Source organism: Novosphingobium sp. FSW06-99 (genome assembly GCF_001519065.1).
Lineage (GTDB): Bacteria > Pseudomonadota > Alphaproteobacteria > Sphingomonadales > Sphingomonadaceae > Novosphingobium.
Map to the genome: position 1 here is coordinate 1 of NZ_KQ954266.1, position 57,671 is coordinate 57,671.

50 protein-coding genes (1 of these 50 running past the window's edge) are annotated in these 57,671 nt (G+C 64.0%); 23 read left to right on the forward strand and 27 right to left on the reverse strand.

The window, feature by feature from the left end; all coding sequences use genetic code 11:
- On the forward strand, window positions 1-291 hold a 291-nt coding region (locus AQZ49_RS19900; protein WP_156428411.1), incomplete at its 5' end, for a transposase domain-containing protein.
- A gap of 32 nt (window positions 292-323) precedes the next feature.
- On the opposite strand, the gene AQZ49_RS19905 is transcribed toward AQZ49_RS19900, so the two are convergent.
- Window positions 324-893 (reverse strand): hypothetical protein, encoded by a 570-nt coding sequence (locus tag AQZ49_RS19905; protein WP_067620132.1) that lies wholly within the window; start codon window positions 891-893, stop codon window positions 324-326.
- Window positions 894-1,341: 448 nt separating this feature from the next.
- On the opposite strand from AQZ49_RS19905, the gene AQZ49_RS19910 reads away from it, so the two are divergent.
- The 4 genes from AQZ49_RS19910 to AQZ49_RS19925 all read left to right on the forward strand — a co-directional run bounded on the left by AQZ49_RS19910 (window position 1,342) and on the right by AQZ49_RS19925 (window position 4,555).
- Window positions 1,342-2,022: an alpha/beta hydrolase gene (locus AQZ49_RS19910; protein ID WP_067620135.1), complete on the forward strand. Its 681-nt coding sequence runs from the start codon at window positions 1,342-1,344 to the stop codon at window positions 2,020-2,022.
- Between the two features lie 37 nt (window positions 2,023-2,059).
- A complete protein-coding gene (locus AQZ49_RS19915; RefSeq protein ID WP_082701935.1) occupies window positions 2,060-2,569 on the forward strand; it encodes a Dps family protein in 510 nt (169 codons plus the stop codon).
- Complete coding sequence (locus tag AQZ49_RS19920) at window positions 2,562-3,404, forward strand: alpha/beta fold hydrolase (RefSeq protein ID WP_231739338.1); 843 nt, start codon at window positions 2,562-2,564, stop codon at window positions 3,402-3,404. Before AQZ49_RS19915 ends, AQZ49_RS19920 begins: the two co-directional genes overlap by 8 nt.
- A 179-nt stretch (window positions 3,405-3,583) precedes the next feature.
- Window positions 3,584-4,555 carry a quinone oxidoreductase family protein gene (locus tag AQZ49_RS19925; RefSeq protein ID WP_067620142.1) on the forward strand — a complete coding sequence of 324 codons (972 nt, stop codon included), beginning with the start codon at window positions 3,584-3,586 and terminating at the stop codon, window positions 4,553-4,555.
- Window positions 4,556-4,700: 145 nt separating this feature from the next.
- On the opposite strand, the gene AQZ49_RS19930 is transcribed toward AQZ49_RS19925, so the two are convergent.
- Window positions 4,701-5,663 (reverse strand): LysR family transcriptional regulator, encoded by a 963-nt coding sequence (locus AQZ49_RS19930; protein ID WP_067620145.1) that lies wholly within the window; start codon window positions 5,661-5,663, stop codon window positions 4,701-4,703.
- 185 nt (window positions 5,664-5,848) lie between these two features.
- On the opposite strand from AQZ49_RS19930, the gene AQZ49_RS19935 reads away from it, so the two are divergent.
- A complete protein-coding gene (locus tag AQZ49_RS19935) occupies window positions 5,849-6,874 on the forward strand; it encodes an aromatic ring-hydroxylating oxygenase subunit alpha (RefSeq protein ID WP_082701936.1) in 1,026 nt (341 codons plus the stop codon).
- 128 nt (window positions 6,875-7,002) lie between these two features.
- Here the strand turns inward: AQZ49_RS19935 and AQZ49_RS19940 are convergent, their stop codons facing one another.
- From AQZ49_RS19940 to AQZ49_RS19995, 12 genes are all read right to left on the reverse strand, one after another.
- A complete protein-coding gene (locus AQZ49_RS19940) occupies window positions 7,003-7,824 on the reverse strand; it encodes an alpha/beta fold hydrolase (RefSeq protein WP_197411144.1) in 822 nt (273 codons plus the stop codon).
- 183 nt (window positions 7,825-8,007) lie between these two features.
- Window positions 8,008-9,444, reverse strand: coding sequence for an aldehyde dehydrogenase family protein (locus AQZ49_RS19945; protein WP_067620154.1), 1,437 nt, complete (start codon window positions 9,442-9,444; stop codon window positions 8,008-8,010).
- Window positions 9,445-9,461: 17 nt separating this feature from the next.
- A complete protein-coding gene (locus AQZ49_RS19950; protein ID WP_067620159.1) occupies window positions 9,462-11,138 on the reverse strand; it encodes an acetolactate synthase large subunit in 1,677 nt (558 codons plus the stop codon).
- A gap of 164 nt (window positions 11,139-11,302) precedes the next feature.
- The gene (locus AQZ49_RS19955) at window positions 11,303-11,776 is read right to left on the reverse strand and encodes a DoxX family protein (protein ID WP_067620162.1); all 474 of its coding nucleotides are present in this window, start codon (window positions 11,774-11,776) and stop codon (window positions 11,303-11,305) included.
- Between the two features lie 103 nt (window positions 11,777-11,879).
- Complete coding sequence (locus AQZ49_RS19960) at window positions 11,880-12,488, reverse strand: DUF3237 domain-containing protein (protein ID WP_067620165.1); 609 nt, start codon at window positions 12,486-12,488, stop codon at window positions 11,880-11,882.
- A gap of 37 nt (window positions 12,489-12,525) precedes the next feature.
- Window positions 12,526-13,803, reverse strand: coding sequence for a serine hydrolase domain-containing protein (locus AQZ49_RS19965; protein WP_067620169.1), 1,278 nt, complete (start codon window positions 13,801-13,803; stop codon window positions 12,526-12,528).
- A gap of 30 nt (window positions 13,804-13,833) precedes the next feature.
- Window positions 13,834-16,149, reverse strand: a complete 2,316-nt coding sequence (locus tag AQZ49_RS19970) for a TonB-dependent receptor (RefSeq protein ID WP_067620173.1) — start codon at window positions 16,147-16,149, stop codon at window positions 13,834-13,836.
- Between the two features lie 153 nt (window positions 16,150-16,302).
- A complete protein-coding gene (locus tag AQZ49_RS19975) occupies window positions 16,303-17,412 on the reverse strand; it encodes a helix-turn-helix transcriptional regulator (RefSeq protein WP_231739339.1) in 1,110 nt (369 codons plus the stop codon).
- A gap of 88 nt (window positions 17,413-17,500) precedes the next feature.
- Window positions 17,501-18,580 (reverse strand): LLM class flavin-dependent oxidoreductase, encoded by a 1,080-nt coding sequence (locus tag AQZ49_RS19980; RefSeq protein ID WP_067620181.1) that lies wholly within the window; start codon window positions 18,578-18,580, stop codon window positions 17,501-17,503.
- The gene (locus tag AQZ49_RS19985) at window positions 18,577-19,491 is read right to left on the reverse strand and encodes an aldo/keto reductase (RefSeq protein ID WP_067620184.1); all 915 of its coding nucleotides are present in this window, start codon (window positions 19,489-19,491) and stop codon (window positions 18,577-18,579) included. The genes AQZ49_RS19980 and AQZ49_RS19985 overlap by 4 nt, the downstream gene beginning before the upstream one ends.
- A complete protein-coding gene (locus tag AQZ49_RS19990; RefSeq protein WP_067620187.1) occupies window positions 19,488-20,501 on the reverse strand; it encodes a LacI family DNA-binding transcriptional regulator in 1,014 nt (337 codons plus the stop codon). The genes AQZ49_RS19985 and AQZ49_RS19990 overlap by 4 nt, the downstream gene beginning before the upstream one ends.
- Entirely contained in the window at window positions 20,498-22,498 is a 2,001-nt protein-coding gene (locus AQZ49_RS19995; protein ID WP_067620190.1) for an alpha-glucosidase, read from the reverse strand. Before AQZ49_RS19995 ends, AQZ49_RS19990 begins: the two co-directional genes overlap by 4 nt.
- A 412-nt stretch (window positions 22,499-22,910) precedes the next feature.
- Between AQZ49_RS19995 and AQZ49_RS20000 the strand changes: the two genes are divergently transcribed.
- A complete protein-coding gene (locus AQZ49_RS20000) occupies window positions 22,911-25,280 on the forward strand; it encodes a TonB-dependent receptor (protein WP_082701938.1) in 2,370 nt (789 codons plus the stop codon).
- Between the two features lie 57 nt (window positions 25,281-25,337).
- Here AQZ49_RS20000 and AQZ49_RS20005 read toward each other — a convergent pair whose 3' ends face one another.
- Window positions 25,338-26,519 carry an MFS transporter gene (locus tag AQZ49_RS20005; protein WP_067620197.1) on the reverse strand — a complete coding sequence of 394 codons (1,182 nt, stop codon included), beginning with the start codon at window positions 26,517-26,519 and terminating at the stop codon, window positions 25,338-25,340.
- A gap of 278 nt (window positions 26,520-26,797) precedes the next feature.
- Here AQZ49_RS20005 and AQZ49_RS20010 point away from each other — a divergent pair, with 278 nt between their 5' ends.
- The 4 genes from AQZ49_RS20010 to AQZ49_RS20025 all read left to right on the forward strand — a co-directional run bounded on the left by AQZ49_RS20010 (window position 26,798) and on the right by AQZ49_RS20025 (window position 31,795).
- A complete protein-coding gene (locus tag AQZ49_RS20010; protein WP_067620200.1) occupies window positions 26,798-29,191 on the forward strand; it encodes a hypothetical protein in 2,394 nt (797 codons plus the stop codon).
- A gap of 117 nt (window positions 29,192-29,308) precedes the next feature.
- Entirely contained in the window at window positions 29,309-29,680 is a 372-nt protein-coding gene (locus tag AQZ49_RS20015) for a UrcA family protein (protein WP_067620203.1), read from the forward strand.
- Window positions 29,681-29,846: 166 nt separating this feature from the next.
- The gene (locus AQZ49_RS20020; protein ID WP_156428413.1) at window positions 29,847-30,080 is read left to right on the forward strand and encodes a hypothetical protein; all 234 of its coding nucleotides are present in this window, start codon (window positions 29,847-29,849) and stop codon (window positions 30,078-30,080) included.
- A gap of 110 nt (window positions 30,081-30,190) precedes the next feature.
- The gene (locus AQZ49_RS20025) at window positions 30,191-31,795 is read left to right on the forward strand and encodes a hypothetical protein (protein ID WP_067620209.1); all 1,605 of its coding nucleotides are present in this window, start codon (window positions 30,191-30,193) and stop codon (window positions 31,793-31,795) included.
- Here the strand turns inward: AQZ49_RS20025 and AQZ49_RS20030 are convergent.
- Window positions 31,789-32,508: a Crp/Fnr family transcriptional regulator gene (locus AQZ49_RS20030; protein WP_067620212.1), complete on the reverse strand. Its 720-nt coding sequence runs from the start codon at window positions 32,506-32,508 to the stop codon at window positions 31,789-31,791. The two genes, AQZ49_RS20025 and AQZ49_RS20030, sit on opposite strands and share 7 nt — an antisense overlap.
- A gap of 24 nt (window positions 32,509-32,532) precedes the next feature.
- On the opposite strand from AQZ49_RS20030, the gene AQZ49_RS20035 reads away from it, so the two are divergent.
- A complete protein-coding gene (locus tag AQZ49_RS20035; RefSeq protein WP_067620215.1) occupies window positions 32,533-33,534 on the forward strand; it encodes a hypothetical protein in 1,002 nt (333 codons plus the stop codon).
- On the opposite strand, the gene AQZ49_RS20040 is transcribed toward AQZ49_RS20035, so the two are convergent.
- The 3 genes from AQZ49_RS20040 to AQZ49_RS20050 all read right to left on the reverse strand — a co-directional run bounded on the left by AQZ49_RS20040 (window position 33,531) and on the right by AQZ49_RS20050 (window position 37,421).
- Window positions 33,531-34,868 carry a DUF3443 family protein gene (locus tag AQZ49_RS20040; protein WP_067620218.1) on the reverse strand — a complete coding sequence of 446 codons (1,338 nt, stop codon included), beginning with the start codon at window positions 34,866-34,868 and terminating at the stop codon, window positions 33,531-33,533. The two genes, AQZ49_RS20035 and AQZ49_RS20040, sit on opposite strands and share 4 nt — an antisense overlap.
- An 8-nt stretch (window positions 34,869-34,876) precedes the next feature.
- Window positions 34,877-35,335 carry a DUF2844 domain-containing protein gene (locus tag AQZ49_RS20045; RefSeq protein WP_067620220.1) on the reverse strand — a complete coding sequence of 153 codons (459 nt, stop codon included), beginning with the start codon at window positions 35,333-35,335 and terminating at the stop codon, window positions 34,877-34,879.
- Window positions 35,336-35,480: 145 nt separating this feature from the next.
- The gene (locus tag AQZ49_RS20050) at window positions 35,481-37,421 is read right to left on the reverse strand and encodes a glycoside hydrolase family 127 protein (protein WP_067620223.1); all 1,941 of its coding nucleotides are present in this window, start codon (window positions 37,419-37,421) and stop codon (window positions 35,481-35,483) included.
- A 184-nt stretch (window positions 37,422-37,605) separates the two neighbouring features.
- Between AQZ49_RS20050 and AQZ49_RS20055 the strand changes: the two genes are divergently transcribed.
- Window positions 37,606-38,085 carry a PaaI family thioesterase gene (locus tag AQZ49_RS20055; RefSeq protein WP_197411147.1) on the forward strand — a complete coding sequence of 160 codons (480 nt, stop codon included), beginning with the start codon at window positions 37,606-37,608 and terminating at the stop codon, window positions 38,083-38,085.
- A 15-nt stretch (window positions 38,086-38,100) separates the two neighbouring features.
- On the opposite strand, the gene AQZ49_RS20060 is transcribed toward AQZ49_RS20055, so the two are convergent.
- Complete coding sequence (locus AQZ49_RS20060) at window positions 38,101-38,400, reverse strand: hypothetical protein (protein WP_067620229.1); 300 nt, start codon at window positions 38,398-38,400, stop codon at window positions 38,101-38,103.
- A gap of 204 nt (window positions 38,401-38,604) precedes the next feature.
- Between AQZ49_RS20060 and AQZ49_RS20065 the strand changes: the two genes are divergently transcribed.
- Window positions 38,605-39,045 carry a MarR family winged helix-turn-helix transcriptional regulator gene (locus AQZ49_RS20065; RefSeq protein ID WP_231739340.1) on the forward strand — a complete coding sequence of 147 codons (441 nt, stop codon included), beginning with the start codon at window positions 38,605-38,607 and terminating at the stop codon, window positions 39,043-39,045.
- A gap of 68 nt (window positions 39,046-39,113) precedes the next feature.
- On the forward strand, window positions 39,114-40,670 hold the full coding sequence (locus tag AQZ49_RS20070) for a hypothetical protein (protein WP_067620232.1): 1,557 nt from the start codon (window positions 39,114-39,116) through the stop codon (window positions 40,668-40,670).
- On the opposite strand, the gene AQZ49_RS20075 is transcribed toward AQZ49_RS20070, so the two are convergent.
- The gene (locus AQZ49_RS20075) at window positions 40,667-42,100 is read right to left on the reverse strand and encodes an aldehyde dehydrogenase family protein (protein WP_067620235.1); all 1,434 of its coding nucleotides are present in this window, start codon (window positions 42,098-42,100) and stop codon (window positions 40,667-40,669) included. The two genes, AQZ49_RS20070 and AQZ49_RS20075, sit on opposite strands and share 4 nt — an antisense overlap.
- A 90-nt stretch (window positions 42,101-42,190) precedes the next feature.
- A complete protein-coding gene (locus AQZ49_RS20080) occupies window positions 42,191-42,655 on the reverse strand; it encodes an Lrp/AsnC family transcriptional regulator (protein ID WP_067620238.1) in 465 nt (154 codons plus the stop codon).
- Window positions 42,656-42,789: 134 nt separating this feature from the next.
- On the opposite strand from AQZ49_RS20080, the gene ald reads away from it, so the two are divergent.
- On the forward strand, window positions 42,790-43,923 hold the full coding sequence (ald, locus tag AQZ49_RS20085; protein ID WP_067620320.1) for an alanine dehydrogenase: 1,134 nt from the start codon (window positions 42,790-42,792) through the stop codon (window positions 43,921-43,923).
- A gap of 182 nt (window positions 43,924-44,105) precedes the next feature.
- The gene (locus tag AQZ49_RS20090; protein ID WP_067620241.1) at window positions 44,106-44,936 is read left to right on the forward strand and encodes a 23S rRNA (adenine(2030)-N(6))-methyltransferase RlmJ; all 831 of its coding nucleotides are present in this window, start codon (window positions 44,106-44,108) and stop codon (window positions 44,934-44,936) included.
- A gap of 111 nt (window positions 44,937-45,047) precedes the next feature.
- Here AQZ49_RS20090 and AQZ49_RS20095 read toward each other — a convergent pair whose 3' ends face one another.
- Complete coding sequence (locus tag AQZ49_RS20095) at window positions 45,048-46,931, reverse strand: ABC-F family ATP-binding cassette domain-containing protein (protein ID WP_067620244.1); 1,884 nt, start codon at window positions 46,929-46,931, stop codon at window positions 45,048-45,050.
- Between the two features lie 114 nt (window positions 46,932-47,045).
- Between AQZ49_RS20095 and AQZ49_RS20100 the strand changes: the two genes are divergently transcribed.
- Window positions 47,046-47,978: a LysR family transcriptional regulator gene (locus AQZ49_RS20100; RefSeq protein WP_067620247.1), complete on the forward strand. Its 933-nt coding sequence runs from the start codon at window positions 47,046-47,048 to the stop codon at window positions 47,976-47,978.
- Here the strand turns inward: AQZ49_RS20100 and AQZ49_RS20105 are convergent, their stop codons facing one another.
- From AQZ49_RS20105 to AQZ49_RS20120, 4 genes are read right to left on the reverse strand one after another with little or no spacing between them, the layout of a single operon-like run.
- Window positions 47,979-48,404, reverse strand: coding sequence for a hypothetical protein (locus tag AQZ49_RS20105; RefSeq protein WP_067620250.1), 426 nt, complete (start codon window positions 48,402-48,404; stop codon window positions 47,979-47,981).
- Window positions 48,405-48,457: 53 nt separating this feature from the next.
- A complete protein-coding gene (locus AQZ49_RS20110; RefSeq protein WP_067620253.1) occupies window positions 48,458-49,471 on the reverse strand; it encodes an adenosine deaminase in 1,014 nt (337 codons plus the stop codon).
- Entirely contained in the window at window positions 49,468-50,775 is a 1,308-nt protein-coding gene (gene guaD / locus AQZ49_RS20115; RefSeq protein WP_156428414.1) for a guanine deaminase, read from the reverse strand. Before guaD ends, AQZ49_RS20110 begins: the two co-directional genes overlap by 4 nt.
- A gap of 6 nt (window positions 50,776-50,781) precedes the next feature.
- Complete coding sequence (locus AQZ49_RS20120; RefSeq protein WP_369819161.1) at window positions 50,782-51,720, reverse strand: 5'-methylthioadenosine/S-adenosylhomocysteine nucleosidase; 939 nt, start codon at window positions 51,718-51,720, stop codon at window positions 50,782-50,784.
- Window positions 51,721-52,080: 360 nt separating this feature from the next.
- Between AQZ49_RS20120 and kdpF the strand changes: the two genes are divergently transcribed.
- The 5 genes in view from kdpF to AQZ49_RS20145 are tightly spaced (at most 40 nt apart) and all read left to right on the forward strand, a layout consistent with a single transcriptional unit that may run on beyond the window.
- Window positions 52,081-52,170 carry a K(+)-transporting ATPase subunit F gene (kdpF, locus tag AQZ49_RS20125; protein WP_067620258.1) on the forward strand — a complete coding sequence of 30 codons (90 nt, stop codon included), beginning with the start codon at window positions 52,081-52,083 and terminating at the stop codon, window positions 52,168-52,170.
- A 20-nt stretch (window positions 52,171-52,190) separates the two neighbouring features.
- Window positions 52,191-53,915, forward strand: a complete 1,725-nt coding sequence (gene kdpA, locus AQZ49_RS20130) for a potassium-transporting ATPase subunit KdpA (protein ID WP_067620261.1) — start codon at window positions 52,191-52,193, stop codon at window positions 53,913-53,915.
- Window positions 53,916-53,955: 40 nt separating this feature from the next.
- Entirely contained in the window at window positions 53,956-55,962 is a 2,007-nt protein-coding gene (gene kdpB, locus AQZ49_RS20135) for a potassium-transporting ATPase subunit KdpB (protein ID WP_156428416.1), read from the forward strand.
- Between the two features lie 12 nt (window positions 55,963-55,974).
- Complete coding sequence (gene kdpC, locus AQZ49_RS20140; protein ID WP_067620266.1) at window positions 55,975-56,556, forward strand: potassium-transporting ATPase subunit KdpC; 582 nt, start codon at window positions 55,975-55,977, stop codon at window positions 56,554-56,556.
- Window positions 56,553-57,671 carry the 5' portion of a sensor histidine kinase gene (locus AQZ49_RS20145; RefSeq protein WP_067620269.1) on the forward strand. It continues 1,617 nt past the right edge of the window, so only the first 1,119 of its 2,736 coding nucleotides appear in the window; it begins with the start codon at window positions 56,553-56,555; the stop codon falls past the right edge of the window. The genes kdpC and AQZ49_RS20145 overlap by 4 nt, the downstream gene beginning before the upstream one ends.

Here is a 57,671-nt window from a genome sequence, read left to right on the forward strand (position 1 = left end):
AATGCTGTCCCCGGAATTCACGCTGTCCCCGGAATTCACGGCAGGGTTTGCCTCACGAACAACGCCGCAGAACGGGCGCTGCGCTGTGTGCCTCTGGGCAGGAAGGCGTGGCTATTTTGCGGCTCGGATCGTGGCGGGCAGCGGGCCGCCATCGTCTATTCGCTGATCCAGACCTGCAAGCTCAATGACGTCGACCCACAGGCATGGCTGGCCGATGTGCTGGCCCGCATCGCCGAATGGCCGGTCAGCAGGCTGGCGGACCTGCTTCCATGGAACTGGCAACATCGATAGATCGGAACTTTCGACACAGGCCCGAGGTGACGTCAAAGCCCTGGAAATTCGTTGATGGGCTCACCTCGGACAATCATGCGACCAAGCTGTTTACGGGGGTCCGCAAGCTGCAGACCCGTTAAGCTCCGCTCTACCGCAATCCGCCCCAACTCATCGCTTGCAAAGGTCGTTGAAGGCGTCCCTGGATCTTTGAAAAGCACTGGCAGATGATCGACGTCGCTTCTCAGGGCATATCCACCACGAAGGATGCCGGCATCAGCAGAGCAAGCTGGCCAATCGATAATGGCCATTTGCCGAAGCACGTTCACCGCGAAAAGTTCGGTGCGTTTGACGGTCGCAAACGGCAAGAACTCAACATCATCGCCGCATAATTCTCTGATGGCGTCCATGGCCCTCCTGCTGACAAGGAAGGCTCTACCGCCGATTTGCCAGCTGGTGAAGTCGGCAACCTTCTTACTCTTGTTCAGCAGGTCAAATGGGGGCGTGATCCAATCCACGGCCATCTTCGCCCCCTCAAAGCGACCATCGAAGAACCGAAGATCTGCTTGCTGAACGCAAAGGTAATTGTTTGCTTTGGAGCAGACTTCCCAGATATTTGGCATGCCGCCCTCTATTTCGGGTTCGCGACAAGATACACGGTTTGCGGCCTACAACAACGCCCACCTTTCCCTGACACGCACACCATTCTAATGAACCCCACACGTATAGATCGCGGCCTTCACCGGATGGCTACCGATCATCGGCCACAGGCTGATTGCGATGCCGATATAAGAGAGCGCAAACCGCCCCATGGTCAGGAAGAAGGGACCGAGCCGTGACCTCGGGTTACGCGTTCCGCAATTTCACGTGGCAACGGGCACCTGCAATTGCGCGCCTTTGTTACAATTTTTCTTGCGGTCAATGGTGCACGGCTTGGTCACAACAAGATGCCCGAAAGATAGGGCATCAACGCAAGCCTGACACGACTTTCGGCAATGTGACGTCTGACGTTCCCGGCGACAAACCCGCCCCGCGTCGGCAATCGGCGGGGCCATCAGAAGGAAAGCCACCATGATTTCAATTTCCAACGTGATTTTGGTACATGGCGCATGGGCCGATGGTTCGAGCTGGGCAAAAGTCATCCCTTTGCTGACGAAAAAGGGGCTCGCAGTGACCGCTGTCCAGCTTCCTCTCACAAGTTTCGAGGCGGACGTGGCAGCCGTTCGTCGCGCCATCGCGGCCATAGACGGAGAAGTCGTGCTGGTCGGGCACAGCTACGCAGGCGCGGTGATTGGCGAAGCGGGCAATGATCCGAAGGTGGTACGGCTGGTTTACGTCGACGCTTTCGCGCCCGATGCCGGGGAGTCTGCCGGTTCCCTGTTCGCCCAGTTCGAATCGGCGCCGCTCAGCGCCGAACTGCGTCCCGACGCCGAAGGCTTTCTCAAAATAACGCGCGAAGGCGTCGACACGCTGTTCGCCCAGGATCTCGATGATGCGGAAAAGGCGCTTGTCCACGCTGCCCAGGGGCCCATCAATGGCGGCGCACTTGGCGGCGTCCTTACCAGGGCTGCATGGCGCGGCCGGCCGACCTTTTATCTGATTGGCGACCAGGACCAGGCCATCTTGCGCGCCGAACAGGAAAAGATGGCCGCGCGGATGAACGCCACCGTTGCCCATGTAAACACCAGCCACGTGCCGATGCTGTCTCAACCCGACGCGGTGGCCAGCTTCATCCTCAAAGCCGCCGCCTGAAGGAATGCTGGTCGGATCAGAGGATAGGGACGGGTCGATGCTTGCAAGCCATCACAGACCTGGCCCGGACATACGGGCGCATCACATCATCGGCACCATGACCGGTGGCGCGGACGAGATCTCCAGCGCGCTCAACGCATTGCTGGCGGACCTGTTCGCGATCTACGTGAAGACCAGGAATTTTCACCGGCACGTTTCAGGCATGTATTGCCGCGATTATCCTCGGCTCTTTGCTGAACAAGGCGACCAGGTGCTGGCAACGATAGATCCTGTAGCCGAGCGGGTCCGCAACCTTGGGCAGACAACGCTACGGTCAGTGGTGCACATTACCCGCCTGCAACACGCCGTCGACAATGCAGCCATGAACGTCACAACAGCGGAGATGCTGGCCGAACTGGCCAGTGACAACTGCCGCCTGGCGAGTTCGCTGCGCGAAATCCATGGCCTGTGCGAATATCACAGTGACGTCGTGACGGCGGGTAGCATCGAAAGCTGGATCGACGAAGCCGAAGGCCGGATCTGGTCTTTGACAGAGACCTTTGAATAGCTCTCTGTCCGACCCATTCATCAACATTGTTTCAGCCAACGGCGCAAATGCCCGGCCTGATCCCAACGAAGAGATCGCCATGACCACAATTCAAAACTTGCTGGCCGGCACGGCCATGTTCTGCACCGCCGCGGCTGCGATCCCGGCGCACGCTGCGCCTTCGGGTGCGGCAAAAAATATCGTGCTGGTGCACGGCGCCTTCGCCGATGGTTCCGGATGGCAAGCCGTCTACACGATCCTGACCAGGGACGGCTACAAGGTCAGCATGGTTCAGCCACCGGAAACTTCGCTGGACGACGACATCGCGGCGACGAAGCGGGTGTTGGATGCCCAGGACGGACCGACAGTGCTGGTCGGCCACAGCTATGGTGGTATCGTCATTACAGGGGCCGGCAATCACGTCCATGTGAAAAGCCTTGTGTACATTGCCGCCTTCCAGCCCGACGCAGGTGAGAGCCTGGCCTCACTGGAAACGGCCACACCGTCCCCTGCCGCGCCATTGAAACCTTCGGCTGACGGATTTCTGTATGTCGATCCAGCCGTCTTCCATGCTGATTTCGCTGCGGATATTCCATCGGCACAGGCCGATTTCATGGCCGCATCGCAAGTCGGCATATCGGTCAAAGCCGTGACGGGCACCGTCACGGTGCCGGCCTGGAAGGCAAAGCCCAGCTTTGCCGTCGTCGCGACACAGGACCATATGATCAGTCCCGCGCTGGAACGCTCAATGTACAAGCGATCCAATTCCGTGGTTGTCGAGCTGCCGTCGAGCCATGCTGTCTATATTTCCCATCCCGCTGAAGTCGCTGCGCTTATAGAAAGAGCGGCTCAATAATCCCGCAAGCCAGTCGCCCGGGCATTGACCGGATCGCGCGAGGCCGTCGTGCGAGCGCGCGCATTGGCGCGGCGCGGATCCCTGCACCTGATGCAGCAGTGTCTTGCGCCGAAGCGGGGTCGCAACACCGGCTGCAACCCACCATTCATAGGCATCGTCGCACTTCGAGGAAAACAGACATGCCAAGGAAAATCGAATTCAAGACCGCAGGTTCGCCCACCGTCCTGCAAGCCGTGGCGTTTGATCGGCCAAGGCTTGGACCCGGTGAAGTATGGCTTGAGCATGCCGCGATCGGCGTGAATTACCTCGACGTGACCCAACGTAGCGGAGCGATCCCGATTCCCCTGCCGGGTGGTCTTGGCCTTGAAGCGGCCGGGGTTGTTGCAGAAATCGGCGAAGGTGTTGAAAACGTCAAAGTGGGTGACCGGGTCGTCTACGCTCTGGGGCCGATCGGCGCTTATGCCGATGCGCGCGTCTACCCTGCGGAACGCCTGATAAAACTGCCAGACGACCTGTCGTTCGCAGACGCTGCCGCCGTGTTCTTCAAAGGGCTGACCGCGCAGTATCTGATCAAGAGCACATATCCCGTCACGCGCGGCACGACTATCCTGCTCTATGGCGCGGCGGGGGCCTTGGGGCAGATCCTTGCGGGGTGGGCGAACAGTATCGGCGCCCGGGTCATCGGGGTCGTGTCGAGCAGCGAGAGCATCGAGCGAGCGCGCAAGGCTGGCAGTGCCGAAGTGCTGATCTGGAATGACGAATTGCCGCGCGCGGTGCATGACCTGACCGGTCGCGGGGTCGACGTCGTGTACGATGGAGTAGGCAAGATGACCTTCGCTGCCTCGCTGGATTCGTTGCGGCCACGCGGCACAATGGTGTCGATCGGTGCTTCGAGCGGTGCCCCTGACCCAGTGTCGCCGGGACTGCTGAATGCGAAAGGCTCGCTCTTTCTCACCCGGCCTGGCCTCGCGGCGCACATCGGCGATATCGACGAATATCGCGAGCGGGCCGCAGACCTGTTCGCTGCTGTCAGTTTGGCATCGATTACCCCCAGAATCTGGAAGAGCTATCCGCTGGCTGACGTCGCGTCGGCACATGCTGATATCGAATCCCGCCGCGCCCAGGGCGCCATCGTGCTTGCCACGCGATGACCCCGGGGCATGTTTGTGAGATGCGGTGTTTGGCTGATCGCCTTGTCAAAATGGTGGCGCCGACACTGCGGCCGATCGGACCAGGCGGGCTCGGTCTGCTTGCCATGCTGCAGGCGCGCGCGCGCCATCGATCAGACTTTGACCGTCACCTGGCGGCCGGGCCATCAGGGTCTATGACTTGCTGATCACATTTGTGCCATAGCGGCCCGTTGCCAAACACCTGCATCAGCCAGGCGGCGAATGCGGCAACGGGGGCAGCTTCGTATCGCCCCGAAGGCCTGACAAGATAGATGCCGCCGCCGTCGTCGAGCGCCCAGCCGGGTAACACGCGAACCAGGCGACCGGCGGCGATATCTTGCCCAAGAAACCATTCCCCGGCAGCGATGATACCAAGTCCGGCGCGCGCAGCCTCCAACAGGATTGTGGTGTCATCCGATCGCAATTGTCCGGTGACAGCGGTCTTGTGATGCTCACGCCCGTTCGATAACTGCCACTGCGGGAAAGTGGCAAGGCCCGTGAACTCCAGGCAATCATGCTGTGACAAGTCGGAAGGATGGCGAAGTGCGCCGCGTCGGTGCAGATAGTCCGGCGCGGCGCACAAGATCCGGCGGTGATCGGTCAGGCGCCGCGCAACGAGCGTGCTGTCGGGCAAGGTGCCAATGCGGATGGCCGCGTCATAGCCTTCCGCCAGGAGATCGATAAACCGGTCTGTCAGGTCGATCTGAACGTGCAAGCCCGGGTGATCTTCAAGAAAGCGCGGCAACCGGGGCGCGATCCAGAGGCGCCCAAACGTTGCCGGAATGGCAATCCGCAAGCGACCGTGCAACGCGCGCGCTTCGCTTGCGACACGCGCCTGCGCCTCGTTCAACATCTCCAGGGCGCGCCGGGTCTCTGCCGCCAGGTGTGCGCCCGCCACGGTCATGTGCACTTGCCGTGTGGTCCGCTCGACCAGGCGGACGCCCAGGCGAGCCTCCAGAGCGCTGATCCGCTTTGAGATGACTGTGGGATGCTTGAACAGCACCTTTGCCGCAGACGTGAAGTTCTGATGATCGGCCACTGCCAGCAGCGCCTTGAGTTCTTCGACATGCAGCAAGGCCAGATCATCCATCCGATAACTCTAGCATGACGCCGCGCATTGCTGAACCTCGGGTTGTGCAGGCAGCTTCGATGTAACCGCACCTGGGGGATCAGGGGGACGTCACGTCAACAGCTATACCCCGTCGCGTTATCGTGCTTATCTGGCGGCGTCGAACAGGATCGGTGGCAATCCGGTCAAGCTGCAGAGAAACCACGATGAACCAGCCACAGCCCATGCTGACCAATCTGGCCGCGCACTATTACGCGGACCCCGGGATATTCGAGGCCGAGCGCCAGGCAATTTTCAGGCGGCAGTGGCAGATGCTGGGTCCGGTCGCGCGGCTGGCGCGCCCCGGCGATTATCTGGCGGTCGATGTGGCCGGTTGGAAACTGTTTGCCCTGCGCGGCGACGACGGTGTGCTGCGGGGGTTTCACAACGTGTGTCGCCATCGCGGCGCGCGGCTGTTGGAGGAAGGCGCCGGTATCTGCAAAACCTTGCGCTGCCCCTATCACAATTGGGTCTATGCCAGCGACGGCAGCCTGAAGCACGCACCATGGTTTGGCGAAGACCCTGGCTTTGTCCTGTCGCAATGGCCGCTGCAGGGGGCGCAATTGGCGCAATGGCGCGGTCTGCTGTTTATTGCGATCGATCCTGAAACAGACCTTGTCGACCAGCTCGGCGATCTGCCCGACGAAGTGGTCGAATTTCCGCTGGAGACCTATACGGCAGTTGAAGAGCATCGTTTCAATGCGTGCAGCAATTGGAAAGTCTATACCGACAACTTTGTCGAAGGGTATCATATCCCGGGCATCCATCCGGGGTTTTACAAAGTCATCGATTTCCCGAAATTTGAAACGGTTGCGCGCAATGGCCTGGTGCGCATGACCTCGCCGCAAAAGGATGGGTCGATCTATGGCGGAAAATGGCTGTGGATGTGGCCGAACTGGACGCTGTCGATATTTCCGGGCGGCATGAATACCAGCCGGATCAACCCGGTGTCGTTCGATCGCACTGAAATTATCTACGACTTCTATTTTGCGGACACGTCCGATACGACCGAGGCTGAACGCAGGCGGACGATCGACACGACCTGCGCGATTGTAAGGGAAGATTTCGAAATCTGCGAACACACGCAAAAAAACTATCAATCGGGCGCCTACAGTCCCGGCCCGCTAAGCCCCCGGCACGAACAGTCCGTTGCGTATTTCCAGTCGAAGATACTGGCCGCATTGCGGGCCTGACAGGCAGGGCGGCGCGAAGGGCGTGCACGGATCTGGGAGTTCTGGGGTCAGTATCCTCGGCTGGACACACCTGCTGAATCAACGCTGTGGAATTTGCGTTGGTATCTGCGGAACAGGGCACGATGCGGTCAGTTGTTTGCCAGAAAGGCATCGAGTTCGCTCGTCAGTCTGACTGGCGCTTCGACCCAGGCGAAATGACCGCAGTTCTCTATTACCGTCAGCTTTGCGCCCGGAATGGCCGTCTGCGTCTTTGCCGCCATGGCGGGATCGAGCGGGTCGGCCGATCCCTGGATGATCAGCGTGGGGACGCGCAGTTTGGCCAGATCCGCGACAAGGTCATAGTCGCCGACCGACCGATTGATCAGTTGCGCGGTCTGCGCGTTCATCCCAGCCGATTGAGTCACCGCAACAAAGCCCACCGCTTTTGATGGATCCTGGAAATAGGCCGGCAGCAACAGGCCATTTATCTGCCCGGCAAGGTCGTTGCGTTCCGCATCGGTCCGGGCTTGTTTCATTTTGACAAACAGGTCGTGAAATGCCGGGCCCGCCGTGGGGGGCAGGCGTTTTTGCAGGTTGGCATCCAGTGTGTCGTCCACCCGCCGGGGCGCCATGGTTGCCAGCAAGACCAGCGCCTGCACATGATCGGGGTGCGCAATGGCGTATTTCATCGCGGTGAACGTTCCGAACGAATGCCCCAGCACGGTCCAGCGCGCATAGCCAAGCGTGTGCCGCAAACCTTCCAGATCGGACACCGCCAGGTCTTCGTTGACGTTGTCGGGCGTTTCCACGGCAGGAACCGACCGGCCGGTCCCTCGCTGTTCGAGAAGAATGGCGGTGTGGTTGCGCGCCACGATGGCGACAACCGGTTGCATATAGCTGGCGCCAAAACCGGGCCCGCCGGCCAGGATGACGACCGGGCTGCCCTGCCCGCTGATTTGGTAGTGCAGCACCAAACCAGCGCTTTCGAATGTGTCCTGCGTTGGCGCTGCAAGAGCCTGACCCGACAGGCATGAAACAATCGCCAGCGATATGGCGGCAAGGACCTGTCCGTAAATCATGTACCCTACTCCCCAACAGCGCAGGCCGTCATCATCGCTGGATAGCGATGCCTGTGCAACCGTGACGCCAACCGGTCAGATATCGCGGCGGATCACAAGATTGCGGATTTCCGTCATGTCTTCCATGGCAAAGCGCACGCCTTCGCGGCCCAGGCCTGAATCCTTGACCCCGCCATAGGGCATGTTGTCGACGCGAAACGACGACACGTCGTTGACCACCACACCGCCCACTTCGAGCCGGTCCCACGCCGCCAGCACTTTGTGCAGATCGCGCGTGAACAGCCCGGCCTGCAGGCCAAAGCGGCTGTCATTGACTTCATCGAGCGCCGCGTCCCAATCGGTAAAGCGTGACAGGATCACCACCGGGCCAAACGCTTCCTCGCGATAGAGCGTGCTGGCGCGGTCGCAATCTTCCAGCAGCGTGGCCTCCAGCATTGCGCCCTGGCACCCCCCTCCTGCGAGCAGGTGCGCACCCCCGGCCACTGCCTGGTCGATCCAGTCCTTCAGCCGCGCGGCCTCCTTGGTTGAAATCATCGGGCCGATGAACGTGGTGCGCACTTTGGGGTCGCCTGCCACCAAAGTCTGCACTTTGGCGGCCAGCATGTCGCGAAACCGGTCATAGATGCTGTCATGCACGATCACCCGCTGCACATGGATGCAGCTTTGGCCCGACTGGTAATAGCCGCCGAACACGATACGTGCGAGCGCATGATCGAGATCGGCATCGGCGTCGACCACCACCGCCGCGTTGCCGCCCAGTTCGAGCACGACTTTCTTCTTGCCCGCGCGCGCCTTCAGATCCCAGCCGACGCCAGGCGAGCCGGTGAATGACAGCAGTTTCAACCGTTCGTCGGTGGTGAACTGGTCGGCCCCGTCGCGGCTGGCGGGCAGGATCGAGAACGCGCCCGGCGGCAGGTCGGTTTCGGCCAGCACTTCGCCGATGATGATCGCGCCAAGCGGGGTCAGGCTGGCCGGTTTCATCACGAACGGGCACCCCACCGCGATCGCCGGGGCGATCTTGTGCGCGGCCAGGTTCAGCGGAAAGTTGAACGGCGAGATAAAGCTGCACGGCCCGATCGGCACGCGTTTCCACATGCCCATATAACCACGCGCGCGCGGGCTGATGTCGAGCGGCTGAACTTCGCCATAATTGCGCGTCGCCTCTTCGCTGGCCAGGCGGAATGTGTCGATCAGGCGGGTCACTTCGCCTTCGGCATCGGCGATCGGTTTGCCGGCCTCGACACACAAGGCATAGGCCAGTTCATCGAAGCGTTCGCGAAATCGCGTCACGCAATGATCAAGCACGCCCTGGCGCGCATAGGCGGGCATTTCGGCACAGGGCCGCGCGGCCTCCACCGCCCCGGCAATCGCCTGATCGATCACGTCGGGCGTGGCGAGCGCGGTGTGAAAGGCGACTTCGCCGGTGAACTTGTCGGTCACCGCCAGGGTCGCGTTGGGCTGTGCCGCGCGGTTGTTGAGATAGAGCGGATAAACATCCTTCAACTGCGTCATCGCTCGATTCCCTTGCCTTACAATGCCTTCGACAGCGCCTTGATATCATGATTGAGGATCTGGTCGTTCTCGGAATAATCGACCGGGCAATCGATCAGGTGCACGCCGGGCGTATCACGGCAATGCGCCAGCAGGTGTTCAAAATGCGCGGCGCTTTCAACGCGATGGCCTTGCGCGCCAAAGCTTTCGGCAAAGCGGACGAAATCGGGATTGCCATAGGTCAGGCCGAAATCGGTGAACCCCATGTTCGCCTGTTTCCAGCGGATCATGCCATAGGCGCCGTCGTTGAGCACGATCACCGTCAGGTTCAGGCCCAGCCGCACCGCGGTTTCCATTTCCTGGCAGTTCATCATGAACCCGCCATCGCCGCACACCGCCATCACCTTGCGATCGGGATAGAGCATCGCGCTCATCATCGCGCTGGGCAGTCCCGCGCCCATCGACGCCAGCGCGTTGTCGAGCAGCACCGTGTTGGGGCGATGCGCGGCATAGCCCCGCGCAAACCAGATCTTGTAGACCCCGTTGTCGAGGCAGACGATCCCGTCATCGGGCAAGGCCTCGCGCACTTTGGCGACCAGAAACGGCGGAAAGATCGGAAACCGTGCATCGGCGGCCAGCGGTGCATTGTGGGCCAGTTCGGCCCGGCGATAGACCAGCATGGCATCCGATTGCCACGCGCCCGATGGCACGATGTCCTCCTTCATCTGCCAGATGGCGTTGGCGATATCGCCGATCACCTCGATATGCGGGAAATAGACAGGATCGACTTCGGCCGTGCGCGACGACACGTGGATCACCGTCGGGCCACCGTCATGCATGAAGAACGGCGGTTTTTCGATCACATCATGGCCGATGTTGACGATGCAATCCGACGATTCGATCGCGCGGTGGACAAAATCGCCCGACGACAGCGCCGCACAACCCAGGAATTTGGGATGGCGTTCATCGATCACGCCTTTGCCCAGTTGCGTGGTCAGATAAGGAATGCCGGTCTTTTCGATGAATTGCAGCAGCATGCGGCTGGTGCTGGTGCGGTTGGCGCCCGCCCCGATCACCAGCAGCGGCGCGCGTGCATTTTCCAGCGCTTCGACCGCGCGGCGCACCGATTTGGGATCGGCGCTGGGCCGCCGCGCCTGGCTGCGGTGCAAGGGCGTCATGTCGGTGTGTTCGTCGGCGATGTCTTCGGGCAATTCCAGATGGGTGGCGCCGGGCTTTTCCTCTTCGGCAATGCGAAACGCCTCGCGCACTCGGCTCGGGATCAGGTCGGCCGAGACGAGTTGCTGCGCATATTTGGTGATCGGCCCCATCATCGCCACGACGTCAAGGATCTGGAATCGGCCCTGTTTGGATGTCTTGATCGGCTTTTGCCCGGTGATCATCAGGATCGGCATGCCGCCCAGCGTGGCATAGGCTGCCGCCGTCACCAGATTGGTCGCACCCGGCCCGAGCGTCGACAGGCACACCCCGGTCCGCCCGGTATGGCGGCCATACGTCGCGGCCATAAACCCGGCGCCCTGTTCGTGGCGGGTGAGGATCAGCTTGATCTGCGTCGAACGCGACAGCGAATCCAGAAAATCCAGGTTTTCTTCACCGGGCACGCCGAACACATATTCGCAGCCTTCTTCCTCAAGGCAGCGCACGAACAAGTCAGAGGCTTTCAACACCTGGTGGTCGGATTGCGCGTGATCGGTCATCGTAGGCTCCGCATTGCGAGAAAGGCTGGCGTGATGGTCCCGAAGGACCATCACGATGCACGCAGACCATTCCGAAAGCCAGCGGATGCTTGCCCGATCTTCGCGGGGGGTCGGCAACCCCTTCAACACGCCGCGTGTGACCGGTCGATGACCGGCCAGCGCGATCAGCCGCGACGACCCATCACCCAGCGATCAAGCGACCAGTCGCCCGGCCCCATGACCACCACGGTCAGCAACAGACCCAGCCACAGGCTGTGTTCTGTCCACCACGCATCGGGATAGATAAACACCTGGATCACCAGCGCCATCGCCGTCATGCCCAGCGCGGCAAACCGTCCGAACAGGCCGAGCACGAGCAGGATCGGCAGCGCATGTTCCAGCGCCATTGTCAGCGGCGCCATGATTGCGGGAAACGGGGTGTGAAATTCATCGCGGAACAGATCGATCTGGCCGTCTTTCAAACCAAACCAGGTGCCTTCGGCACGGCGCGTTTCGCCCGCCGCCCAGAACACGTGCCCGGCCACCACGCGCACAAACAGCAACAGCGCCGCCTGCGGAATGCGGGCGAATTGCCGGTCGGTCCAGCGGATCAGGGTCAGCAGCGGGCCTGTGCCAGCGGGTGCAGTGTAAGCGGTCATCGGGTGTCCTCCGGTCGATCAGGCACGGCCCATGATCGGGCCACGACTACCATTCGCGAAGGACGCGCCCGGCGTTACACCGCGGCGCACTTTTCGTGCGCAATCAGGTCAGGCGAAACACCTGGATCAGGCGGCCGTTGGCCTTGGGGCCGAAATCCGGTGCCTTGATTTCCGGGGGAATCGGATAGGTCAGCGTGGCCACAAACGCGGATTCGCGCAGCCAGGCGTATTTCCTGCCCGGCACGTTGAATGTCGGCAGCAAACGGAACTTGTCTTCGCCATAACCCAGCCCCGTGTTGTGGATGACGATTTCCTGCCCGTCATCGGTGCGCAGCCGATACAGCGCATCGACGATCATCACCCCATCGGGCCGCACCACCGGAAAATCGCCGCCTCCGGGGATCACCGTGCCTGCGATTCCGCGACCGTAGAACGTTCCCCCGATGATCGGCCAGACGTCATGGCGATCCCCGTCCGCAGCCGTCTGGTCAGCCTTGTCGCCCATGAATTCGGGTTCCGAACAGAACGGCAGGATGTCCATGACCCATTCCAGGCCAACCGGGTCATAGATTTTCGGAGCGCCCCCTGCAGGCAGTGACGGAGCCGACGGCGCATGCGCGAGCGGTGCGGCGGCGGCCAGACCGGTCGCCGTCGTGACCAGCGGCAATCCCGCTCCGATCAGGCCAAGCGCATTGCGGCGAGAGAGTGTCATGACGGGTTCCTTCGATTGCGATCTGCACGGCCGCGCATCAGCGCACGGGCCCTTTCCATTCGTCAAGCGTCTTGAAATAGGCCAGCGTGTCCTCCAGCGCGGTGTCGCCCTGCGGCGTGCCTTCCTCGGGAAAAAAGCTCAGTTTCACGATTACCGTGCGCGTCGCGGGATGGACATAGATGAACTGCCCTTGCAGGCCCAGCGCGGTATAGGCGCCGGTGTCGTCCAACTTCCAGATCTGAAAGCCATAACCGGATCGCGCGAAGGGGTTGGTCACGCCCGCTGGCGGGGGCGGCGTGCCGGGATCGGCGTTGGGGATCATCGCGGTGGCCTGTTGGACCCAGCCCGCCGGAATGATCTGGTGCCCGTTGAACCGCCCCTGATCCAGCAGCATCTGCCCGAACCGGGCAAAATCGCGCAGCGTTGCGTTATAGCCCATGCCGTTCAGTTCGCGCCCCACGCCCGGCGCCCCGTCGGCCAGCCAGTAGCCATAGGATTCTGTGCCCAGCAATTGCCACAGGTTCTGCGTCATAAAGTCTGCCAGCGGCTTTTTGGTGGCCCGTTCCAGCACCCAGCCGAGCACCGAAGTATCTAGCGTAGAATAGTTGAAATGGCTGCCCGGTGCCCATTTGCGACCCAGACGCGGCGCCATGTCGGCAAAGCGTTCCTTGTTGGCGACAATGGCGTTGAGAAATATCTGCGCGGCAATGCTCGGCTTTGCGCCAAAGTCATAGCGTTCCTCGTAATCGACACCCGACCGCATCTCCAGCAACTGGCGGATGGTCACCCCGTCATAGCCCGATCCTTTCAGTTCGGGCACATAGAGCACGGCGGGATCGTCGATCGACCGGATCGCGCCCTGCCCCACCGCGATGCCGATCAGCATCGACGTGAACGTCTTGGCCATCGAGAACGAGATGTAATGGGTGCCAGCATCGGTGTTGTTGCGATAGCTTTCATGCAGGATCTTGCCATCGCGCATGACCAGAAAGGCCGAGGTATAGGTGCGATCTTCCCACTGGTCCTCGGTCATCGTCTTGCCGCCGATCACCGCTTCGGGCAGCGCGACATCGGCACGGGCCAGCGGCGCGACAGGGCCCGAACGCGGCACCGGGCGGGTCTGGAACAACTGGTCCATGTTGTGGAACGTCAGCATGTTTTCGGGCGCTTCGAGCAAGTGCTTGCGCGCCTCGATCAATGCGGGCGGCACACTGCCATCGGGCAGCACATGCGGCGGCGCGGTCTGCGCCAGCGCGGCGGCGGGCACCAGCAGCGCCAACGCCAGCGCGAAACGGGATTTGGTCAAACGGGTCATGATGGTATCCTTGCAAGCAAAATCGGTGGTTCACTGGCGCAGCAGCAGGGTCAGGCCGACCGTGCGCGGGCGCAACGTGATGTCCTGATAGCTGCCGACCCCCACAACATTGATCGAGCGCGACAGCACCGGGTGGGTGTTGCCCACGTTGTCGACAAACAGCGACAGATCCATCACCCCCTCGCGCCAGCCCAGCCGCGCAGAGGCAAAATGCAGCGCCTGCGTGCGCAGCGCACCGGGGTCATAGGAATTGGTTGCCGGGTCGGTCACCGTGGTGGTCGGCCCGGTGCTCTTGTACTGGTAATCGCCGCGCAGATAGACCGACCCCGGCCCAACCGGGTGCTCGTAGTCGCCGCCCAGAGTTGCCGTCCACGGGTGGGTTTCCAGATGGTCGGCCGTCGTGGCCAGTGCACCACCGGCGATATCCTGGGTAAAGTGCGCGTCGGTATAGCTGACCGTGCCCTCGATCGACAGCCCGCGTGCCGGGCGCACGGTGGCCTGCAAGTCAAACCCTTCGCTGCGCGCCTTGCCCAGATTGTCGGTAAACTGCGCGCCGCAATGCTGCAGATAGATATTCTGCTGGATATTGTTCCAATCGACGCGGAAGGCACTCGCGGCAAATGTCAGCGCTTTGCCAACGCGCCCCTTGGCCCCGGCTTCATAGCTCCACAGACTGTCCGACTTGTAAGTATCGGGCACATTGGCAAAGCCATACCCCGCCAGATCGGCGCCGCATACCGACAGCGGCACGGGGGCATTGGTGCCCCCGATGCGATAGCCCTTGGCCGCGCTGGCATAGAGCAGCAACGAAGGCGATGTTTGCCAGTCGATGCCGAATTTCGGCGTGACCGGGGTTTCCGACACCGACTGCGGCGTCTGCAACTGATAGCCTGAGACCGGCCCCTGAAACAGCGAATTGCCCTCAAACCGGGTATGTGCAACCCGCAGGCCCGCGCTGGCCTTCAATTGCGGGGTCATCGCAAAAGTGCCGTCGGCAAACCCGGCGATCTGTTCATCTGCACCCCGGCCATAACCAGATAGCGAATAGACCCCGTCGACCAGCGGCGTACCGAACACCACTTCGGGCGGGGCGCCGCCGAACATGTCGGCAAAGTTCGGATCGTAGACGTTTTCCGAAAAGTGCTGGACCGATTTCGAATAGAACGCGCCGACCACCCAGGTCAGCCGTGCGTCACGACTGGTCGATTGCAGGCGCATTTCCTCGGTAAAGGTGCGCTGCGAATTGGCCATATAGGCCAGCGAATTGTAATCGGGGGTGACCCACGGCGTACCGTCGAACACGGCGGGCCACAGCGTGGAATAATCGATCTGCGCGCTTTGATCGCGGATATAGTACGAGGTGTTGTTGATCAGTTGCACCGCGCCGAAATCATCGGTGACGTTCAGCGCGGGCAGCAGGAACCGGTCATGATCGGGCGAGCCATTGGGTTGCCCGCTGAGAAACCGGTTCTGCGACGGCGAGGACAGCGATTCCCAGTAATTGCTGCTGTCGTTGATCGTCTTGCGCTGGTAAAACAACGACGGCGTGATTGTCAGCCCGTCGAGCGGCGCCCATTTCAGCGCCACCCGGCCAACCTGGGTGTCGCTGAAATTGACGTTCTTCAACAGGGGCTGGTCGGTCAGATACGGGTTGGCATTCTGCCGGTCGACCCAGCCGCCATCGTGGCGATCCCAGAAGCTGGCGGCAAAGCCCAGCTTGTCCTGAATCAGCGGACCGGTAATCGACACCCCGAACTCGCCCGAGGCGGCGCCGCCCTGGGTTGCCGAAACTTCGCCGCGCGCATAGATGTGCACTGCATCGAGGCTGGGCTGGGTGGTGATGAAGCGCACCGTGCCGCCTTCGGAACCGGCACCGAACAGCGTGCCTTGCGGCCCGCGCAAGACTTCGACGCGTGTCAGATCGAACACGGCGGGAAATTCGTTGGTGGTGGAATAGCCGACCACCCGGCTCTGGATCGGGGTGTCGTCGATATAGACCCCGGTCGTCGCCGCGCCGACGGTCGAACTGACCCCGCGAATGGCGATGTTGGTCTGGTTGCCGAAACCGTTGGGATCGAACTGGATGCCCGGCGTTTCGCGGACCAGATCGCCGATGTCCTTGATCCCGCGCCGATCGAGCGCCTCCTGGCCCAGCGCGGTGATCGACAGCGGCACTTTGTTGAGCGTTTCGGCGCGGCGCGTGGCTGTCACCACGATTTCGCCCGGCGCAGCGGCAGAGGTGTCGGGTGTCGTGCCGGTCTGGTCGGCCTGGGCGGGCGTCGCCAGGCCAAGCGCAAGCGCCAGCCCGCCTGCCGACAGGACCAGCGCGTTGGTATGCTTGATCATGGGTTTCCCTCATCGTTCCCGCTTGTGCGGTTGCTTGCCCGGATCAATCGGTCTTCCCGGGATTCGCCATCGATGCGCCACGGCAGCCGGCCGCGCGTCCCCCAAATGGTATATGCTATAGGAAATAACGAAAAAGATGCGCGTTGCGGCGCGTCAGGCCGGGCGCCCTGCCACCGACAGGCATATCCGCCGTACCAGTTCGGACTGGCGCCCTGCCCCCGTCTTGGCCAGCACGCGCTTAAGATGCAGCCGCGCGGTGCCTTCGGCCACGCCGCGCGCCTCGGCAAAATCGCATACGCTGGCCCCGGCAGCCAGGCTGGCGGCGAGCGCGGCCTCGGTGGTGGTCAGCCCGAACAATTGCGCGATATCCTGCGGATCATAGCGCAAGGCACGGTCTGGCCGGGTGATCGCCAACAGCACCGTGTCGCGATGCAGGGCAAAGCGCCCGGCGACCGCAGACGGTGCCTGGACGCGAAGATGGACAATCGGCAAGTCTCCGCCGCCCAGCGCAACCACCGGGCGGTCAGACCGGCCTTCAACCAGCGCCGCCAGCCGTTCCTGATCGGCACGCAGCGCACAGGCCAGCCGCCCGCGGTGGAGACCCAGCACATCCCCGTTATCGAGCAAGTGGCGCGCGTGGGCATTCAGCCAATGCGTGCGCAGGCCACCATCACAGGCAACCAGCGCGGTCATCATGCCCTCACCCGCCTGTTCGACCAGACGCGTGTGCGCTTCGGCGGCGGCCAGCCGTTCCCACAGCCGCACCACCTGGCCAAAATGCGGCGCCATCGCCTGCAACAGGGTATGTTCGGAGGCCTCCATGTCGCGCGCATCGCCAGGCGCGCGGTGAAAGATCAGGGTGAAATGCCGTTCGGGATCGATCTGCTGGCTGATCCAGAACGCCGGGCCCAGCCCGCACCGGGCCAACCCGTCAAACAAGGCGCGGCGATCCTGCGGCGAATAGTCCACGCTGCGGTGGTCGCTGTCGATCTCCATGTCGCGGGCGGGCCCGATCGGGCGGCGGAAGCGCGGATTGGCCAGGCTGTTGGCCCAGGAATCATGCAGCGCCGCGCGGCTTTGCGACACGCTGTCGCGGCTGCACCACAGCGGCATCAGATCGTTGTGCGTCGCCACCAGATATTGCGCCGCCACGCTTTCGACCCCGAACCGCTGACGCAGCATGTTCATCAGGTCTACCCAGCGCTGATCGCAATCGACCGCACCGTAGAGCATTGCGATCAACTGGTCATCGAGCGTGGCCATGATCCCCCGATCCAGCGCACCGGACGGCGCGCTGGAGGGGACCATACCGCTTTGTCAAATCCGGGCAAATCCTTTGCCGAATACAGGGTCAGATCTGTAACGGGCCGTGCGCGATGTGCGGCAGGACATGGCGCGCGAACAGATCGGCCTCCTGCGCGTGGGGATAGCCCGACAGGATGAAAGCCTCGATCCCTTCTGCCTGATAAGCGCGCAATTTGGCCAGCACCTGATCGGGGGTGCCGACGATCGCCGCGCCACAGCCCGACCGCGCCCGGCCGATACCGGTCCACAGGTTTTCCTCGACAAACCCGTCGCCACCGGCGGCGCCGCGCAATTCGGCCTGCCGTTGCACGCCATAGTTCTTCGCATCGAGCGACTGTTCGCGGATGGCGCGCCCCGTCGCATCGTCGAGTTTCGACAGCAGGCGGTCGGCATAGGCACGCGCCTCGTCCTCGGTTTCGCGCACCACCACATGCACGCGATAGCCGAATTTGAGCGTGCGCCCATGGCGCGCCGCACGCGTGGTCATGTCGGCGATGATCGCGCGCACATTGGGCATCGTGTCGGGCCACATCAGATAGACATCGGCGCCCTGTGCCGCGCATTCGCGCGCATCCTCGCTCAATCCGCCGAAATAGAACGCCGGACAGCGGCCCGAAATCGTCGTCACGCGCGGTGGATCGAGCTTCAGCCGATAGAATTCGCCCTGATGATCGAGCGGATCGCCGTTGAGCAGCGTGCGCACGATCTGCATCACTTCGGTGGCACGGGCATAGCGCGCGGCCGAGGTGATCACTTCGCCCGGCATGTCAGACGAGATCACGTTGACATTCAGCCGCCCGGCCTTGCCCGACGCATCGGGCCCCAGAATGCGGTCGAGCGTGGCGATGCGCCGCGCCAGTTGCGGCGGCCAGTCCTCGCCGATGCGGGTCGCCCACAACAGCTTCATCTGTCGCACTTGCGTGGCCACGGCGGCGGCAAAGGCGGTGGTATCGAGCCCCAGGCTATAGCCCGAGGGCAGCAGGATATTGTCGAACCCGCCCTCTTCGGCGCGCAGCACGATATTGCGACAGTGCTCCCAACTCGATTTCAGGTGGGGATCATGCACGCCGAGAAATTCGTAATCATCGTCGCACAATGCCGAAAACCAGGCAATTTCGCATGTCATGGCAGCTTCTCCCCACGTGCGGCGACCAGCACCGCATACCAATCCTGACGCGACCACTGCACGGTCAACGCGATCGCACCTTCGGCAATGCGCGCCGGATTTTGCGACCCGATGATCGGGATGATCCCTGCCGGATGCGCCATCAGCCAGCTATAGGCCGCGATGCTGCGGCCAATTCCGCGTGGCGCGGCAAAGGCATCGAGCGCAGCGGCAACTGCGATGTCGCGCGCGGTTTCGGGCGCGGCCAGCCGCCCGCCGCCAAGCGGCGACCAGGCGAGCGGTGTCAGCCCCAGCATCATCGCCTGATCCATCTCGCCATTTTCAAGGCAGGCAATGCGCAACGGGCTGATTTCGGGCTGGGTGGTGGCCAGCTTGTGCCCCAGGAAATGGTTGAGCGCGGCGACCTGCGGCATCGTGAAATTCGACACACCCAGCGCGCGGATCTTGCCCGCCGCCACCGCATCGTCGAGCGCGCGCGCCACTTCGTGCGGATGCGCCAGGATATCGGGGCGATGGATCTGCCACAGATCGATGCAATCGACCCCCAGCCGCCGCAAAGAGGCATCGATCGCGTGCGCCAGATAGGCCGCGCTCTGGTCATAGGGCAGTGGCGGCGCAATGCCGCCCTTGGTGGCCAGCACCATGCGATCGCGCAAGGCCGGTTGCGCGCGAAGGACTTCGCCCAGCAATGCCTCGGCATCGCCGAAACCCGACGAACCGTCAAAGCCATAGATATCGGCAGTGTCGAACAGCGTGATTCCGGCATCGAGCGCGGCATGGAGCAGCGCCGCCGCCTCGCGCGCGCTGCGCCCGTGTTCGGCAAAGCGCCACATGCCCCAGGCAATCGGCGATACGGTCAGTGATGATCCGCCCAGCGGACGGGTAACAGGCGGAAGCGGCAACTCACTCATGGGTTCATCCTGGCGGGAGGGGCAACAGAAGCGCGTTCGATCAGCCGGTGCGGCAATCGGCGATGGGTGATATCGCCACCGGCGATCAGGATTTCGGTGGCGGTGCGCGCCAGATCGGCCATCGGCTGATGGATCGTGGTCAGCGCGGGCCAGACCGTGCGGGCCAGCGTGGTGTCGTCAAATCCCGCCACCGACAATTGATCGGGCAGCGACAGACCCCGGTCGTGCGCCACCGCCAGCACGCCGGCGGCCATGTCATCGTTGGCGGCGAACACCGCCGTGGGCGGATGGCGCATATCGAGCAAGGCCGCGCCGGCCGCCATGCCGCTTTCGAAATCGAACGCGCCGGGCATCACCAGTTGCGGTTCGAACGCAATGCCGGCGCGATCGAGCGCGCGGCGATAGCCGAACTGGCGGTCGTCGCTGCCCGGATGGTTGGGATGGCCCTTGATAAAACCGATGCGGCGATGGCCCAGATTGATCAGGTGCGTGGTCATATCGTCGGCGGCCTGCGCATCGTCGATGAATACCGAGGATGTCATCGCATGATTGGTGCCCGGCGATATCCGCACGAAGGGAATATCGAGCGCATCGAGCGCGCGCAGCACGGCGGGACAATCGGTAACGGGCGAGGACAGCACGATGCCATCGACATGGGTTTCGCCCACCAGCCCGCGCACCTGATCACCGACATCGGGATCGGTCACATCGACCGGTTGCGCCAGCAGGCGAATGCCATGCACCTTGCAGCAATCCCAGCAACCCGACTGGATCTGAAACATGTAATAAGGGCTGTGGTTGTCATAGATCAGCGCGATCTGGTTCGATTTCGATCCCGACAGGATGCGCGCGGCCACGCTGGGGCGGAAATCGAGTTCCTGCATCGCGCGTTCGACTTTTTCACGCATCGGCGCGCTGACATAGGGATGGCCGTTGAGCACGCGGCTGACTGTCTTGACCGCAACGCCCGCGCGCGCGGCCACGTCGCGAATATTCGCTCTTTCGCTCATGGTGCCATGATCTCCCGCAATCCCGCAAACAGCGCCGCATAGACGCTGTCGGGGCGATAGAAAACCGGGGGCTGGCCGATCGGCGCGGCAATGGTCACAGTGCCCGGCGCATGGTCCTGCCCAGTCCAGACATGGCGCCAGGGCCGATCACCCGGCAGCACCACGCACCGCGTGGTGCTGCCCGCTTCGATCACCGGCGCGACCAGCAGATCGGCGCCATAGAGATACTGGTCCTGGATCGCGTAAAGTTCGCGATCGGCAGGATAGTGCACAAACAGCGGGCGTTGCACGGGCAACCCGGTCGCCACCGCATCGTCGCACAGATGCCGTACATAGGGCGCCAGATGCGCATGAACCCGGCTCCATGCCGCAAAGCAGGCCAGCAGTTCGGGCGTGCTGTCATATTGCAAGTTGTCATCGGGCCGGTTGCCTTCGTGGCTGCGCATGACCGGGGCAAACGCGGCCAGTTCGCACCAGCGCTGCATCAGTTCCACGCTGCGCACATTGCCGTGCAGCGAGGTATAGCCGCCGCAATCGGAATGGCTGTAGGCATTGCCCACCAGCCCCGCCGAAAGCGCCGCCGTAATCACCGTGCCGATGCCGTCGTGGCGCGTGAAATCAACCGACTGGTCGCCCGCCCACAGCAGCGGGCAGTGGCGCGACACCCCGGAAAATCCGGCCCGCATGAAAAACAGCGCATCACCGGTGCGCCCGCGCGCGGCCAGCGCGGCCGCATTGACCTGTGCCCACAGCACCGGCCACAGATTGTGCGCCGCCATCGCATCGATCCCGCTCGCCAGCCGCACATCGGTGGGCAGATATTCGCCGAAATCGGCCATCCAGCCATCGATGCCGATATCGAGCATTTCACGCCCGAGCACGCGTTCGGCAAACCAGTCGCACGTTTCGGCCCGCGTGAAATCAAGCACACCGCAATCGAATTCGCCGAAATCGACCAGATAGACCGCATCGCTGTCCTGCCGCAGGCACAAGTGCCCACCCGCCTGGGCTTCCCGGTACAAGGCCCCGTCGACGGCCAGATAGGGGTTGGCATAAGCCATGAAGCGGATGCCCCGCGCATGCAGAGCATCAATCCGTGCGGGCAAATCGGGATAGCGCGCCGCGCTGTAGCGCCAGTCCCAGAACAGGCGGCGACCAAAGCTGGTTTCACGCACCCCGGCCCAGTCTTCACACCACAGCGCCGCGACCGACGTGCCTGCATCAACGAAGCGCTCAAGCCGGTCAAAGCTGGCAAAGCCGGCTTTCAGCCCGACAATCGCCCCCCCGATGGCCCAGTCTGGCAAAGCCGGTGGCCGACCGAAATACGATGCCAGCCGGGCAATCAGATGGTGCGGATCATCCTGCGCAAACAGCACAAACCGCGCGCTGCTGGCCCAGATTTCGACACCGTGATGCGCCGGATCGGTGAAATCGAGCACGCTGTAGCAGGTGGTGTCACAATGCACCGCCAGCCAGCGAGAGGTCATAAAGGTCGGCTGCGGGTAATTGGTGTTCCAGTAATCGCCACCGGCCATGCCGGTCTGGTCCATCACTTGCGTCAGCGCGGTCGATTTGTCGCGCCCCACCCCCGGCTCGCTGGTCCACATCGGAAACCGCCGTCCGTTGAGCGCGAAATAGCTCATCTGCTCGCCGCCACCCCACACGTATTCGTGCGGATCGGCGTAAAGCCGGACGTGGATGCGATCATTGGCGGGGTCGCACGCCGTGACCGTCAGGTCGGCATCGGTCCAGGCGATCCGCACCACCGGCACCGTATCGTCGCACAGAACGACAGCATCGCCATCGCGGTGCCAGTCGCGCGGCGTTGTCTGGCCCTGGGGCGCATCCTCGATTCGGAAATTGCCGCGCAGCATCGTCACCGTGGGGTGCCCGCGCGCCACTGTCACCGATGGACAATCGGCGCTGTGACGCAGCACCGTACGTCCCGCCAGGACCAGCGAAAATCCCGTTTGTTCGATTTCGAGGCGCAATTTCATGGCTATCCCACACCCGGCCCATCCATATCCAGGCCGCCGTCGCGGCGCACCTGGAAAAATGCCAAGCCCTTATGACACCGATTGACATATCGAGCACAGATCGGCAAATCAACCGGGAATAGCAGGCCGGAACACGATTCCGCGACATTGCAAACAGTCACGATCGACCGGCGCACCGGTCGGCGGGCAGAGAGGACGAATGGCATGAAATCAGCATCTTTGCGGAATTCGGTCGTGTTTTTGCGCGGCGTGCGTTGGCGTGCGTCGCGCTGAAATCGGCGCCCTGCAACAATCTCTACAAATGTAATTGACATAACATCGGCGTCGTCTACCAGCCACCGCCACAGCGGTGACCTGCACGAACACACCAGTACAGGCGCCACACGCGCCGTGCCTTTCAGGGGAGAATGACATGAGACCGACATATTGTGCCTTGGCCGCGTTGCCACTGGTCGCGCTGATCGCATCGCCGGCGCTGGCCGCCGATGCGCAGCCCACCGCCACGCCCGGCGCCACGACCGACGCCCCGCCCGCCGAAATCATCGTCACCGCACAAAAACGTGCCGAACCGCTGCAAAAAGTGCCCGTCGCGATCACCGTCGTGTCGGGCGATGCGATGACGCGGCTGTCGACCAACAATATCGAGGATACCCAGCGACTGGTCCCCGCGCTGACTTTCGTCAAGGGCGACACCAGCCTCAATTCGGCGCTGTTCCTGCGCGGTCTCGGCACGGTCAGCTTTTCGATCGCCGCCGAACCCAGCGTGACCAGCGTGCTCGACGGCGTGGTGCTGGCACGTGCGGGCGAAAGCTTTGGCGATCTTTACGACCTCGACCGCGTCGAAGTGCTGCGCGGCCCGCAAGGCACGCTGTTCGGCAAGAATGCCTCGGCCGGGGTGATCAACATCGTCACCAAGGAACCCGGCAAGGAACTCGGCGGCTATATGGACGTCGGCGTGTTCGAGGGCGGCGAGTACAAGCTCAAGGCCAATCTGAGCGGCCCGATTGGTGACAACTGGCGCGCCGGAGTCACCGGATTTTATAGCGATTACAAAGGCAACATCTGGGACGAAACGACCCACAGCAAGATCAACGGCTATCAGCACTATGGTGTGCGCGGCCAGTTGATCGGCGATGTTACGCCCAACCTGCACGTCAAGCTGATTGCCGATTACCGCAAGGCCGACGACCAGTGCTGCGCCTTTGTGATCGGCGCGCTCAATCCCACGCCCTCGGCGAGCCAGGCGGCCTTGCAAAGCATCCTGCCCCCGGCCTTGGGCGGCGATACGCGCCAAAGCATCCAGAGCATGCCCAACCGCACCGAGGAAGAAACCTATGGCGCGTCGTTGCAGGCCGATCTGGCGCTGGGCACGCACACGCTGACCTCGATCACCGCATGGCGCAAATGGAACAACGAGGAAGTGCGCGATGGCGACTGGGTCGACCAGCTCTATCTCGGCAACCCGCTGATCCATGATATCGGCCCCGAACGGTCACACACATTTACCCAGGAACTGCGCCTGACATCGCCGACCGGCGGCTTTGTCGATTACGTCGTCGGCGCGTTCTATTATCAGGCGGTGGCCGAACGGACTTATACCCGCAACGATACCTATTGCCTGGCCACGACCGCAGCCAGGCAGGCCAATGGCCTGATCCCCTGCCCCGCCGACCTTTCGACGATCGTCAACGCGGTCGGGGTGGGCGTGTTCGGATCGACCTTCGACAACGTTGCCGCCTATGGCCAGGCGACCTGGCACTTTGCGCCGACGTTCCGGTTGGTGACCGGCCTGCGCTATACCCACGACAAAGTCACCGCCTATGACACGCGCACCGATGCCTTGAACGGCGTGAGCGGCCCGGCCGGGATTGCGGGCAATTTCGACGCCAATGTGGCGGCGGGCGGCACCTTCAACGGCACGCCGTGGACGGGTGAAACCAGCGCAAACAACGTTTCGGGCAAGGCCGCGCTGGAATATGATCTGGCGCCGCACCACATGTTCTATGCCAGCTATTCGCGCGGGTACAAAGGCCCGGCGTTCAACGTGTTCTTCAACATGACCGCTGCCAACACCGCCCCGATTTCGGCGGAAACCTCCAACGCGTTCGAAGCCGGGTTAAAAAACAGCTTTGCCAATGGCCGGTTGATCTTCAACATCGACGGGTTCTACACCAAGGTCTACAACTATCAGGCCAATTACCCCACCACCGTCAACGGCACGGTGACCACCACGATCATCAATGCGGGCAATGTTTCGACCCGCGGCGGCGAGCTTGAACTGCTGTTCCGTCCCAACCGTCACCTGACGATCAACGGCGGCTACAGCTATACCGACGCGCGCGTGGACCAGTTCCTCGAACCGCCGGCCGCACAGGCGATCAACTATATCGCGTCGGGTACCCCGCTGGCCTTTGCGCCCAAGAACAAGGGCAATCTGGGCGCGACATATACGCAGGAACCCACGGGCCTGCCCTTTGCGCTCGAATTCAACGCTTTGGCCGCCTATACCGACAAGCAGGTGTCGACACTGGCCCCGACCAACACGGCGGCGCAGGAACTGGCGTTCCAGGAACAGATCCTCAAGGCCTATACCCAGGTCGATATCAGCCTGGCCGCCGTCGACCTTGCCAAGCACTATCGTCTGGCAGTCGTGGTCAAGAACCTGTTCAACGACCACTATGCCTCGACCATCGGCACCGGCGGCCCGGGTGGTTCGTATCTCTATCAGATCCCCCGCGATTCCGACCGTTATTGGGGGGTCACGCTGCACTACAATTTCTGATCACGCGCGAGCAGGGTCACGACGGCGGGGCCGGTGCACAGCACCGGCCCCGTTTTGTTATTGGGTGGGTGTCAGACGCGGCATGGCCAGACTGATCCATCCCAGCGCAATCAGATACGCCACCCCGCAAAAGGCAAACATCGGCGCATAGCCAAACCCGTGCCCCAGCGACCAACCGGCCAGTTCGATCACCGCCATGCCCGCCAGATTGCCCGCCACCGCGCCCAGCGCGATCACGCTGGCCATATGCTGGGTCGGCACGATATCGGCGGCCATGCCGAAAATGCTGGTCGAAAATCCCTGGTGCGCAAACAGCCCCAGCCCGATCAGCAACGCCGCCAGCCAAACGCTGTGCACCAGCAGCGCCATCGGCATTGCCAGAACCACCAGCGCGAACAGCAGCATCGACCGCTTGCGCGCACGATCGGCATCCATGCCGCGCCTGATCAGCCAGGGGTAAAGCGATCCCGCCGTCAGCGCCCCGGTCGCCGCCAGCGCAAAAGTCAGTGCGATCGGTCGGCCCAGCTCGGCCTGGTTCATCGCGAACACCCGATGGAAATAGTCGGGCATCCAGAACAGCACGAACCACCACACCCCGTCGGTCCAGAATTTCGCCCCGATCACCGCCCAGGTGCTGTGTTCGCGCAACATCGCGCGCCATTCGACCGGCGCGCGTTCGGCCAGCGCACCCACCGGTTCCAGCCCACGCGTGCCCCACCACCACGCCGCCAGCCACACCAGCCCCAACCCGCCCGTCACCACAAATGCCGCCTGCCAGCCGAACGCCACGGCAAACGGCGGGATGATCAGCGGGGTGATGATCGCACCGATATTGGGCGCGGTGTTGATCACGCCCAGTGCCTGGTTACGCTGTTTCGGCGTCAGATAGAGTGTCGCCGCCTTGACCCCGGCGGGTGTGCTGACCGTCTCGCCAATCCCCAGCACGATCCGCGCGGCGACGAATTGCTGCACATTGGCGGCGACCGCATGGGCCATGCCCGCCAGGCTCCACACCAAGACCGCCAGGCCATAGCCCAGCCGTACGCCCAGCCGATCGATGAACCAGCCCACGAAAACCAGCGCGCTGGCCGCGGCAAACTGGAACGCCGCGCCAAGATGCGCAAAGTCGCCGTCGGACCAGTGGAACGTGGCCTGCAAGGTCGGTTTCAGCAACGCGACGACCTGCCGGTCGACATAGTTGAGCGCATTGCCCGCAAACAGCAGCGCGATCAGCGCCATGGCCAATTTGGGCGAGACAGGTGTCCTGGCTCTGGTCACGATATCGCGTCTCCCGGCATGATTTGCGATGCATCCTAGCGAATGTACGGCACAAGCAAAGCAACTTATGACACCGTGAGCCATACGCCGCTGTCGGCGGCACTGCGCAGCGTTCCCTAGTCCATGGGTGAACCCGGATTAACCATCCGCGGGCTAGACCTTCCACAGCGCGAAACCATGCCACGGGGGCCACACGTGAAACAGACCGATCGAACCCGATCCCGGCGACAGGCGGCGCGATGAGCGCGCCGGTTCCCGCAGGCGCATTTGTCACCGGCGCCGACGACAGTTGCCTGCCGCACGAATTGCCGTTCGTGCTCGATCGCTACGCCGGGCTCAAGATTCTCAGCCTCGACTGTTTTGACACGCTGCTGTGGCGCGATTGCCATCTGCCGCAGGATCTGTTTGCCGCCCTGCCCGGTGTCACCGCCTGGCAACGCGCCACCGGCGAAGGGCGCGCGCGCGCGATTGCCCACGCGACGCGCGGCGCAAAAGACGTACCGATCGAGGCGATCTATGCCGAAGTGATGCCGCGTGCCGACCGCCGTACGCGCTTGGCCGCGATCGACGCCGAACTGGCCACCGAGGCGCGCCATTGCCACGCCTTTGCCCCCACCGTGGCGCTGATGCACGAGGCGCGGCGGCGCGGGTTGAAGGTGATCATCGTCTCCGACACTTACCTCGATCAGCGGCAATTGCTGCACCTGATCGCCCAGGCGGCGGGCGATGACGTGGCCGCGCTGATCGACCAGGTGTTCTGTTCGTCGCGCTTTGCCAGGCCAAAGGGCGACGGGCTCTACGGCGAAGTGCTGGCGCGGGTAAAGGCCCACGCCGACCAGATCCTGCACATCGGCGACAACCACCATGCCGATGTGCTGGGGGTGCGCCCGTTCGGGGTGCACACGCTCCATCTCAAACAGTTCACGCCCGAGGCGGCTGAGCAATTGCGGCTGGAAAGCACGGTTGCCGGGATGTTGCAGGGCGATGCACCCGAGCGGCTGGCCCGCCCGCAACCGCATCGCGCCGCGCTGGCCCTGGGTGTGCCGCAACAGCCTGATCCGGCACACCGGTTGGGCTATGGCGTGTTGGGGCCGCTGTTCTGCGGGTTCGATGCGTGGTTGCACAAAGAAGCAGAGGCGCTCGCGAGCAGCGGTGGACGCGTGCACTGGCTGTTCATGCTGCGCGATGGCCATCTGCCGTTGCGCGTGCATCAAGCTCGGGGCGACAGCGGGCACGCGGTCGAGATCAGCCGGATGACCGCGACCTTTGCCGCGCTGAACAGCGATGTCGCATTTTCACGCTTTCTTGCCGAACAGGCCACCACCCCTGCGCCCACCCTGGGCCGGATGCTGCGGCTGGACCAGACCACGCTCAATCGTATCTGCCAGGGCCGTGATCCGGTGGCCGCGCGCCGCGCACTGGGCAAATGGTGCGACGATCCCGGCAATCGCCGCGCCATCCTGGCTGATGCCCGCGCACTGGCCGACCGTATGGTCGGGCATGTGCGCAACGCGATCGATCCCCGCCCCGGCGACACACTGATGCTGATCGACCTTGGCTATAACGGTTCGGTGCAGAACCAGGCCGGGCCGCTGCTGGCGCGCGCGCTCGATGTGCATGTCGCCGGGCGCTATCTGCTGCTGCGCGAAACCGAACTGTCGGGCCTCGACAAGCGCGGCTGGTTCGATCCGCGCCATTTCGACCCCACCGCACTGGCGACCATGATCGGCAATGTCGCGGTGCTCGAACAATTGGCGACCACCGCAATCGGATCGGTAATCGATTATACCCCCGACGGCACGCCGATCCGCGCCGCCAACGCCATCAAGGACAACCAGAGCGCGGTGCGCGATGCGGTTCAGGCCGGGTGCGTCGAATTTGCCCGGCAAGTGGCGGGCGCCACCATCCGGCGTGCCCTGCCCGATGATCATGACCGGCTGTGGCGCGAGGCGTGCGCAGCGGGGCTGACCCGGCTGATGTTCCTGCCACTGCCGCACGAGATCGCGACGATCGCCGCATTCGAACACGACGTGAACCTTGGCACCGACGAAACGATCGACTTGTTCGATACGGCGGCGGCGCGGCGTGGCCTGCGCCAAAAGGGGTTGTTCTACCAGAAAAGCACGCGGCGCATGTTTGTACCTGCCGAACTGGCCGACGCGGGCATGCCGTTGCGGCTGGCCAACTTTGCCGCGACGCGGTTTTCCGCGCCGCTGACATTCGCGGATTCGGTCAGCGGGGGCACTGCCGTGCCGGTGATCCTGGTCAAGCCGCAGGGCGAAGTGCCGGGTTTGTGCCCCGCACGCCCGACCCATGACGGGTTTTTTGCGCTGTGCATTCCCCTGGGCGCAGACCGCTATCCAGTGGTGGTGCAAATCGGCGCGGTGGCCCGCCATGTCGAGATCGAGACGATCCTGGCGGTGCCGACCTGCGACTATATCCAGACCCGCAACGGCGCCGACCCGCGCGAGGTGCCGGTCAAGCCGGTGCTGGACGGCATCGTCGAATTTGCACCCGGGCTGTGGCACTGCCGGTCGAACTATGCCTTTGCCATGCTGAACCCTCCGGCGATGGAAGGGATTGCCGATCTGTTGCTGGTGATGGTGTTCCGCCCGATCGGTCAGCCGGAATGACAAAATAAAATACAAAAAAGTGGCGGCGTGATGGCCGTCACGCGTAAGCCGGATCGCCCCGGCGTAATCATCTCCTTGTCAGGCAAGAAGCCTGAACGAAAATTCAGGAGATGACCCATGACCAAGACTTTCTCGATCGTTCGCACTGCCGCTGCCACCCTGATCGCGTCGAGCCTGTTTGTGCTGGCCCCCGTCGCCCAGGCCGCCGAAGCGGATCAGGCCCCGCAAGCCGAACTCAACATCGCCGCCACCGATTTCACCTCGCAAAAGGCGGTCGACCACCTGATTGCCCGGTTGCACCGCGTCGCACTCGATATCTGCGCCCCCAATCTCGATCCCAAGGTCGGGCTGAACGATGACGAGCGCGCTTGCCTCAACAAGGCGCTGAAGAGCGGCCTCGCCCAGATCGACAGCAAGCGCGAAGAAGCCATGCGCGAAACCTCGGTCCATGTCGCCACCGCACTGCCGGTCGAAACCCCGGTGCATTGAGCTACCGCATGACCCGAAGCGACCCTGGCTGTCTTGTCCGTCCATGACAGCCAGGTCGGACATGCGGAAGGGGCCCGCTGGCAGAGCCGCCGGCGGGCCCCTTTTGCATCACCGGGCTTTCGCCAAGCAAGCCTCGACCGTGACCGCAGACCGCAAGAGATCGCTCATGATCAAGACGTTTTCCTATGTCCGCCTGGCCACGTTCGCGTTGATCGCCGCCGGTTTCATCGCCGCGATCGTTGCCGCCCAGAGCACCCCCGACCGCCGCGCGCACTCGATCGACTGCCCCTTGACGCAAACGCACCAGCGGCTGATCGACCCGGTCCATACGTTTGCCCGCGATGTCTGTCTCGCCGCTCGCTTCATGGCGGCGGTCGATCACGACGATCGCGCCGGTTGACGCGCGCCAGATCGGCCCGGATTTGCTCGGCCAATCATGACCCCGGGCTTGACCGCGTGCGGCAAACCACGGCTAATCGTCCCCGAGATGCCGTTGAGAGCCACAAGACCATGACTTCCGCGCCGACGACCAGCCTGGCCGCCATTATCACCGCCGCCCGCGCCGGCAGCATCGATTATGCCAAAGGGCTGTTCGAAGCCGGCGGCTGGGCCGAACGCGATGCCGACCCCGCCGCACTGGCGATCCGCGCGCGCCTGCTGAAAGATGCAGGCATGCGCGCCGCCGGGCCCGACCGGCAATCGCTGCTGGCCGCCGCCGCCGCAGCCTATGGCACCGCCGATCGTCTGCGTCCGCAGCCTTATACGCGCATCAACCAGGCCTCGCTGCTGTTGCTGGCGGGCGATCGCGCAGGCGCCCAAGCGGTTGCGCAAGATGTGCTCGACTGGATGGCGGGCACACAGGACTTCGCCGAAACACCCTATTTCATCGCCGCCACGCGGGCCGAAGCCCATTTGCTGCGCGGCGAAAGCGAAGCTGCTGCCGAGGCCATGCACCAGGCGATCGCCGCCGATCCCGACGGTTGGGCCGATCGCGCCACAACGCTAAGGCAATTCGCGCTGATCCTCGCCGCGCTGGGCGCAGACCCGCGCTGGCTCGATCCGTTTCGTCCGCCGCGTTCGCTCAATTTCGCCGGGCATCTGGGCGTCGCGCCCGCCCAGGCCGAGGCCTTGCGCAGCACGGTCGATGCATGGCTGGCCGCGCACGACGTGGGGTTCGGCTTTGGCGCGCTGGCGGCGGGCGCCGATATCGTGATTGCCGAGGCGCTGATTGCACGCGGTGCCGAATTGCATGTCGTGCTGCCGACGCGGCTCGACGAATTTGTCGCGCAATCGGTCGCCCCTTATGATCCGGCGTGGCGCGCGCGGTTTGACGCCTGTCTGGCCGCGGCGCATTCGCTGCAATGCGTCACTTCGGTGACCGGCGCCTATGAACCGCTGGCCACGCAACTGGCCGCCGATGTGGCGATGGGGGCCTGTGTGCTCAACGCGCGCCGGCTGGAAAGCACGGCGTGGCAGTTGCTGGTGATCGACGATATGCCCGGCCCTTATGGCGGTGGCGATGGAACGCGCCGGATCGGCGAACGCTGGCGCGACCGCGACCGGCAACAGTGCCTGATCGCACCACGCACCGCGCCGGTGGCGGCATCGGGCCTGCGCCCTGCCCCCGAAGGGCGCCACGACCGGCGGCTGGCGGCCATGCTGATGATCAGTTTCGACGGCCTCGACCGCTGTGACGAAGGCCGCTTTGCCGAGGCGATCGACAGCGTGATCACCCCGTTTCGCGCCGCCAGCGCGGCATTGCCGGTGCAGCCCGAGCTGACCCTGCCGATGGGCAATGCCCGGATGGTGGTGTTTGCCGATGCCGACGCAGCATGGACCTATGCCCGCGCGCTGCTGGCGTTGCCGCCGCTGGCGCTGCCCTTGCGGGTGGCGGGCCATTACGGGCTGGCGCACTGGTTCGACGATCCGGCGGCGCTCGTCGGCCGCGCCACGGCAGATCTGGCGGCGATTGCGCAGGCCGCGCTGCCCGGCGTGCTAACCGCCAGCGAAACGCTGGCCAGCGCGGTGTCGGTCAACCTGTCGGCCGACATTCATGCCGAACACGTTGGCGAAGCGGGCGAAATCAGGCTGTTTGCGCTGACGCCCGCTCAGTAGATCAATTCTTCGATGCGATGCGGTGCAACCACGCGCAGACCGTGATCGTCGCGCGTGATGATCCCGCGCTTTTCCAGCGCGTTGATTGCGCGTGACACGGTTTCACGGGTACTTTGCACTTGCAGGGCAAACTGGCTGAGCACGGGCGGGGGGCGGATAGTCAGGTCTTCGCTGGCCTGCGCCCGGCGCAACAGTTCTGCGTGGATGCGGCCATTGGCCGACAATGTGGCACCTTCGACCATGCGCTGGGTGATGCGCGACAACCGCGCCACCAGTCGCCGCGACACCGCCAGCGCAACGCAACTGTAATTCGTCATCAGGTCGAGAAACACCGCCTGGCCAAATGCTGCCGAGGTGCTGGCGATCACCGCCGCAATATCGTGCGCGGGCTGGTCCTTTTCAAACAGCGCCGTCTCGCCGAGCAGATCGCCGCGCAGATAGTCCTCGATCGCCACCAGCCGCCCATCGACCGCAAAGGCCATCATGCGCGCATGGCCGTCGACCATCACATGCACGTGCGCGCCGTCGCGGTCTGCGGCGATGATCACGCTATGCGCGGGGTGGTCGCGCAACCGCGCCCGCGCCGCCAGGGTTTCGGCCGTGGCCGCGTTGCAGGCGAAGGTTTCGGCAAGGACCATGTGCGCCATTTCGTTCATGCCATGGTGATAGCACGGATCTGGTGGCACATGCCATTGCCGGTTGACCACCCGCATCGCCGACCGCTAGCGTTACCGGCAATGGACGATCTGCCCGCCAGCAGCGTGGTCGGCGAAACGCTGGACGCGGTACGCGCAAACCCCCGCCCGGTGCTGGCGATCGGGGTAACCGGGCATCGCGCGGCCCGGCTCGATACCGCTGCCTTGCCCGCCCTGACCGCGACGATTGACGCCACGCTGGCGCAGATTGAACAGATCGCGCGCGCGCAGGCTGGCACGGCCGAATTGCGCGCGGTGACGGCGCTTGCCGACGGTGCAGACAGTCTGGTGTCCGCGGCGGCCCTGGCACGCGGCTGGCCGCTGTTCAGCGTGCTGCCCTTTACGCGTGCGATCTATGCCGCCGATTTCACCACCGGGCACACGCGCGCCGTGTTCGACCGGTTGCTGGCCGCCTCTGCACGGGTGTTCGAACTGGCCGACGACTGCCACCGCGACACCGCCCCCGCTGCCTATGAGCGCGCGGGCCGCATCGTGCTGGCGCAGTGCGACATGCTGATCGCGGTGTGGGATGGCCAGCCCGCGCTGGGACGGGGTGGCACCGGCGATATCGTGGCCGAGGCGATTGCGAGCGGCATTCCGGTAATCCGCATCGATCCCTCGGGAAAGACCGAGCCACTGATGCTTGCGCCCGGTCAGGCGACGACCCTGTCGACAGGGTTGCCCGACCTGATCCGCGCCGTGTTGCGCGCGCCCACAGGCCACGGCAATGCCGGGTTGGCGGTTGGTCTGGATTGTCTGGCCATCGCGGCACGCATAGGCCTGGGCGTGGTGAGGGATGAGGGGGATCAGTCCCGACTGCGCCAGGCCGCGCGGCGCATCGCCCTGCCCGCTGCAGTGGTCGACCGGGCCTATCTGGCCGATGTGTACGCCGCGCTGCTGCGCCTGATCGACGCGCGGATCGCGCGCCAGCCTGACCTGCGCGGTCCGCTGACCGCGCTGCGGCAGGTCACTGCCTGCGACGATCCGGCGTTCGATACGCTGCAAAGCCGGATCGCGGAACTGGCCAAACTGCTGATGCCCTAATAGGCGAAATAGGGCCCAGTGGCAGAGGCTGCCGTACGCCCGGCAATTGCGGTATAGACATGGCGCCCGAAAAAGAACGGCAGGCCAAAATCGAAACTGCTGGAGATCGGCTGCGAAAAGTTCAGCGCGTTGGGGTTGGCGCCGATGCCGGGTACTGCATTCGATGTCGCCGCCGGTTCGCTATAGGCGTTGTACAAGGTGAACGCCGCGCTGGCCGTTCCGCTGCGATAGCCTGACAGAGTCGGGGTCAGCGACAGCGCCGATGACGGGCAATAGAAACCGGTGTAATTGGTCTGCGTGCACTGGGTAATGCTGTTGTCGACGAAATAGTAATAGTTGCTGCCGCTGTCGAGAAAGCTGTTGGTCAGGCTGGTGCCGTTGTACGTCGCGGTGACATTGCCCTGGTCATTGGTGGGCAGCACGGTGGCCGACCCCAGCGCGTTGTTGGTCTCGGTGCCGATGCCGAAATAGACCGTGCCGGTCAGCGTCGCCACCCCGCTGGCCGCGACGCTCGGCAATTCGAGGATCGTGCCGTTGTTGTCGGTGGCAAACGCCGCCACCGGATTGGGCAATTGCTGGAACGGTGCAGTGGTGGTGTCAGTCCGGGTCGTCACGCCGGAACAGCCCGATGACGGGCAATCGTAATAGATCGCCCCGCCAGAGGCTGCGGTCGATGTTGACGTGCACGTGCTGCCGCAATCGACCGCCGACAGACCCACGCCGATGATGCCGTTGGCACCCAGCGCCTGGACCGTGTTCATGTTGCTGCCACCGCTCGACGAACAGGAATTGGGCACCGTACCAAAGCCGCCGGTGGTATCGCCGATCACTTGCAACGGCATCGACGAAACGGATTCCCCGCCAATCGTGAAATCACCCAGCCGCACCGATCCGAACACATAATTGTCCACATATTCATAGCATTCGCCAATGCCGTTGCCCGCCGCATCGGTTTCGCCGGTCAATCCGGTCAACAAGGCGGAATTGAGCACCGAAGCCTCCAGCCGCAACCCGGTCGATCCGGTGTCGAGCAGGACATGGTCGATCGTCTGGCAATTGGTGGTCGATCCCGGCGCACAGACCGTGACCGAGACATAGGGCACATTGGTCGACGTATAGGCATCCGCCCCGGTGTTGAGCGCCGCAGGGCCCGCATCGACGGTGACTGTGGTGAAATTGGTCAGTGTCACGGTTCCGCCGGACGACGTCGACGATGAACTCGACGATGATGACCCTGACCCGCTCGATGCGTCCGACCCGCCGCCGCACGCGGCCAGCGCCAACAGCATCATGGCCGCGACGATTTGCCGCAAACCCGGTGTTTTCAGCATCATCGGCCCTTTCACAGCGAAGTCGGATCAAAACCGGCGGGCGCACTTTGCGGCAACCAGGCATAGCCCCAGAACGCCCCGGTATGTCCCCCGGTGACGACTTTCAGATCGGACCGGTTGACCAGCGGCGCGCGCCGCTGGCCGTGGCGATGATTGATCGCGTTGTCGCCCTGGAATGTGGCGAAATGCGCGCCGAGCAGCGCATCAAGCGCGGGTTTGCCGGGCCCTGCCCAGCGCACCGCATAGATCACCCCTGCGGCATTGGCATATTCGCGCACTTCGCCGCCGTTGTTCAGGCTGAGTGTGTGCAAGGTACCGCTGCCCGATTGGGCGACGACATGCGATCGCACGCTCATCCGCGCCTGATCGCCATTCACCGTGGCCGTATTGCCGCCCAGGCTGGCCATCGCGACATGCGGCACCAGCACGGCGCAGGCCGCCATCAACACTCGCACCGTTGCGCCCCGCATGTCCGTCCTCCCGCTCGCCAGAACCGCAGCTTGGAAAGCCCGCGCGCCCGCGTCAACTGCACTTGCGGTGAAATGCCCCGAAGCGGTGGATATTCGTCGCCAGCGCCCTCGGCGACGCCCGGCCGGGTTTCGTCCAATGCCCCAGTCAGACTATCCGGTTGTAGACGCTGTAGCGTTCCCGGCAGGCGTTGACCGGGCGCAGATCGACAACCTGGCCGGCGACTTCTGTCGTGAAATGCAACGGCTGCCCGCTGACGGGCACCAGCCGAACCACCGCATCGCGGGGCAAGGCGGCGGGCGCCACCGGGGCGGCCACTTTGTCGACCATCGGCCCATGCTCATGCATCAGATCGGCAGGGATCATGCCCAGCGGCAAATGCTGCGCCAGCACCACCGGTCCATGGACCAACGCGCCCACATCGGGCCGATCCGGAAACACCTCCCACCGCGTCTGCATCGGCATCGTCATCTCCACCCGGTCGCCCGCTTGCCAGCGGCGGCGGATTTCCAGATAGCTGCCGGGCGCGGACAGTGCCTCCAGCAGCTTGCCGTTGACCCGCACTTGCGCTCCGTCGGCCAGCCATGACGGCATGCGCAGGCGCAGCGTCCAGGGCGCTGGGCCACTCGCCTCGATGGTGATCCGCGTATGCGCCTCGGCTGGAAAATTGGTGGTCTGGCGCAATCGCACTCCGTGCTCTGCCCAATCGAGCTGCGATGCGATGAACAGGTTGACCCACACCCCGGTGTCGTCGTGCGCATAGATCATCCGGTTGAACGTGGAAAAATCCTCGAGCGCGGAGCCATTGCAGCACCAGAAGGTGCTGTCTTCGGTGCCCCAGGTCTTCCACGCGGCGGGCGCCAGCGACAGGAAATAGGTGGTCAGCCCGGTTTCGGGCTGCATCGTGCCGAGTCGATGGTTGATCAGGTTGCGCTCGTAGTAGTCGGCAATGGCGGGGTCGGGCGCCCGGGCAAACAGGTGCGTGCCCAGTTTCAGCATGTTGTAGGAACAGCAACATTCCTGATGATCATGCCCGCTGTCCCATTCGCGGGCCAGGTGGTTGGGCTCGGTCAGCCAGTGTTCGTTGTTGCTGGCCCCGCCGGTGGCATAGCTGCGCGCGGTGGTCACGGTCTGCCAGAAAAATGACGCGACATCGCCAAAACGCTGATCCCCCGTCATCGCATGGCGCCGGGCTGCCCCGATCACTTGCGGCACATGGGTGTTCATGTGCAGCCCGCGCAATTGATCCTTGCGCGACGCCAGGGGCTCGAACACGCGTTTCTTGGTGAAACGGTCGCCTACCGTGATCCAGTGGGCATCGCCGGTGACCGCCGCCAGCCGGTACAGCGCGTCGTTCATGCCGCCGAATTCGATTTCCAACACGACGGCCTGCATGTCCTGTTCGCCACGCTCGGCGGTCCAATGGTCCGACCATTGTGCCATGCCGCGCGCCACTGCGAGCGCCTGTGCGTTATCGGCCAATTCGTGCATGTCGAGCATGCCGTTGAATATCTTGTGATAGGTATAGAACGGCGCCCACACTTGGGCCCCCACCGCAAGACGATCGAACAGGCTGACCGGAAATGCCGCCAGATACCCGTCCAGCTTCAGCGCCTGCTGGCATTCGGCGAGCGCGGACACCAGCCGGTTGCCCCGCGTCAGTGTGTCGGCATCGCCGGTTGCTGCCCAGGCCAGTGCGCAGGCCGACAGATAGTGTCCGGTGAAATGGCCACGCAGTTCGCAAGTCGGATCTTCCCACCCGCCCAATGGTTTGGCCGCACTTGGCAAGCCAGCGGTCAGGCGAAAGGTGTGGAGCAGACGATCGGGGTCGATCCGCTTGATATAACCGGCATTCCACCGTTGCGCCTGAAGAAACGGGCCTTCGTCCAGGCGTACTTGCGCGGTGGGAAAGGTGTGCGCGCGGGGTGCCAGCGGAGCGATGCGGGCGGCGTCGATGTGCTGGAAGACCGGCGGTGTCTCGACATTGTTCCACGCCGCACCCGCACGCCCGGACAAGGCCATGGCCAGCGGAGAGGCCACCAGTCCTGCCGAAAACCGTCGCCGCGAAAACCCCTTGCGCATCACCATTCCCACCACCGCCCTTGCGATTTGTCTGAGTTTATAATTTGTCTGATTTTATCCGCGGATGCAAGATCAGACTATACGGGGCGCAGTCCGCGTCCGGCACCTGGGCTCGCACTCGACTTGACGCAATCCGAACGAGACTGCACCGCCCCGTTCGGTGATTCCCGCTGTTTGGAGAATGTTGCGCGTGACCGAACAAACCGGCCTGGCCATCCGCCCCCTGCCCGGCCCGCCATTTGCGGGGCGTCTCGATCCGATCACCACGGGGGAATGGGCGGGTTGGTACAAATGGGCCGGAATCGATCCGTTCGAGGACGCGACGGGACCGTTTTATGTCACGCGCGACGAACAGGGCGTGGTGTGCGGATTTCGCCCCGGTCCCGGCCATCGCAATGGCCACGGCATCATCCACGGGGGCTGCCTGATGACGTTTGCCGATTTCAGCCTGTTCATGCTCGGCGCCACGCAGGATGAAGACGTGAGCGGGGTGACCGTCACCATGAATTGCGAATTTCTGGCCCCGGCGCAGGCGGGCCAAGTGCTGCTGGCGCGCGGCGAGCGCACTGGCGGCGGGCGCAGTCTGGTCATGGCGCGCGGCCAGATCAGCGCCGACGGGCGCCCGGTGCTGGCTTTTTCAGGCGTGATCAAACGGATCAAGCCAGCCTGAACCGGGCGCGAAGTCTTATGCCTTGCGCGTGCCGCTCATCGGAAAACTGCCGAACATGCCGGCCGTCACGGTGCCCGAAATCGCATCGCCGTCGACCGTCGCCCGGCAATCGAGCTTCATCGGCATTGGTACGGTGATCTGGCTCGACCAGGTGATGGTCTGCCCGTCGACGCTGCCGTCGGTGATCTCCAGCGACCCCATCGGACCGACATTGCTGCCGGTAAAGCTGTCGCCGCTGACAGCGACGGTCAGGATCGAAGTCTGATCCCCCATCGGGGTCTTGGTGACGACTTCATAAGTGCCTGCAACCGACATCGTGTTCTCCCATTCAGCGTTGGCTGAGTGCCTGCTTCGCCTTTGCCTACAACGATGTCAATAGTGTGACGGGCGGGGTCGATGCACCTGCATCAAGCGCGTTGATGCAGGTGCATCGACCGCCATCCTTGCGCAATGGTAAACCGATGCATCGGCATCGACCCGGAATTGCCGCACGCCCGCCAAACGCGCACTCTGCACCGTATGAGCACACCAGCCGCCATCACCCTGCTCGCCTGGGACCGCCTGCTTGGCGCAGGCGCGCGCGCCTTGCGCATCGCCCGCGCCGAACTGCGCCGCGCCGGGCTGCCCCCGCTCGAATGGTACGATATCCTTGCCGCGCTCGAACGGCGCGGCGCATCGCGTCCGCGCGATCTTCAGCGCGTCGTGGGGATCGAACAATACAACCTGTCGCGCCTGCTGACGCGGATGGAGGCCGCCGGGCTGGTCGATATGACGCACTGTCCTGAAGACGGACGCGGGCAGATCGTCGCATTGACCGAGGCAGGCGCGGCGCAACGCGCGGCGATGTGGCCCGCCTATGCCGGCGCGATCCACGGCGCGATCGAAACCCGGCTGGGGCCCGACGAACGCATCCAACTGGCCGGGATGCTCGACAAAGTGGCCCCGACCCCGGCGCAATAGCCCCTTGCGCAAAGCGCCAATACCGGCTTTGAATGCGATTTAAGCGATCACTTAAATCGAGATTCCCTATGAGCACCGCAACACCGCCTGCCAACGCCATCGATCCGCGCACCCCGGTCATTGTCGGGGTCGGCCAGGCGGTCGAACGCCTCGATGGTGCGGACTATCGCGGGCTGTCTGCCGCCGATCTGGCGGCGCTCGCTGGCGAGGCAGCGTTGAGCGATTGCGGCGCGGGCAGCACCGTGCGCGGGTTGATCGGTGTGATCGGCGCGGTGCGTACATTCGAGGATTCGAACGCCGCGCCGTCACCGTTCGGCAAACCCGACAAGTTTCCGCTGGCCGTCGCCCGGCGTCTGGGCATCGCGCCTGCGCGCGCGGTGCTGGAAAACGTCGGCGGGCAATCGCCAGTGACCATCCTGATGGACATGGGCAACCGTATCCACGCGGGCGAAACCGAGGCGGCGCTGGTGTTTGGCGCCGAGGCCATTTCCAGCACGCGGCATCTGGCGGCCAAAGGCGAAACGCGCGATTGGGGCGAAAGCGATGCTGGCCCGGTCGACGATCGCGGGTTCGGCATGAAGGGGCTGCTGTCACCGCTGGCTATCGCGCATGGCGTGGTGTCTCCGCCGGTTGCCTATGCGCTGATGGAAAACGCCCGGCGGCAACGGCTGGGGCTCGATCGTGACCATTATGCACAGGTGATGGGCGACCTGTTCGCGCCGTTTTCGCAGATCGCCGCCGCCAATCGCTACAGCAGCGCGGCGTCTGAACCGCTGTCGGCCGCGCAGATCGCCACGCCTTCGCCGCGCAACCGGCTGGTCACCGATCCCTATACGATCAAGCTGGTGTCGCGCGATCAGGTCAACCAGGGCGCTGCCGTGCTGGTAATGAGCGTGGCCGCCGCGCGCGCCGCAGGCATTCCCGAAACGCGCTGGACTTATATCCACGCCGCCACGCTGGCGCAGGAAAAGGAAGTGCTGGCACGCCCCGATATCGATGCATATCCGGCCGCCAATGCCGCGATTGCCGAGGCGCTGGCGCTGGCCGGGATCACCCCGGACGATTGCACCGCGTTCGATTTCTACAGCTGCTTTCCGATCCCGGTGTTCAATGCCGCGATCGAGGGACTGGGCCTGTCGCCCGATGATCCGCGCGGGCTGACCGTGACCGGCGGGCTGCCCTATTTCGGCGGGGCGGGAAACAACTATTCGATGCACGCGATTGCAGGCGTCGTCGAGCGCCTGCGCGCGGGGTCCGGGGCGCAATGGGGCCTGATCGGCGCCAATGGCGGATATCAGTCGAAATATGCCGCGCTGGTGCTGTCACCACAGCCCGCGCCGTGGCGTGCGCTGGTGCACGATCCGATCCAGGCGCGTCTGAACGCCGTCGCCGGTGTCGTGCCGGTGGCCCAGGCGAGTGGCACCGGCACGGTCGAAACCTACACCGTGTGGCGCAACAAGGGTGAACCTGCCAATGCCATCGCCATCGGGCGGCTGGCCGATGGCGGGCGATTTATCGCCAATGCCGCCGATGCGGCAACATTGGCGCATGCGGCGGATCATGACCTGATCGGCGCAACGGTCGCGCTGGCCTTTGACGGCACGCGCAACCGTTTCACCGTTTAGTCGGCGAACGCCGGTTTCTTGCGGCGCACCAGCGTTTGCGCGTTGGTATATTCCAGCAGACCTTCCAGCCCGCCTTCGACCCCGACGCCTGATTGCTTGACCCCGCCAAAGGCCGCCAGTGGCGACAAGTGCTGCGTCTCGTTCACCCACACCGTGCCAGACTGGATCTTCTGCGCCAGATCCCAGGCCTTTTCCTCGTCCTTTGACCAGACCGATCCGCCCAGCCCGTAATCGGTGGCGTTGGTGCGCGCGATCACATCGTCGAGATCTTCGAACTTGATCAGCGGCAGCACCGGGCCGAACTGTTCTTCCTGGACGATGCGGCTGTCTTCGGGCGGATTGTCAAGGATCGTGATCGGCACGAAATAGCCCGGCACGTCGGCCTTTTCGCCGCCGAGCAGGAACGTATAGCCCTTGTCGCGGGCATCCTCGATCAGGCCGAGAACGCGTTCGTATTGCGGGCGGTTGTTGATCGGGCCGATTTGCGTGCCCTGTTCCGACCCGTCGCCGACTTTGACCGTGCGCGCATAAGCAACGATCGCATCGCGCAGCGGTTCATAGATATCCTTGTGGATATACATACGCTTGGTGGCGATACAGATCTGCCCGTTGTTGGTGAATGCGGCCCAGAACAGCGTTTCGGCGATCTTTTCGACATCGACGTCGGGCAGCACGATCGCCGCATCGTTGCCGCCCAGTTCGAGCGTAACCCGCTTGAGCGTGGGTGCGGCCGAGGCCATCACGCGCCGCCCGGTGGCGGTCGATCCGGTAAAGCTGATCTTGTCAAAACCCGGATGGCTGGTCATCCATGGCCCCAGCGCATCGCCGCCACTGATCACGTTGAGCACGCCCGGCGGCAGGATATCCTTGGCCAGTTCGCCGAATTTCAGCGTCGTCAGCGGGGTGAACGGCGAGGGTTTGAGCACCATGGTGTTGCCCGCCAGCAGCGCCGGGGCAACCTTGAACATCGCCAGGATCAGCGGGAAATTCCACGGCGCGATGGCGCCAACCACGCCCAGCGGAATATGCCGGGTCACGCTGAACCGGTCGTCGCTGTCTTCGTTGACCGTTTCGGGCAAGTCGAGCGCGGTGTTCGCCTGCAGCCAATAGCCTGCGCCCATCACTTCGCCGCCCGCCTCGGCATGCGGCTTGCCCTGTTCGAGCGTCAGCAGGCGCTTGAAATCGTCTGCATTGGCCCAGATCGCGTTGGCGAGCGCCGACAGCGCGGCCTTGCGCTCGGCAATCGGCGTGGCGGCCCAGCCCGGAAAGGCGGCCCGCGCCGCCGCCACCGCCCGGTCCAGGTCTGCGGGCGTGGCATCGGGGGCCTGTGCCAGCACCGTTTCGGTGGCCGGGTTGATCACATCGAACGTGGCCGAGCCCGCTTCGAGCGCGCCGCCGATAAGCATGCGATAAGTGGTGTCGAAAGCCATGGTTCTCTCTCCGGTAAGGGCACCGTGTTTTGCCGGAACAAACTAACTGCTCCATGCCGCGAGTCCAGAGATTTTAAGCAAACGATTAAATCACCGCAGGCGGCTGACCGGATACCCTTCCATCCGCTTGATCCGGCGCAGCGAAAACGAGGTGCGCATGGCCGACACGCCGGGCAGGCGCGCCAGGCAATCGCGATGGATGGTGTCGTAATCCGCCAGATCCGCCGCTGCCACGCGCAACAGGTAATCGGCGCTGCCGCTCATCAGGTGGCATTCGAGAATATCGTCGAAATCGCCCACCGCGCGTTCGAACCGGTCCATTGCCTCGCGGCTCTGGCTCGTCAGGGTGATTTCGACGAACACTTCGACGGTCAGGCCCAACCGCCGTGAATCCACCCTGGCGGCATAGCCGGCGATCAGGCCCTGTTCTTCCAGTGCCTTGATCCGCCGATGGCACGCCGATGGCGACAACGAGACCAGTTCCGCCAAATCGGCAACCGAACGCGACGAATCGCGCTGAAGCGCCTCAAGCAGATTGCGATCGGTACGATCCACGCGATATTTTCCCGAATTGTTCAGTGCTTGCGCAATATCATCCCGGCGTGACCAACAACAAGGCCAAAATCGGGGAAGATTTTGCGCCACCGAGCGACTATCCTGCCCCGGCACAATCGGCAGGAGAGAAACCCATGCGCGTCGGCACCGTTACCGAAATCAAGAACCACGAATACCGCGTCGGCCTGACCCCGGAATCGGCCCGCGAACTGGTCGCGCATGGTCACGACGTGTGGGTTCAGGCAGGCGCCGGGCTTGGCATCGGGGCCAGCGATGCGGCCTATGAAGCTGCCGGCGCGGTGATCAAGCCCGATGCCGCGACGATTTTTGCCGGGTGCGAAATGATCGTCAAGGTCAAGGAGCCGCAGGCTGTCGAGCGGGCGCAACTGCGCCAGGGCCAGGTGCTCTATACCTATCTGCACCTTGCGCCCGATCCCGAACAGACCGCCGATCTGGTCAAATCGGGCGTCACCGCAATCGCCTATGAAACTGTCACCGGCCCCGGTCGCAGCCTGCCCCTGCTCAAGCCGATGAGCCAGGTCGCCGGACGCATGGCGATCCAGGCCGGCGCGATCGCGCTGGAAAAGGCGCACGGCGGGCGCGGTGTGCTGCTGGGCGGTGTGCCGGGCGTGGCGCCAGGCAAAGTCGTGGTGATCGGCGGCGGCGTGGTCGGGTTGAACGCGGCGCAGATGGCGGTGGGGCTTGGCGCCGACGTGACCATTCTCGACCGCGACATCGATACGCTCGAACGGCTGGACAACCACTTTCAGGGCCGCGCCCGCACCATCTATTCGAGCACGGCGTCGCTGAGCGCGCTGGTCGGTAATGCCGATCTGGTGATCGGCGCGGTGCTGATCCCCGGCGCCGCCGCGCCCAAACTGGTAACGCGCGAAATGCTGGCCACCATGCGCCCCGGCGCGGTGCTGGTCGACGTCGCGATCGATCAGGGCGGCTGCTTTGAAACCAGTCATGCCACCACCCACGACAAGCCGACGTATATGGTCGACGGCGTGGTCCACTATTGCGTCGCCAACATGCCCGGCGGCGTGGCGCGCACCAGCACTTATGCGCTCAACAACGCCACCCTGCCCCACGCGATCCGCATCGCCGATCTGGGTTGGAAGGCCGCCTTGCGCGCCGACGAACACCTGGCCGCAGGGCTCAACGTGCACGAAGGCAAAGTGACATACGCCGCTGTCGCGCGCGAACTGGGTTATGATTACACCCCCACGATCGACATTCTGCGAAAGACCGAAACGTTTTTCTGAGACGGCCACAGGCCTTCGATTGAGATACCAAGGGGGATGATCGCGCGGTCGATCACCCCCATCAGCTTGACAAATCATGATGCATCTCGATGACCGCTCTGCGGCTCAGCGAGGTGCATCACGCGCATTCGGCCAAGCCAAAAATTCGCAACACGGGCCGGACCGCAGGATTTTGAAGTGCAATGAATTATCGCCATTCCTTCCATGCCGGCAACAGCGCCGATGTCGTGAAGCACAGCCTGCTGATCGCCCTCGTGCGCGCGTTGCAGCAAAAAGAGGGCGCGCTGACGCTGATCGACACCCATGCCGGATGCGGACTGTACGACCTTGATGGCGATCCGGCTCAACGCACCGGCGAGGCGACGCAGGGCGTGCTGCGGGCTTTTGCCGACGCGAATCCCCTGCTCAACGACTATCGCGCCGCCGTACAGGCGGTGAACCCCGGCGCCGAGCCGCGCCTGTACCCCGGCTCGCCGCGAATTCTGGCCCAGCTTCTGCGCCCGCAGGATGTGCTGATCCTCAACGAAAAACATCCCGAGGACGCCGTGGCCCTGCGCAGCGCGATGCGCGACACGTCGGCCGCAGTGCACCAGCGCGATGCCTACGAGCTTTGGCTGGCGATGCTGCCGCCGCGCACCGCACGCGGTGTGGTGGTGGTCGACCCGCCCTACGAACAACTGGATGAACGCGCGCGTATCACAACCACGCTTGCCGCCGCTTGCCGCAAATGGGCGCACGGCGTAACGGTGATCTGGTATCCGCTGAAAGACCGCGCGACGCATTCACGGTGGAAAGAGCAATTGCGCAAGCTCGGCATCCCCAAATTGCTGGGGGTGGAACACTGGTTGTACGATGCCGATCAGCCCGGCATCTACAACGGCGCTGGCCTTTTCATCGTCAACCCGCCCTACGCCTTCACCCAGGCACTGCCGCCGCTTCTGGACGCCCTGCGCGCCGCGCTGGCACCCGATGGCCACAAAGGCGAGATCGCGGCCGCCTGGCTGGCCGATTGACCGCCGGCTAAAGCATACTGCGTTTAATCTGAAACGCTGTATGCTTTAGGAGTCTTTGTTTTCGCATCGTTTATTGCAAAAAAGCAGGTGCCCACTTTTTTGCACAACGCTCTAGCCCTGACCTTCGGCCATCGCCGTATCGTACACTTCGCTCGCCGCCATCCACACCGCTTCGACCTCTTCCATCTTTGCGGCGGACAGACCGCGACGGCGGGACAATTCGCCCATCGACAGTTTGGCCAGTTCGCCCGAGGCGCTGGCCGGTTCGAACATCGCACGGTCGAGCGCGTTGATTTCGGTTTGCAGCTTGCCCATCTGCGCTTCGGCGTCGATCACCTTCTTTTTCAGGCTGCGTAACTGTTCGCGCAACTGGGCGCTGGCCTTGCGGTCGGCTTTCGATCCCGATTTGGCCTTGTCACCTTCGCTCTTGGGCTGATTGCGGCCCAGCACGAAGTCGATGTAATCGTCCATCGCGCCGTCGAAAGTCCGCGCGGTGCCGTTGTCGACCAGCACCAGGCGGTCGGCGGTCAATTCGACCATGTGGCGGTCGTGGCTGATCAGGATCACCGCGCCCTTGTAGGTGTTGAGCGCCTGCACCAACGCCTCACGCGCATCGACGTCGAGGTGGTTGGTCGGCTCGTCGAGGATCAGCAGGTGCGGCGCGTGGCGGGTGACCAGCGCCAGCGCCAGCCGCGCGCGTTCACCGCCCGACAGCGTGCGGATTTCGGCGGTCGCACGTCCGCCTGAAAAGCCGAACCGACCCAACTGGCCGCGCACCGCCTGCGGGGTGGCATTGGGCATGGCGCGCTGCATGTGCATCAACGGGGTGGCATCGCCTGCCAGTTCCTCGACCTGGTACTGGGTGAAATAGCCCACGCGCATCTTGGCGCTGGTGCTCATGTCACCATCCATCGGCGGCAATTGGGCCGCCAGCAGCCGCGCCAGCGTGGTCTTGCCGTTGCCGTTGCGGCCCAGCAGCGCGATGCGGTCATCGGGATCGATGCGCAAGTTCAACCGGCGCAGGATCGGCGTTTCGCCATAGCCGACGCTGGCCAGATCGAGCGTGATCAATGGCGGGCGCAATTCGTCGGGATCGGGAAAGACGAAGCTGAGCGAGGGGTCTTCGCTGAGCGCGGCGATCGGCTGCATCTTGGCCAGCATCTTGGCGCGGGCCTGCGCCTGCCGCGCGGTCGAGGCGCGGGCGCTGTTGCGCGCGACATAGTCGGCCAGCTTGGCCCGCTGGGTTTCCTGCGCCGCCGCGAACGAGGCGGCCTGCGCCGCGCGTTCGGCGCGCTGGCGCTCGAACGCGTCATAGGCGCCGGGATAGAGCGTCAGCTTGCCGCCCTGCAGATGCAGGATATGATCGACTACGGTGTTGAGCAGGTCGCGCTCGTGGCTGATGATCAGCAGCGTGGCGGGATAGGACTTCAGAAAGTTTTCCAGCCACAGCGTCGCTTCGAGGTCGAGGTGGTTCGACGGTTCGTCGAGCAGCAGCACATCGGGGCTGGAAAACAGCAGCGAGGCCAGCGCCACGCGCATTTTCCACCCGCCCGAAAACGAATCGAGCGGTTGCCCTTGCGCCGCCTCGTCAAACCCCAGCCCCGACAGGATGCGCGCCGCGCGCGCCGGGGCGGTATAGGCATCGATCGCGATCAGGCGTTCGTGGATATCGCCCAGCAGGTGCGGATCATGTTCGACTTCGGATTGCGCGAGCAGGCGCGTGCGTTCCTCGTCGGCGGCCAGCACGGTTTCAAACGGGGTGGCGGTACCATTGGGCGCTTCCTGCGCGATATAGCCCAACCGGCAACCGCGCGGCATGTCGACCGAACCCGCATCGGGGTCGATCTCGCCGATCAGGGTTTTTACCAGCGTCGATTTGCCGGCGCCATTGCGCCCGACCAGCCCGACTTTGCCACGCGGCGGAATGGCGGCACTGGCGCCAGAAATGATGTCGCGCCCGCCGAGGCGCACGGTAAGGTTTGAAATCGTCAGCATGGCTGGGCGCCTAGCAGGCTTCGCGCCGATTCCCAAATCCCTCCAAAAGGCTTGACCCTGCCCGCAAAAATGCAATGGATCAGGCAAATCTTCTCATAAAACAGAGCAACCCAGATGCCTGCCTTTTCGCGTTTCCTGCGTTATTTCGTGGTGGTCGGCCGATCGGGCTCGATCCGTCGCGCTGCTGAAGAGCTGAATGTTTCGGCCTCGGCGATCGACCGGCAGATTCTCAATGTCGAGGCGGACCTGGGCATGCCGCTGTTCGAGCGCCTGCCGACCGGGCTGCGGCTGACCGCGGCGGGCGAAGTGCTGATGGCGGCGGGCACGCGGTGGCAGAAAAACCTGGCCGATGTGCGCGCCCAGATCGAGGATCTGCGCGGGCTGAAACGCGGGCATGTCGAGATTGCGGTGATCGATGCCTTGTCAAAGGGCCACGTTCCCGGCGTGATCCACGCCATCCAGACCCGCTATCCGGGCATTACCGTGGGTATCAAGGTGCAGGGCAACGACATCGTGCGGCGGATGGTTGCCGATGGCGAAGTCGATCTTGGCATCATGTTCGAACCGCAATCCTACCGCGATCTGACCGTGCGCGCGTTTGTCGATGTCGTGCTGGGCCTGATCGCGCCGCCCGGCCACGCGCTGGCCCGCCATCGCGAAACGCGCTTTTCCACGTGCGCCGGGATGCCGGTGATCGTACCGTCGCGGCCGCTTGCGGTCAGCCAGCAGATCGAAGTGCTGGAGGCAACCAACGGCATCGCGCTCGATCGCCGCGCGACATCGGACAATATCCAGATGATCGTCTCGCTGGTCCTGCAAGGCATCGGCATCGGCGTGCTGACCTCGCTCGATGTCGCCACCGAAGTGCAGCGCGGGTTGCTGTCGTTCAGCCGCCTGTCTGATCCCGTGCTGCGCCCGATGACGCTGGCGCTCTGCACCGCCGCCGCGCGCACCCCGTCACACGCGGCAGGGATCGTGCTGGGCGAGCTCGAAGCCGGGTTTGCGCAGTTGGGTTATCCGGCGGCGCATAATGTGCCAGAGGCGTGATCAGGCTCTTTCGCGCGACTGACGGATCAGGAATGCGATAACAAACGCGATCCCCCCGCACGCGAAAAAACCGACCACCGGAATGGGAAGCACGTAAGTCCCGGCAACCAGGCCCCGGACCAGATTGGCGGCGACAATACTGAAAGCCATGGTCGCGAACATGAGTTGGGGCCGAAGAGTGGCCAGAAATTGCCGCCAGCACCCTTGACCAAATATCCGGTCGATCGCCATTTCAACCCGTCCGCGCGGAGGCGGCACCGGCCGGAACCAGGCCCCTGCGACAACCACCAGCGGCAGGGCACAAAACCACCAAGGAAATAGGACAAACTCTTTGAAATTTTGCGCATTCTGAAAGGATATCGACAGGATATTGGCCCCGATGACCCATATCCAGCAGATTGCGGCCGCGATCCTGACTGATTTCATGCGCCCATATCCAGCCCCGAATTCTCCGGCCACAACGCTATCGGGCTCGCCGGTTATTCTGCAAGCACAAACGCATCCAGCCGCGCGCAATGCGCTGCGATGGCCTCGGGCGGCAGGAACGATCCGGTCAGGCTGTTGCGTGCCAGGCGCGCCAGATCGGCGCGCGACAACCCGCGTGCCGCTGCCACGGCGCGATAGTTGTCGGCCACATAGCCGCCGAAATAGGCCGGATCGTCCGAATTGATCGTCGCCTTGAGGCCCAGCGCCAGCATGCGATCAATCGGATGGTCGGCCAGCGTGTCGACCACACACAGTTTCAGGTTGGACAGCGGGCACACCGTCAGCGTGATGCCACTGGCCGCCAGCCGTTCGACCAGCGCGGTATCTTCGAGCGCACGGTTGCCATGGTCGATGCGATCGACCTGCAAGGTATCAAGCGCGCCAGTCACATAGGCGGGCGGGCCTTCCTCTCCGGCATGGGCAACCAGTTTCAGCCCGGCGGCGCGCGCGGCGGCAAACACCCCGGCAAACTTTTCGGGCGGATGGCCAAGTTCCGACGAATCGAGCCCGACGGCGGTGATCCGGTGCAGCCAGGGCCCGGCCTCGGCAAGCGTGGCAAAAGCATCGGCTTCGCTCAGATGGCGCAGAAAACTCATGATCAGGCACGATGTCAAACCATGGCGAGCCTCGGCCTCGGCCATTGCCGACAGCAGGCCCTCGATCACTTCGGAAAACGGGATGCCGCGCGCGGTGTGGGTTTGAGGATCGAACATCAGCTCGGCATGGACCACGCCATCGGCCGCCGCGCGGTCGAAATAGGCCATGGCCAGATCGTGGAAATCGGCCGCCGTCTGCAACACCGCCGCGCCCGCATAATAGATGTCGAGAAAATCCTGCAAATTGGAAAAGGCATAGGCCGCGCGCACCGCCTCGACCGAATCATAGGCCAGCGCTACGCCGTTGCGCTGCGCCAGCGCGAACATCAGTTCGGGTTCCAGGCTGCCTTCGATATGCAGATGCAATTCCGCCTTGGGCAAGCCCGTGATGAACGTGTCGAGGTCGGTCATTGCGCAAAGTCTCCAAACCGGGATCGATCGCGATCCCACAGGCATCGGCCCATCACATAAGTCCGTGACACCGCGCGGTCATCCCCCAGCACTTGCAACGCAAACAGCCGGTCGGCCAGCGATGCCCCGCGCGTGCGCCGCGCCAGCAGAGGCGTGGCAGCGGGATCGAGCACGACAAAATCCGCCTCTTGCCCCTCGCCCAGCGCGCCGACTTTATCATCCACGTGCAACAGCGCCGCGCCCCCCGCCGTCGCCAGCCACAGCGCCCGCATCGGATCGAGCCGGTACCCGCCCGCCAGGGCGGCCTGATACGCCAGCCCGGCGGTGTGCAGCATCGAAAACGAGGTGCCCGCGCCAATATCGCTGCCCAGCCCCAGCCGCACCCCATGGTCGGCAGCGCGGGTAAAGTCGAAAAAGCCCGAACCCAGAAACAGGTTTGACGAAGGGCACACCGCGATCCCCGCCCCGCTTTGCGCCAGCCTTGCGGATTCGCGCGGGGCCAGGTGAATGCCATGCGCAAACACCGACCGCCGGCCGACCAGCCCGAACCGGTCATAGACATCGACATAATCGCGCAAATCCGTAAACCGCGCCGCCACCTCGACACATTCGCGGGTGTTTTCCGCCAGATGGGTGTGCAGCAGGACATCATGATGGCGCGCCAGCAGTTCGCCTGCGACCGCCAGTTGCGCATCCGAACAACTCAGCGCGAACCGGGGCGTGACCGCATAGCCCAGCCGTCCGCGCCCGCGCCAGGCCGCGATCAGCGCCTCGGTCTCTGCGCGCGCAATATCCGGGGTGTCGGACAGGCCCTTGGGCCCCAGATCCATCAGCACTTTGCCACAGGTCACGCGCATGGTGCGCGCCAGCGCCGCCTCGAACAGGGCATCGACCGAATGCGCATGGACCGTGGCGAACACCAGCGCGCTGGTCGTGCCATGGCGCAGCAATTCATCGCAGAACGCCCCCGCCACCGCGCGCGCATGCAACGGGTCGGCAAACGCCATTTCGGCGGGAAAGATATGCCGGTCGAGCCAGTCGAGCAACTGTTCGCCATGCGCCGCCATGCTGTCCATCTGCGGATAGTGGACATGCGCGTCGACAAAACCCGGCACGATCAGGCCCGCCAGTGGCTCGACCGGCACCCCGGCAAAGCGGTCGGCCAGATCGCGCCAGGCCCCGCGCGCCACGATCAGCCCATCCTCGACCACCAGCAGCCCATCGGCATCGTGCCGCACCGCATCGGGTACCAACGCCGGATCGTGCGCCACCGACAGGATTTCACCGCGAAAGGCCCTCATCATCGCCGCTCAATCCGGCAGGGCGGCAAGAAAGGCGCGCACCACGCGCGCCGAATTGACCGAGGCGAGATGTTCGAAGGTAACCATGCGATTGGCATCGGCATCGCCGCCCGCCAGGTCAGACAGGCTGCGGAACACGATCGCGGGCACATCGTTGGTATAGGCCACCTGGATCACGCTGGCGCTTTCCATATCGAGCACGCGCGCATGCCAGGCGGTGAACAGATATTCGCGAAATTCGGCGTTGTCGGCAAAGATCCCCGCCGTGACCCCGGTACCACCGACATCTATGCGCGGCGCGCGCGGCAGGCATTGCGGGTGGCCCGATATATCGACGCAGGCCGACAGTGTCAGCCCCGGCACGACTTTGCGCGCCAGCGCAACCAGCGCCGGATCGGCCGGAATGGTGAACAGCCGCCGCACCGTGCCATCGGCACGCGTGACTTTGGTGCCGCGCGGATAGATGAAGCGCCAGGGCGGCGGCGCGCCGACGATGCCTTCGGGCGGTTGCCACCCGTTCGGCGTGGCGCGCGCAAACGAGGCTTCGAGATATTGCCCCCAGGCGTCGGGCACCACCACGTCGCCGATCGCCAGCGCCGGATCGACGCCCCCGGCAATCCCTGAAAACACGATCCGCCGCACCGCAAACCGGTCGAGCACCAATTGCGTGGTCATCGCCGCGTTGACCACGCTGACCCCGCTTTTCATCAGCAGGATGGGTTTGCCCTCCAGCGTTCCGGCTACGAACTGCGTGCCGTTGACGGCATAGGCATGCGGATCGGCAACCGCGCCGACCAATGCATCGAATTCGGGGTCGAACGCAGTCATCACCACCGTGCGCGGCGTGGCGTCGAGCCGCTGTGCCAAGGCCGCGCCGGGGCTAGCGATGGCGCAGGCGCAGGCCAGCGCCCACCCCGCCAGCATCATCACACGGTCACCGAACGTCATGCAAAGCCTGCCCTTTCACGATACTTCGCATGTCCCTGCCCGCACTTGGGCGTTTGATCCACCACAATGAAGTGCATGGCGCGTTGCCTAAACTCGCGCATGGTATCGTCGCGCCCTGCCGCCAGATCTGCGCACTTTATGGTTCCTTAATGGCCAGACTTGCCTTTGCCGTGGAACCTTAACGGGCGCATGCGACATGGCGCAATCCATCACCCGTGCTGTTTCCCCGAAAAAACAGACAGTAAAGGATTGCATCTGCCGTGACCGATCTTGCCTGGCTGGCGGTACTCGCCGGCCTGACTCTGCTCACTTTGGCCTTTCTGCGTCTGTGCGACGCGTCATGACAGGAGCGCTGCGGCGATGACATTCTCACTCGTGCTGGCGGGGCTGACCGCGCTTGGCCTGCTGGCCTATCTCGTGGCCGTGCTGCTGCGGCCTGAAAAATTCTGACCGGAAAAGGAAGCGCTGCCATGATCTCGGCTGCGGTCGGTACCAGCCTCGTCGGCTGGGCCATGATCCTCTTATTCGTCGGCCTGTGCATTGCACTGGCCAAACCCGTGGGCCTGTGGCTGTTTGCGCTGTACGAAGGGCGTGACACCCCGCTGACGCGCGTGCTTGGCCCGGTGGAACGGGGGTTCTATCGCCTGTCCGGTATTGATCCGGCGCGCGAACAGACCTGGCGGCAATATGCGCTGGCCATGCTGATGTTTCAGCTCGCCACCGCGCTGGTGACGTATGTGCTGTTGCGCCTGCAGGGCGTGCTGCCATTCAATCCGCGCGGCCTGCCGGGCCTGTCGTCCGACCTGGCAATGAACACCACCATCAGCTTTGTCACCAACACCAACTGGCAGGCCTATGCGGGCGAAGGCGCGCTGTCGAACCTGTCGCAGATGCTGGCGCTGGTGCCGCACAATTTCCTGTCGGCAGCCACCGGGATCGCGGTCGCGTTTGCGCTGTTCCGCGGGTTTGCCCGGCGCCAGACGCAATACATCGGCAATTTCTGGGCCGACATGACCCGCGTCACACTCTATCTGCTGCTGCCTTGCGCGGTGGTCTATGCGCTGGTGCTGGTGGCGGGCGGCGTGCCGCAGACATTTGCCAGCACGATCGATGCCACCACACTCGAAGGCGCGCACCAGACGCTGGTGGTCGGGCCGATTGCCAGCCAGGAAGCGATCAAGATGCTCGGCACCAATGGTGGCGGGTTCTTCAACGCCAATTCGGCGCATCCGTTCGAAAACCCGACCGCATTGGTCAATTTCCTGCAGATGCTGTCGATCTTTGCCATCGGCGTCGGGCTGACCTGGTGCTTTGGCAAAGCCGTGGGCGACACGCGCCAGGGCTGGGCCGTGCTGGCGGCGATGCTGATCCTGTTCTCTGCCGGTGCCGCCGTGGTCTATTGGGCCGAAGCCAATGGCAACCCCCTGCTCCACCATGCGGGGCTGGCCGGGGCCAACATGGAAGGCAAGGAGGTGCGCTTTGGCGCCGCCGCCAGCGCACTGTTTGCCGCGGTGACCACTGCCGCCAGTTGCGGCGCGGTCAATGCCATGCACGACAGCTTTACCCCGCTGGGCGGTATGATCCCGATGTTCAACATCGAACTGGGTGAAGTGGTCGTTGGCGGCGTCGGCTCGGGCATCTATGGCTTTTTGCTGTTCGCGCTGCTGGCGGTGTTCATCGCCGGGCTGATGGTCGGGCGCACCCCCGAATATGTCGGCAAAAAGATCGAATCGCGCGAGGTAAAGCTGGCCGTGCTGGCGATCGTCGTGCTGCCGCTGTGCATTCTGGGTGGCACCGCGCTGTCGAGCGTGCTGGCCGATGGCCTGGCCGGGCCTGCCAACAAGGGGCCGCATGGCTTTTCCGAGATCCTCTATGCCTTTACCTCGGCCACCGGCAACAACGGGTCGGCGTTTGGCGGGCTCAGCGCCAACACGCCCTATTACAACGGCGCGCTGGCGGTGGCGATGTGGATCGGGCGGTTTTTCGTGATGGTGCCGGTGCTGGCCATCGCCGGATCGCTCGCCCAAAAGAAATATACCCCTGAATCGGCGGGATCGTTCCCCACCACCGGCCCGCTGTGGATCGGATTGCTGGTGGCGATCGTGCTGATTGTCGGCGGGCTGACATTCCTGCCCGCGCTCGCGCTGGGGCCCATCGCCGAACATATGGCGATGCTGGCCGGTTCGACCTTCTGATCCGGACACACATCACATGTCTACGCACACCCCCACCTCGATGTTTTCACCGGCGCTGGTCGTACCCGCGATCGGGGAATCGTTTCGCAAACTCGATCCGCGCCAGTTGATCCGCAATCCGGTGATGTTCACCACGGCGGTCGTCTCGGTCCTGCTGACCGTGCTGCTGGTGCTCGGCCAGACCCCGCTCGCCATCGGCTTTCAACTGCAACTGATCGTCTGGCTGTGGCTGACCGTGCTGTTCGGCACGTTTGCCGAAGCGCTGGCCGAAGGGCGTGGCCGCGCCCAGGCCGCCAGTTTGCGCGCCACGCGCAGCGAACTGAGCGGCAAGCGGCTGAAGGGCAATGGCGATGCCTTTGACCTGGTGCCCGCCAGCACGCTGGCCAAGGACGATCTGGTGCTGGTCGAAACCGGCGACCTGATCCCCGCCGATGGCGAAGTCGTGGCCGGGGTCGCCTCGGTCAACGAAGCGGCGATCACCGGCGAATCCGCGCCCGTGATCCGCGAGGCAGGCGGCGATCGCAGCGCCGTCACCGCCGGAACGCGGGTGATTTCCGACCATATCCGCGTGCGCATCACGCAAGAGCCCGGCCAGGGCTTTCTCGACCGCATGATCGCACTGGTCGAAGGTGCGCAGCGCCAGAAAACCCCCAATGAAATCGCGCTGACCATCCTGCTGGTCGGGCTGACGATCATCTTTCTGATCGCAGTGTCGACGATCCCCGCGCTGTCGGCCTATGCCAACGGGCACATCACGGTGGCGGTGCTTGCCGCGCTGCTGATCACGCTGATCCCGACCACGATTGCCGCGCTGCTGTCGGCCATCGGCATCGCCGGGATGGACCGGCTGGTGCGTTTCAACGTGCTGGCCAAATCGGGCCGCGCGGTCGAAGCGGCGGGCGATATCGACGTGTTGCTGCTCGACAAGACCGGCACGATCACCGTGGGCGACCGCGCCGCATCGGAATTCCGTCCCTTGCTGGGCGTTTCGGGCGAAGAGCTCGCCAATGCCGCGCTCTATGCCAGCCTGGCCGATGAAACTCCCGAAGGGCGCAGCGTGGTCATCCTGGCGCGCGAACGCCATGCGATGACCGCAGACCTGCCCGCCGATGCCGAGATCATCCCGTTCACCGCGCAGACGCGGCTGTCGGGGATCAATACCGGCCAGCGGCAGATCCAGAAAGGCGCGATCGATTCGATCATCCGTGCCAACCCGTTGGCCAGCGAGGCCGCCCGCGCCGAACTGGTGCGCAATGCCGAAGAGATCGCCCGGCTGGGCCAGACCCCGCTGGGCGTGGCCGAAAACGGCCGCCTGCTCGGGGTGATCGCGCTCAAGGACGTGATCAAGGCCGGGGTGCGCGAACGGTTCGTCGAATTGCGCCGCATGGGCATCCGCACGGTGATGATCACCGGCGACAACCCGCTGACCGCCGCCGCGATCGCCGCCGAAGCCGGGGTCGACGATTTCCTGGCCGAGGCCACCCCAGAAGACAAGCTGGCGCTGATCCGCAAGGAACAGCAAGGCGGGCGTCTGGTGGCGATGTGCGGCGATGGCACCAACGATGCGCCCGCCCTGGCGCAGGCCGATGTCGGCGTGGCGATGAACACCGGCACGCAGGCCGCGCGCGAGGCGGGCAACATGGTCGATCTCGACAGCGATCCGACCAAGCTGATCGAGATCGTCGGGCTGGGCAAGCAGTTGCTGATGACACGCGGCGCGCTGACCACGTTTTCGGTGGCCAACGACGTGGCCAAGTATTTCGCGATCATCCCGGCGATGTTCATCGTGGTCTATCCGGGTCTGCGCGCGCTCAACGTGATGCATCTGGCCAGCCCGCAATCGGCAATCCTGTCGGCGATCATCTTCAACGCGCTGATCATCCCGATGCTGGTGCCGCTGGCGCTGCGCGGGGTAACCTATCGCCCAGCAGGCGCCGGACAATTGCTCGCGCGCAACCTGGCCATCTATGGCGCGGGTGGGCTGATCGCACCATTCATCGGCATCAAGGCGATCGACATCGCCGTTTCCGCCCTGCATCTGGCCTGAGGACCAAGCGCCATGTTCAACGATTTCATCCAGGCCACCCGCCCTGCCCTCGTGCTGACCACGGCGCTGTTCGCGCTCACCGGGCTGGCCTATCCGGCGGCGATCACCGGGGTTGCCCAACTGGCCTTTCCGCACCAGGCCAATGGTTCGCTGATCACGCGGGGTGACCATGTGATCGGGTCCGAGCTGATCGCGCAAGGCTTTGCCGGGCCCGGCTATTTCCACCCGCGCCCGTCGGCGGCGGGCAAAGGCTATGACCCGACACAGTCGGGCGGATCGAACCTGGGCCCGACATCCAAACCGCTGGTCGACCGGGTAACCGCCGATGTGAAAGCCAATCCCGGCGCGCCGGTCGATCTGCTGACCACGTCGGGATCGGGGCTCGATCCCGATATCAGCCCCGAAGCCGCCGAATGGCAGGTGGGCCGTGTGGCCCTCGCGCGCCATCTGCCCGAACCCAAAGTGGTCATGCTGGTCGAACAAAACGTTGAATTGCCGCTGTTCGGCATTATCGGCGAACCGCGCGTCAATGTGTTGAAGCTCAATCTCGCGCTCGACAAGCTGACCGGTGAAGGCGCACATAGCACCCCATGAACGAACCGCCCCGTCCCGATCCCGATGCCCTGTTGCGAACACTGGCGCTGGGCAGCGGTGCGACCACCGGGCACGGCAAGGCGGGGGCGGGCGAAACCGCGCGCGGCCGGCTGAAAGTCTTCCTCGGCGCCGCGCCGGGCGTCGGCAAGACTTGCGAAATGCTCGACGATGCGGCGGCCCGCGCCAGGGCGGGCATCGATGTGGTGATCGGCCTGGTCGAAACGCATGGCCGGCTTGAAACCATTGCGCGCACCACCGGGTTTGAAACGGTCGCGCGCAAGGCGATCGAACACCATGGCCGCGTGCTTGAAGAACTGGATATCGACGCGGTGCTGGCGCGGCGGCCCGCGCTGGTGCTGGTCGACGAACTGGCGCACACCAACGCGCCGGGCTGCCGCCATGACAAACGGTATCAGGATGTCGAGGAAATCCTGGATGCCGGGATCGATGTCTATTCGACGCTCAACATCCAGCACCTGGAAAGCCTGAACGATGTGGTCGCCTCGTTCACCCGCGTGCGGGTGCGCGAAACCCTGCCCGATCGCGTGCTCGAACAGGCCGAACTGGAAATCGTCGACCTGCCGCCCGACGAACTGATCGAGCGGCTGCGCGATGGCAAAGTCTATGTGCCCGAAGAAGCCAGCCGCGCGCTGGCGCATTTCTTTTCCAAATCGAACCTGTCGGCGTTGCGTGAACTGGTGCTGCGCCGCGCCGCGCAGGCGATCGACGCGCAAATGCTCGACCATGTGCGCGCCCATGCGCTGGGCGGAAAATGGGCGGCGGGCGAACGGCTGGTGGTCGCGGTGTCGGAACACCCCGGCACCGTGTCGCTGGTGCGTTCGGCCAAGCGCATGGCCGATGCGCTGGGCGCGCCGTGGACCGCGCTGCATGTCGAAACCACGCGCGACCTCGCGCTGTCCGACGCCGAGGCGCAACAGTTGGCGACCACGCTCGAACTGGCGCAGCATCTGGGCGGGCAGACCGCGACAATTCCCGCTGAATCGGTAACCGAGGGGCTGTCGACGTTTCTCGACGAAGCACGCGCGACGCAGTTGATCCTGGGCAAGGCGCGGCGCTCGCACTGGCACGAATGGCGCCATGGCTCGGTGGTCGAT

Coding starts and splice junctions, on each gene's coding strand:
- AQZ49_RS20035 (WP_067620215.1), top strand. CDS start 32,533: ATGGACGATCTGCCCGCCAGCAGCGTGGTCGGCGAAACGCTGGACGCG.
- AQZ49_RS20090 (WP_067620241.1), top strand. CDS start 44,106: ATGAATTATCGCCATTCCTTCCATGCCGGCAACAGCGCCGATGTCGTG.
- AQZ49_RS19915 (WP_082701935.1), top strand. CDS start 2,060: ATGCTTGCAAGCCATCACAGACCTGGCCCGGACATACGGGCGCATCAC.
- kdpC (WP_067620266.1), top strand. CDS start 55,975: ATGTTCAACGATTTCATCCAGGCCACCCGCCCTGCCCTCGTGCTGACC.
- AQZ49_RS20010 (WP_067620200.1), top strand. CDS start 26,798: ATGAGCGCGCCGGTTCCCGCAGGCGCATTTGTCACCGGCGCCGACGAC.
- kdpA (WP_067620261.1), top strand. CDS start 52,191: ATGATCTCGGCTGCGGTCGGTACCAGCCTCGTCGGCTGGGCCATGATC.
- AQZ49_RS19965 (WP_067620169.1), bottom strand. CDS start 13,803: ATGACCCGTTTGACCAAATCCCGTTTCGCGCTGGCGTTGGCGCTGCTG.
- AQZ49_RS19905 (WP_067620132.1), bottom strand. CDS start 893: ATGCCAAATATCTGGGAAGTCTGCTCCAAAGCAAACAATTACCTTTGC.
- AQZ49_RS19980 (WP_067620181.1), bottom strand. CDS start 18,580: ATGACATGCGAAATTGCCTGGTTTTCGGCATTGTGCGACGATGATTAC.
- kdpF (WP_067620258.1), top strand. CDS start 52,081: ATGACATTCTCACTCGTGCTGGCGGGGCTGACCGCGCTTGGCCTGCTG.
- ald (WP_067620320.1), top strand. CDS start 42,790: ATGCGCGTCGGCACCGTTACCGAAATCAAGAACCACGAATACCGCGTC.
- AQZ49_RS19990 (WP_067620187.1), bottom strand. CDS start 20,501: ATGAGCGAAAGAGCGAATATTCGCGACGTGGCCGCGCGCGCGGGCGTT.
- AQZ49_RS20120 (WP_369819161.1), bottom strand. CDS start 51,720: ATGACGTTCGGTGACCGTGTGATGATGCTGGCGGGGTGGGCGCTGGCC.
- AQZ49_RS20070 (WP_067620232.1), top strand. CDS start 39,114: ATGAGCACCGCAACACCGCCTGCCAACGCCATCGATCCGCGCACCCCG.
- AQZ49_RS19960 (WP_067620165.1), bottom strand. CDS start 12,488: ATGACACTCTCTCGCCGCAATGCGCTTGGCCTGATCGGAGCGGGATTG.
- AQZ49_RS20060 (WP_067620229.1), bottom strand. CDS start 38,400: ATGTCGGTTGCAGGCACTTATGAAGTCGTCACCAAGACCCCGATGGGG.
- AQZ49_RS20050 (WP_067620223.1), bottom strand. CDS start 37,421: ATGGTGATGCGCAAGGGGTTTTCGCGGCGACGGTTTTCGGCAGGACTG.
- AQZ49_RS19985 (WP_067620184.1), bottom strand. CDS start 19,491: ATGAGTGAGTTGCCGCTTCCGCCTGTTACCCGTCCGCTGGGCGGATCA.
- AQZ49_RS19910 (WP_067620135.1), top strand. CDS start 1,342: ATGATTTCAATTTCCAACGTGATTTTGGTACATGGCGCATGGGCCGAT.
- AQZ49_RS19925 (WP_067620142.1), top strand. CDS start 3,584: ATGCCAAGGAAAATCGAATTCAAGACCGCAGGTTCGCCCACCGTCCTG.
- AQZ49_RS19930 (WP_067620145.1), bottom strand. CDS start 5,663: ATGGATGATCTGGCCTTGCTGCATGTCGAAGAACTCAAGGCGCTGCTG.
- AQZ49_RS20015 (WP_067620203.1), top strand. CDS start 29,309: ATGACCAAGACTTTCTCGATCGTTCGCACTGCCGCTGCCACCCTGATC.
- AQZ49_RS19945 (WP_067620154.1), bottom strand. CDS start 9,444: ATGACGCAGTTGAAGGATGTTTATCCGCTCTATCTCAACAACCGCGCG.
- AQZ49_RS20065 (WP_231739340.1), top strand. CDS start 38,605: ATGAGCACACCAGCCGCCATCACCCTGCTCGCCTGGGACCGCCTGCTT.
- AQZ49_RS19975 (WP_231739339.1), bottom strand. CDS start 17,412: ATGGCCACGCTCGATGACCAGTTGATCGCAATGCTCTACGGTGCGGTC.
- AQZ49_RS20105 (WP_067620250.1), bottom strand. CDS start 48,404: ATGAAATCAGTCAGGATCGCGGCCGCAATCTGCTGGATATGGGTCATC.
- AQZ49_RS20030 (WP_067620212.1), bottom strand. CDS start 32,508: ATGCGGGTGGTCAACCGGCAATGGCATGTGCCACCAGATCCGTGCTAT.
- AQZ49_RS20000 (WP_082701938.1), top strand. CDS start 22,911: ATGAGACCGACATATTGTGCCTTGGCCGCGTTGCCACTGGTCGCGCTG.
- AQZ49_RS19970 (WP_067620173.1), bottom strand. CDS start 16,149: ATGATCAAGCATACCAACGCGCTGGTCCTGTCGGCAGGCGGGCTGGCG.
- guaD (WP_156428414.1), bottom strand. CDS start 50,775: ATGATGAGGGCCTTTCGCGGTGAAATCCTGTCGGTGGCGCACGATCCG.
- AQZ49_RS20075 (WP_067620235.1), bottom strand. CDS start 42,100: ATGGCTTTCGACACCACTTATCGCATGCTTATCGGCGGCGCGCTCGAA.
- AQZ49_RS20025 (WP_067620209.1), top strand. CDS start 30,191: ATGACTTCCGCGCCGACGACCAGCCTGGCCGCCATTATCACCGCCGCC.
- AQZ49_RS20005 (WP_067620197.1), bottom strand. CDS start 26,519: ATGGCGCTGATCGCGCTGCTGTTTGCGGGCAATGCGCTCAACTATGTC.
- AQZ49_RS20045 (WP_067620220.1), bottom strand. CDS start 35,335: ATGCGGGGCGCAACGGTGCGAGTGTTGATGGCGGCCTGCGCCGTGCTG.
- AQZ49_RS20095 (WP_067620244.1), bottom strand. CDS start 46,931: ATGCTGACGATTTCAAACCTTACCGTGCGCCTCGGCGGGCGCGACATC.
- AQZ49_RS19950 (WP_067620159.1), bottom strand. CDS start 11,138: ATGACCGATCACGCGCAATCCGACCACCAGGTGTTGAAAGCCTCTGAC.
- kdpB (WP_156428416.1), top strand. CDS start 53,956: ATGTTTTCACCGGCGCTGGTCGTACCCGCGATCGGGGAATCGTTTCGC.
- AQZ49_RS19955 (WP_067620162.1), bottom strand. CDS start 11,776: ATGACCGCTTACACTGCACCCGCTGGCACAGGCCCGCTGCTGACCCTG.
- AQZ49_RS20020 (WP_156428413.1), top strand. CDS start 29,847: ATGATCAAGACGTTTTCCTATGTCCGCCTGGCCACGTTCGCGTTGATC.
- AQZ49_RS20110 (WP_067620253.1), bottom strand. CDS start 49,471: ATGACCGACCTCGACACGTTCATCACGGGCTTGCCCAAGGCGGAATTG.
- AQZ49_RS20040 (WP_067620218.1), bottom strand. CDS start 34,868: ATGATGCTGAAAACACCGGGTTTGCGGCAAATCGTCGCGGCCATGATG.
- AQZ49_RS20100 (WP_067620247.1), top strand. CDS start 47,046: ATGCCTGCCTTTTCGCGTTTCCTGCGTTATTTCGTGGTGGTCGGCCGA.
- AQZ49_RS19935 (WP_082701936.1), top strand. CDS start 5,849: ATGAACCAGCCACAGCCCATGCTGACCAATCTGGCCGCGCACTATTAC.
- AQZ49_RS19995 (WP_067620190.1), bottom strand. CDS start 22,498: ATGAAATTGCGCCTCGAAATCGAACAAACGGGATTTTCGCTGGTCCTG.